At 73.1% G+C, this 57671-nt stretch carries 49 protein-coding genes and 2 pseudogenes (2 of these 51 cut by a window edge); 29 read left to right on the plus strand and 22 right to left on the minus strand.

The features are described 5' to 3' along the window. Window positions 1–43, minus strand: the start of a protein-coding gene (locus tag ACFYR0_RS17665; RefSeq protein WP_389328174.1) for an SGNH/GDSL hydrolase family protein. 638 nt of this gene lie to the left of the window's left edge; the window shows 43 of its 681 coding nt (coding positions 1–43); its start codon is at window positions 41–43; the stop codon falls past the left edge of the window. A 124-nt stretch (window positions 44–167) separates the two neighbouring features. Between ACFYR0_RS17665 and ACFYR0_RS17670 the strand changes: the two genes are divergently transcribed. After that, window positions 168–1148 carry a WD40 repeat domain-containing protein gene (locus ACFYR0_RS17670; protein WP_389328178.1) on the plus strand — a complete coding sequence of 327 codons (981 nt, stop codon included), beginning with the start codon at window positions 168–170 and terminating at the stop codon, window positions 1146–1148. Window positions 1149–1208: 60 nt separating this feature from the next. On the opposite strand, the gene ACFYR0_RS17675 is transcribed toward ACFYR0_RS17670, so the two are convergent. Continuing rightward, window positions 1209–1961, minus strand: a complete 753-nt coding sequence (locus ACFYR0_RS17675) for a sporulation protein (RefSeq protein WP_389328181.1) — start codon at window positions 1959–1961, stop codon at window positions 1209–1211. A gap of 70 nt (window positions 1962–2031) precedes the next feature. Beyond that, window positions 2032–2805, minus strand: coding sequence for a TetR/AcrR family transcriptional regulator (locus tag ACFYR0_RS17680; RefSeq protein ID WP_389328184.1), 774 nt, complete (start codon window positions 2803–2805; stop codon window positions 2032–2034). Between the two features lie 85 nt (window positions 2806–2890). Here ACFYR0_RS17680 and ACFYR0_RS17685 point away from each other — a divergent pair, with 85 nt between their 5' ends. Together ACFYR0_RS17685 and ACFYR0_RS17690 are read left to right on the plus strand one after the other, a co-directional pair. After that, a complete protein-coding gene (locus tag ACFYR0_RS17685) occupies window positions 2891–3859 on the plus strand; it encodes an ATP-binding cassette domain-containing protein (RefSeq protein WP_389328187.1) in 969 nt (322 codons plus the stop codon). Further along, window positions 3856–4674 (plus strand): ABC transporter permease, encoded by an 819-nt coding sequence (locus ACFYR0_RS17690; protein WP_389328191.1) that lies wholly within the window; start codon window positions 3856–3858, stop codon window positions 4672–4674. The genes ACFYR0_RS17685 and ACFYR0_RS17690 overlap by 4 nt, the downstream gene beginning before the upstream one ends. A gap of 59 nt (window positions 4675–4733) precedes the next feature. On the opposite strand, the gene serC is transcribed toward ACFYR0_RS17690, so the two are convergent. Continuing rightward, window positions 4734–5852 (minus strand): phosphoserine transaminase, encoded by a 1119-nt coding sequence (gene serC / locus ACFYR0_RS17695; protein WP_389328194.1) that lies wholly within the window; start codon window positions 5850–5852, stop codon window positions 4734–4736. 543 nt (window positions 5853–6395) lie between these two features. Between serC and ACFYR0_RS17700 the strand changes: the two genes are divergently transcribed. From ACFYR0_RS17700 to ACFYR0_RS17710, 3 genes are all read left to right on the plus strand, one after another. Continuing rightward, window positions 6396–9278, plus strand: coding sequence for an FAD-binding and (Fe-S)-binding domain-containing protein (locus ACFYR0_RS17700; protein WP_389328197.1), 2883 nt, complete (start codon window positions 6396–6398; stop codon window positions 9276–9278). Between the two features lie 94 nt (window positions 9279–9372). After that, window positions 9373–10326 (plus strand): DMT family transporter, encoded by a 954-nt coding sequence (locus tag ACFYR0_RS17705; protein ID WP_389328200.1) that lies wholly within the window; start codon window positions 9373–9375, stop codon window positions 10324–10326. Between the two features lie 259 nt (window positions 10327–10585). Next, entirely contained in the window at window positions 10586–10942 is a 357-nt protein-coding gene (locus ACFYR0_RS17710) for a DUF6247 family protein (RefSeq protein ID WP_389328203.1), read from the plus strand. 10 nt (window positions 10943–10952) lie between these two features. Here ACFYR0_RS17710 and ACFYR0_RS17715 read toward each other — a convergent pair whose 3' ends face one another. Both ACFYR0_RS17715 and ACFYR0_RS17720 read right to left on the minus strand, forming a co-directional pair. Beyond that, on the minus strand, window positions 10953–11075 hold the full coding sequence (locus ACFYR0_RS17715) for a DUF397 domain-containing protein (protein WP_389328462.1): 123 nt from the start codon (window positions 11073–11075) through the stop codon (window positions 10953–10955). Next, window positions 11027–11191 (minus strand): annotated as a pseudogene (locus ACFYR0_RS17720) (XRE family transcriptional regulator); the annotation flags it as partial. The gene ACFYR0_RS17715 and the pseudogene ACFYR0_RS17720, both read right to left, overlap by 49 nt. 145 nt (window positions 11192–11336) lie before the next feature. Between ACFYR0_RS17720 and ACFYR0_RS17725 the strand changes: the two are divergent. From ACFYR0_RS17725 to ACFYR0_RS17760, 8 genes are all read left to right on the plus strand, one after another. Then, window positions 11337–12131 (plus strand): TIGR03084 family metal-binding protein, encoded by a 795-nt coding sequence (locus tag ACFYR0_RS17725; RefSeq protein ID WP_389328206.1) that lies wholly within the window; start codon window positions 11337–11339, stop codon window positions 12129–12131. Continuing rightward, on the plus strand, window positions 12128–13795 hold the full coding sequence (locus ACFYR0_RS17730; RefSeq protein WP_389328209.1) for an acyclic terpene utilization AtuA family protein: 1668 nt from the start codon (window positions 12128–12130) through the stop codon (window positions 13793–13795). Before ACFYR0_RS17725 ends, ACFYR0_RS17730 begins: the two co-directional genes overlap by 4 nt. Window positions 13796–13823: 28 nt before the next feature. After that, the gene (locus ACFYR0_RS17735) at window positions 13824–15422 is read left to right on the plus strand and encodes an acyl-CoA carboxylase subunit beta (RefSeq protein WP_389328212.1); all 1599 of its coding nucleotides are present in this window, start codon (window positions 13824–13826) and stop codon (window positions 15420–15422) included. 5 nt (window positions 15423–15427) lie between these two features. Continuing rightward, window positions 15428–17317 (plus strand): acetyl/propionyl/methylcrotonyl-CoA carboxylase subunit alpha, encoded by a 1890-nt coding sequence (locus tag ACFYR0_RS17740; protein WP_389328215.1) that lies wholly within the window; start codon window positions 15428–15430, stop codon window positions 17315–17317. Between the two features lie 136 nt (window positions 17318–17453). Further along, window positions 17454–18593 carry an acyl-CoA dehydrogenase family protein gene (locus tag ACFYR0_RS17745; protein ID WP_389328218.1) on the plus strand — a complete coding sequence of 380 codons (1140 nt, stop codon included), beginning with the start codon at window positions 17454–17456 and terminating at the stop codon, window positions 18591–18593. Between the two features lie 28 nt (window positions 18594–18621). Then, complete coding sequence (locus tag ACFYR0_RS17750) at window positions 18622–20190, plus strand: 4-coumarate--CoA ligase family protein (RefSeq protein ID WP_389328221.1); 1569 nt, start codon at window positions 18622–18624, stop codon at window positions 20188–20190. Continuing rightward, on the plus strand, window positions 20187–20930 hold the full coding sequence (locus tag ACFYR0_RS17755) for an enoyl-CoA hydratase family protein (protein ID WP_389328224.1): 744 nt from the start codon (window positions 20187–20189) through the stop codon (window positions 20928–20930). Before ACFYR0_RS17750 ends, ACFYR0_RS17755 begins: the two co-directional genes overlap by 4 nt. Continuing rightward, window positions 20918–21535, plus strand: coding sequence for a TetR/AcrR family transcriptional regulator (locus ACFYR0_RS17760; protein WP_386377664.1), 618 nt, complete (start codon window positions 20918–20920; stop codon window positions 21533–21535). The genes ACFYR0_RS17755 and ACFYR0_RS17760 overlap by 13 nt, the downstream gene beginning before the upstream one ends. Before the next feature lie 309 nt (window positions 21536–21844). Here ACFYR0_RS17760 and pdxH read toward each other — a convergent pair whose 3' ends face one another. Then, window positions 21845–22519, minus strand: a complete 675-nt coding sequence (gene pdxH, locus ACFYR0_RS17765) for a pyridoxamine 5'-phosphate oxidase (RefSeq protein ID WP_389328227.1) — start codon at window positions 22517–22519, stop codon at window positions 21845–21847. A gap of 228 nt (window positions 22520–22747) precedes the next feature. On the opposite strand from pdxH, the gene ACFYR0_RS17770 reads away from it, so the two are divergent. After that, window positions 22748–23848, plus strand: coding sequence for a citrate synthase 2 (locus ACFYR0_RS17770; RefSeq protein ID WP_389328230.1), 1101 nt, complete (start codon window positions 22748–22750; stop codon window positions 23846–23848). A gap of 81 nt (window positions 23849–23929) precedes the next feature. Here ACFYR0_RS17770 and ACFYR0_RS17775 read toward each other — a convergent pair whose 3' ends face one another. From ACFYR0_RS17775 to ACFYR0_RS17795, 5 genes are all read right to left on the minus strand, one after another. Further along, window positions 23930–24958 carry an isopenicillin N synthase family dioxygenase gene (locus ACFYR0_RS17775; protein WP_389328232.1) on the minus strand — a complete coding sequence of 343 codons (1029 nt, stop codon included), beginning with the start codon at window positions 24956–24958 and terminating at the stop codon, window positions 23930–23932. A gap of 522 nt (window positions 24959–25480) precedes the next feature. Beyond that, window positions 25481–26857 carry an RNA-guided endonuclease IscB gene (gene iscB / locus ACFYR0_RS17780; RefSeq protein WP_389328235.1) on the minus strand — a complete coding sequence of 459 codons (1377 nt, stop codon included), beginning with the start codon at window positions 26855–26857 and terminating at the stop codon, window positions 25481–25483. A gap of 543 nt (window positions 26858–27400) precedes the next feature. Then, window positions 27401–28825: a PAS domain-containing protein gene (locus ACFYR0_RS17785; protein WP_389328238.1), complete on the minus strand. Its 1425-nt coding sequence runs from the start codon at window positions 28823–28825 to the stop codon at window positions 27401–27403. Between the two features lie 148 nt (window positions 28826–28973). Further along, entirely contained in the window at window positions 28974–29426 is a 453-nt protein-coding gene (locus ACFYR0_RS17790; protein ID WP_389328241.1) for a GNAT family N-acetyltransferase, read from the minus strand. 33 nt (window positions 29427–29459) lie between these two features. Continuing rightward, window positions 29460–29852, minus strand: a complete 393-nt coding sequence (locus ACFYR0_RS17795; RefSeq protein ID WP_389328244.1) for a RidA family protein — start codon at window positions 29850–29852, stop codon at window positions 29460–29462. Between the two features lie 83 nt (window positions 29853–29935). Between ACFYR0_RS17795 and ACFYR0_RS17800 the strand changes: the two are divergent. Then, a pseudogene (locus tag ACFYR0_RS17800) lies at window positions 29936–30274 on the plus strand (LysR family transcriptional regulator); the annotation flags it as partial. 73 nt (window positions 30275–30347) lie between these two features. Here ACFYR0_RS17800 and ACFYR0_RS17805 read toward each other — a convergent pair. Next, window positions 30348–31103 carry an SIS domain-containing protein gene (locus ACFYR0_RS17805; protein WP_389328247.1) on the minus strand — a complete coding sequence of 252 codons (756 nt, stop codon included), beginning with the start codon at window positions 31101–31103 and terminating at the stop codon, window positions 30348–30350. 371 nt (window positions 31104–31474) lie between these two features. Between ACFYR0_RS17805 and ACFYR0_RS17810 the strand changes: the two genes are divergently transcribed. Next, window positions 31475–32167, plus strand: coding sequence for a metal-dependent transcriptional regulator (locus tag ACFYR0_RS17810; protein WP_386377653.1), 693 nt, complete (start codon window positions 31475–31477; stop codon window positions 32165–32167). A 672-nt stretch (window positions 32168–32839) separates the two neighbouring features. Further along, on the plus strand, window positions 32840–33733 hold the full coding sequence (locus ACFYR0_RS17815) for an alpha/beta fold hydrolase (RefSeq protein WP_389328465.1): 894 nt from the start codon (window positions 32840–32842) through the stop codon (window positions 33731–33733). A 49-nt stretch (window positions 33734–33782) separates the two neighbouring features. On the opposite strand, the gene ACFYR0_RS17820 is transcribed toward ACFYR0_RS17815, so the two are convergent. The 4 genes from ACFYR0_RS17820 to ACFYR0_RS17835 form a co-directional block, all read right to left on the minus strand. Further along, the gene (locus ACFYR0_RS17820; protein WP_389328250.1) at window positions 33783–35156 is read right to left on the minus strand and encodes a hypothetical protein; all 1374 of its coding nucleotides are present in this window, start codon (window positions 35154–35156) and stop codon (window positions 33783–33785) included. Window positions 35157–35970: 814 nt separating this feature from the next. After that, complete coding sequence (locus ACFYR0_RS17825; RefSeq protein ID WP_389328254.1) at window positions 35971–37557, minus strand: transporter; 1587 nt, start codon at window positions 37555–37557, stop codon at window positions 35971–35973. Further along, a complete protein-coding gene (locus tag ACFYR0_RS17830; RefSeq protein ID WP_389328257.1) occupies window positions 37554–38327 on the minus strand; it encodes an ABC transporter ATP-binding protein in 774 nt (257 codons plus the stop codon). The genes ACFYR0_RS17825 and ACFYR0_RS17830 overlap by 4 nt, the downstream gene beginning before the upstream one ends. Window positions 38328–38515: 188 nt before the next feature. Next, window positions 38516–39175, minus strand: coding sequence for a bifunctional DNA primase/polymerase (locus tag ACFYR0_RS17835; protein WP_389328260.1), 660 nt, complete (start codon window positions 39173–39175; stop codon window positions 38516–38518). A 323-nt stretch (window positions 39176–39498) separates the two neighbouring features. Here ACFYR0_RS17835 and ACFYR0_RS17840 point away from each other — a divergent pair, with 323 nt between their 5' ends. Next, a complete protein-coding gene (locus ACFYR0_RS17840; protein WP_389328263.1) occupies window positions 39499–40884 on the plus strand; it encodes a transcriptional regulator in 1386 nt (461 codons plus the stop codon). A gap of 119 nt (window positions 40885–41003) precedes the next feature. After that, window positions 41004–42734: a hypothetical protein gene (locus ACFYR0_RS17845; protein WP_389328266.1), complete on the plus strand. Its 1731-nt coding sequence runs from the start codon at window positions 41004–41006 to the stop codon at window positions 42732–42734. Between the two features lie 88 nt (window positions 42735–42822). Here ACFYR0_RS17845 and ACFYR0_RS17850 read toward each other — a convergent pair whose 3' ends face one another. Beyond that, the gene (locus ACFYR0_RS17850; RefSeq protein WP_389328269.1) at window positions 42823–44127 is read right to left on the minus strand and encodes an ABC transporter substrate-binding protein; all 1305 of its coding nucleotides are present in this window, start codon (window positions 44125–44127) and stop codon (window positions 42823–42825) included. Between the two features lie 118 nt (window positions 44128–44245). Here ACFYR0_RS17850 and ACFYR0_RS17855 point away from each other — a divergent pair, with 118 nt between their 5' ends. Further along, entirely contained in the window at window positions 44246–44746 is a 501-nt protein-coding gene (locus tag ACFYR0_RS17855) for a hypothetical protein (protein WP_386377640.1), read from the plus strand. 46 nt (window positions 44747–44792) lie between these two features. Then, complete coding sequence (gene purU, locus ACFYR0_RS17860) at window positions 44793–45674, plus strand: formyltetrahydrofolate deformylase (RefSeq protein WP_386377639.1); 882 nt, start codon at window positions 44793–44795, stop codon at window positions 45672–45674. Window positions 45675–46078: 404 nt separating this feature from the next. Here the strand turns inward: purU and ACFYR0_RS17865 are convergent, their stop codons facing one another. Together ACFYR0_RS17865 and ACFYR0_RS17870 are read right to left on the minus strand one after the other, a co-directional pair. Then, window positions 46079–47332: a zf-HC2 domain-containing protein gene (locus ACFYR0_RS17865; RefSeq protein WP_389328273.1), complete on the minus strand. Its 1254-nt coding sequence runs from the start codon at window positions 47330–47332 to the stop codon at window positions 46079–46081. Next, on the minus strand, window positions 47329–47910 hold the full coding sequence (locus ACFYR0_RS17870) for a sigma-70 family RNA polymerase sigma factor (RefSeq protein ID WP_389328276.1): 582 nt from the start codon (window positions 47908–47910) through the stop codon (window positions 47329–47331). Before ACFYR0_RS17870 ends, ACFYR0_RS17865 begins: the two co-directional genes overlap by 4 nt. 358 nt (window positions 47911–48268) lie before the next feature. Between ACFYR0_RS17870 and ACFYR0_RS17875 the strand changes: the two genes are divergently transcribed. Together ACFYR0_RS17875 and ACFYR0_RS17880 are read left to right on the plus strand one after the other, a co-directional pair. Further along, window positions 48269–48658, plus strand: coding sequence for an STAS domain-containing protein (locus ACFYR0_RS17875; RefSeq protein WP_389328279.1), 390 nt, complete (start codon window positions 48269–48271; stop codon window positions 48656–48658). A gap of 142 nt (window positions 48659–48800) precedes the next feature. Beyond that, a complete protein-coding gene (locus ACFYR0_RS17880) occupies window positions 48801–49313 on the plus strand; it encodes an EF-hand domain-containing protein (protein ID WP_389328282.1) in 513 nt (170 codons plus the stop codon). Window positions 49314–49440: 127 nt separating this feature from the next. Here ACFYR0_RS17880 and ACFYR0_RS17885 read toward each other — a convergent pair whose 3' ends face one another. Next, window positions 49441–50943: a class I adenylate-forming enzyme family protein gene (locus tag ACFYR0_RS17885; protein WP_389328285.1), complete on the minus strand. Its 1503-nt coding sequence runs from the start codon at window positions 50941–50943 to the stop codon at window positions 49441–49443. A 147-nt stretch (window positions 50944–51090) separates the two neighbouring features. Here ACFYR0_RS17885 and ACFYR0_RS17890 point away from each other — a divergent pair, with 147 nt between their 5' ends. The 4 genes from ACFYR0_RS17890 (at window position 51091) to ACFYR0_RS17905 (ending at window position 55316) form a co-directional block, all read left to right on the plus strand. After that, window positions 51091–52287: an amidohydrolase family protein gene (locus ACFYR0_RS17890; RefSeq protein WP_389328288.1), complete on the plus strand. Its 1197-nt coding sequence runs from the start codon at window positions 51091–51093 to the stop codon at window positions 52285–52287. Next, on the plus strand, window positions 52287–53420 hold the full coding sequence (locus ACFYR0_RS17895; protein WP_389328291.1) for an acyl-CoA dehydrogenase family protein: 1134 nt from the start codon (window positions 52287–52289) through the stop codon (window positions 53418–53420). Before ACFYR0_RS17890 ends, ACFYR0_RS17895 begins: the two co-directional genes overlap by 1 nt. Window positions 53421–53426: 6 nt before the next feature. Beyond that, complete coding sequence (locus ACFYR0_RS17900) at window positions 53427–54350, plus strand: acyl-CoA dehydrogenase family protein (protein ID WP_389328294.1); 924 nt, start codon at window positions 53427–53429, stop codon at window positions 54348–54350. 507 nt (window positions 54351–54857) lie between these two features. Then, window positions 54858–55316 (plus strand): ATP-binding protein, encoded by a 459-nt coding sequence (locus ACFYR0_RS17905; protein WP_389328469.1) that lies wholly within the window; start codon window positions 54858–54860, stop codon window positions 55314–55316. A 473-nt stretch (window positions 55317–55789) separates the two neighbouring features. On the opposite strand, the gene ACFYR0_RS17910 is transcribed toward ACFYR0_RS17905, so the two are convergent. Then, a complete protein-coding gene (locus tag ACFYR0_RS17910) occupies window positions 55790–56716 on the minus strand; it encodes a cyclase family protein (RefSeq protein WP_389328297.1) in 927 nt (308 codons plus the stop codon). 84 nt (window positions 56717–56800) lie between these two features. Between ACFYR0_RS17910 and ACFYR0_RS17915 the strand changes: the two genes are divergently transcribed. Continuing rightward, a protein-coding gene (locus ACFYR0_RS17915; RefSeq protein ID WP_389328300.1) for an SDR family oxidoreductase crosses the window boundary here: on the plus strand, window positions 56801–57671 show its 5' portion. The gene runs 53 nt beyond the window's last position; the window shows 871 of its 924 coding nt (coding positions 1–871); its start codon is at window positions 56801–56803; the stop codon falls past the right edge of the window.

Genomic DNA, 57671 nt, shown 5'->3' on the forward strand with positions numbered 1-57671 from the left:
TGCCTATGGTCATCGAGTCGCCTACGGGCATGAACCTGAGCATCCGCTCATCATGGAGGATCGGACGTCCCGCCGGAGTCCCCTGGCGGTGTGAGGACCACCACCCGGCAGGTCCCGCGCGGTCCCCGGGCCGATCAAACCGCCGCCGAGGTGGCAGGCTTGAGCGCATGCGCCGATCCCTCGCCGCCGTGCTGTCCGCGGCCGCCGCCTGCCTGCTCGTGGGCCTCGCCCAGCCCGCCTCCGCCGCCGACGGGGACGAGGGGTTCACCATCAAGGACCCGCGCATCACCGAGTCCAGCGGCCTGACCGCCTCCCGGCAGCACCCGGGCGTCTACTGGACCCACAACGACCAGGACACCGGCGCCTTCCTCTACGCCGTCGACAGCGCCACCGGCGAGACCGTCGCCACGGTCACCATGACCGGCGTCGGCGCCCCGCGCGACGTGGAGGGCATCGCCATGGGACCCGACAACCAGCTCTACGTCGGCGACATCGGCGACAACCTCGGCGGCACCTGGGAACACGTCTGGGTGTACAGGCTCCCCGAGCCCAAGGAGCTGAAGGACCAGTCGGTGCGGGCCACCCAGTACGTCGTCAAGTACGCCGACGGCCCCCGCGACGCCGAGTCGATCCTGGTGCACCCGAAGACCGGGGACGTCTACCTCATCGACAAGAACGAGGACGGCGGGCACCTCTACACCGCCCGCGCCCCGCTGTCCCCCACCGGCACGAACATGTTCGAGCGGGTCGCCCCGATCGACCTGTGGGCCACCGACGCCGCCTTCTCCCCGGACGGCGAGCGGTTCGTCGTGCGCGGCTACCTGGGCGGCATCGCCTACGACTGGAACGACGGCAAGCCCCGGCGGCTGGAGCGGGTCAGCGTGCCGCTGGGCCAGGGTGAGTCCGTCAGCTACTCGGCCGACGGCACGAAGCTGATGCTCGGCATGGAGGGCGCCGGCAGCGCGGTGGAGGCGCAGGACGCGCCCGGCGGCCCCGGCGGCTCCGACTCGCCCTCGTCCGGCGGCGGTTCGGGCGCGGCCGCCGACGGCGACGAGGGCGGGCCGGGCCTGCGCGTCGAGTACGTCGTCGTCGGCGCCGTCGCCCTCGGCCTGTTCGGCGTCACCCGGCTCAGGAGGCGGCGCTCGTAGGGACCGGGGGCCCGGCGGCCCGGCGCCGAGGTGCGCCGGGCCCGGGCCGGTGAGCCGTGCTCACCTGTTCCAGTGCCGGCGCACGTGCTCCTCGACGGCCCGCGCCCACTTCTCCCGGTCCATGTCCGCGTAGGCGAGCGTCACCGGCGGGTTGCCGCCCGGGTGGACGTCCATCTCCTCGGCGAAGGCGATGAGGACGGTCTCCAGCTCCCAGCCCTGGTAGTCCCAGGACTCGGGGAAGTGGAAGTCCAGCTCCTGCCAGTAGTCCGTGGAGCGGCGGGCCTTGTAGCGCTCGGGCCAGGCCTGGGAGAAGACCTTCACCTCCGACTCGTGGAAGCGGAAGCCCAGGTCCTCGTAGATGTCGAAGAGCATGTCCTGCGCCGGCAGCGCGTGCACCTCGATCTCGTCGAAGTCGCCGCGGTCGACGGCCCCGTCGACGGCCAGCTCGGTGCGCACGGCCACCCGGCTGCCGCGCAGGCGCTCGCCGCGGGCGTGGGTGAACGGCATGGTCCAGGGCACGTCGACGCGGACCTGGCGGGCGAGTTCCGCCCCGGCCGGGAGTCGGAAGGGCTCCTCGGTGACGGCGGTGACGGCGTACGGGTGGTTCCAGGCGGTGGAGCCGTCCACCTCGCGGTCCTCGGCCCGGACGACGAGCTCCAGGCGCAGCCGCTCCACGTCGAGGTCGGCGCCGCCGCCGCGGAGCCGGACGGTGAGGTCGAGCGGGGCGCCGGGCAGGACGCGCTCGGTGTCGACCACGGTGTCCACCGTCGGGGCGTTGGAGCCGAGCGTGCGCAGGAACGTGCGAAGTGCCATGTGGCGGGTCCCCTCCCGTTGGTGACGGTCCGTTCGCGGGCCGTCGTTCCGGGAGCCTATGCCGAAATGATCAATTCCGGGCGCGCTGTGACACCAGCGACTCGAGGCCGTCGAGCATCCGTTGCAGTCCGAACTCGAAGTGGTCGAACTCGGGGCCGAAGGCGTCCTCGGAGAGGGAGGCGAGGGCGGGGTAGCGGCCGCTCGTCATGACCCGTTCGAGGAACGGGTACTGCGCCTGCCAGAACTCGGCGTCGGTCAGGCCGGTGTGCCGCTCGGCCTCCTGGGCGTACAGCTGGGTGCGGGCGGCGCCCACGACGTAGGCGTCGATCATGATGATCACGGAGACCAGCTCGGGGTCGGTCAGCCCCATGGGCGGCTTGATGCGGGTCAGCACCTCCTCCATGCCGCCGAGGGCGCTGGGACCGAGGATCGGGCGGTACTGGTTGACCCCCAGCAGCCAGGGGTGGCGGCGGTAGAGGCCGAGGAGTCCGCGGGCCGAGGCCTCCAGGGCGGCCCGCCAGCCGTCCTCGGGGGCGGTGGCGGTGAGTTCCGGCGACGGGACCTGGACGCGGTCCAGCATCAGGTCGAGCAGCTCGGCCTTCCCGGGGACGTGGCGGTACAGGGACATGGCGCCGGTGCCGAGCTCGGTGGCCACCCGTCGCATCGAGAGCGCCGCTAGGCCCTCTGCGTCCGCGACCCGGACGGCCGCGTCCACGATCCGGTCGAGCGACAGGGCCGGTTTCGGCCCCCGGGTGGGCCGGTGTCCGGTGTCCCACAGCAGTTCGAGGGTGCGGACGATGTCACCCCTGCCGCTGGCCTGCGTACCGCTGTCACCGCTCGTCATGCGGGCCAGTCTAGGACCCCGCCGAAAAACTGAGTACGGCGTACGCGTAATCGGGTACGGTGTACTCAGTTCTGAAGGAGGGGCTATGGACGACGACGGATACGCGGTACGGGCGCACGGGCTGGAGAAGAGGTACGGCGACAAGCGCGCCCTGGACGGCTTCGACCTGACCGTCCGGGAGGGCACCGTGCACGGCCTGCTGGGGCCGAACGGCGCCGGCAAGACGACCGCCGTGCGCATCCTGTCCACGCTGGTCGGGCTGGACGGGGGCAGCGCCACGGTGGCGGGCCTGGACGTGGCCCGGCAGCCGCGCGAGGTGCGCGCGCGGATCGGACTGACCGGGCAGTACGCGGCGGTCGACGAGGTGCTCACCGGCCGGCAGAACCTGGAGATGTTCGGGCGGCTGTTCCACCTGGGCGGCAGGCTCGCGAAGTCCCGTGCGAGCGAACTGCTGGAGCGGTTCGACCTCACCGACGCCGCCGACCGGGGCGTCGGCAAGTACAGCGGCGGCATGCGGCGCCGCCTCGACCTCGCCGCCTCGATGATCCTCGCTCCGGCCGTGCTGTTCCTCGACGAGCCGACGACCGGGCTCGACCCGCGCAGCCGCGGCGAGGTCTGGGAGTCCGTACGGGCGCTGGTGGCGGGCGGCACGACCGTGCTGCTGACCACCCAGTACCTGGAGGAGGCCGACCGGCTCGCCTCCCGGATCACCGTCATCGACCAGGGGCGGGCCATCGCCGACGACACCCCCGACGGCCTGAAGAGCGCGGTGGGAGGCGACCGCATCGAGGTCGTCGTCGCCGAACGGTCGGACATCCCCCGGGTCGTGAAGACCGTCGCCCGGGTCTGTGACGGCGAACCCGATTCGGACGAGGCCGAGTTGAGGGTGCACGCCCAGGTCACGGACCGGGTCGCCGCGCTCACCGAGGTGGCCCGCACCCTTCAGGACGAGGGCGTGCGGGTGGAGGACATCGGACTGCGCAGGCCGAGCCTCGACGACGTGTTCCTGCGCCTGACCGGACACCGCACCGAGAAGGAGGAGGCGGCCGTATGAGCGCCCCGGACCTCACCGCCCCGCGCCGCGGACGCGTCCACTGGGCGCTCGCCGACTGCTGGAACATCGTCCGCCGCGGTCTGACCCACTACCAGCGCCAGCCCGTCAACATCGCCTGGCAGCTCGGCTTCCCGATCCTGTCGGTACTGCTGTACGGGTATGTCTTCGGCTCGGCGATGACCGTGCCGGGCGGCGGCGACTACACCGAGTTCCTGATGCCCGGCATGTTCGTGATGACGATGGCCTTCGGCTTCATCAACACCGCGACCGTCGTCGTGTACGACTCCACCAAGGGGGTCATCGACCGGTTCCGCTCCATGCCGATGGCGTCCTCGGCCGTGGTCGCCGGGCGCGGGGTCACCGATCTGCTGATCGCCTGCGCCGAGTTGGCCATCATGGTGCTCACCGCCCTCGCCATGGGCTGGCGGCCGGACGGCGGCTTCGGCTTCCTCGCCGCCTTCGGGCTGCTGCTGTGGCTGCGGTTCGCGCTGATCTGGCTCGGCGTCTGGCTCGGCCTGCTGGTGCCCAACCCGGAGGCCGCGGGCGGGCTGTTCGCGGTCGCCTTCCCGCTAACGATGATCTCCAGCATCTTCGTCGCCCCGCAGCTGATGCCCGACTGGCTGGGGTGGGTCGCCGCGTGGAACCCGATCTCCTCCACCGCCGCCGCCACCCGTGAGCTGTTCGGCACGCCCGCCGGGGCCGGTGACTCCTGGGTGGAACAGCACGCGCTGCTGATGGCGGGGGTGTGGCCCGTCGTCCTCACGGCTGTGTTCCTGCCCCTGGCCGTCCGGCGGTTCCGGGGTCTTGGCCGCTGAGAGACGACGAAGGGGCGTCCGCCGTCCTGGCGGGCGCCCCTTCGTCGTACCGGTGACGGTTACAGCTTCTCGATCACGTAGTCCACGCACTTCGTCAGCGCCTCGACGTCCGCCGGGTCGATCGCCGGGAACATCGCGATGCGCAGCTGGTTGCGGCCGAGCTTGCGGTAGGGCTCGGTGTCCACGATGCCGTTGGCGCGCAGCACCTTGGCGACCGCGGCCGCGTCCACGTCGTCGGTGAAGTCGATCGTGCCGATGACCGCCGAGCGCTTCGCCGGGTCGGTGACGAACGGGTTGGCGTACTTCACGTCCTCTGCCCAGCCGTACAGCGTGCGCGCGGAGGTGGCCGTGCGGCGGACCGACCAGTCCAGGCCGCCCTGGCCGTTGATCCACTCCAGCTGCTGGTTCAGCAGGAAGAGGGTGGACAGGGCCGGGGTGTTGTACGTCTGGTTCTTGCGGGAGTTGTCGATCGCCGTGGGCAGGCTGAAGAACTCCGGGATGTGCCGGCCGGACGCGTGGATCCGCTCGGCGCGCTCGATCGCCGCCGGGGAGAACACGCCGATCCACAGGCCGCCGTCGGAGGCGAAGGACTTCTGCGGGGCGAAGTAGTAGACGTCCGTCTCGGCGATGTCGACCGGCAGGCCGCCCGCGCCGGAGGTCGCGTCGACCAGCACGAGGGCGCCCTCGTCGGCGTCGGCCACGCGCTTGAGCGGCATGGCCACGCCGGTGGAGGTCTCGTTGTGGGTGAGGGCGTAGACGTCCACACCCTCCTGCGCGACGGCCTCGGGGTGCGTGCCCGGCTCGGAGACGATGACGTCCGGCTCGGCGAGCCAGGGGGCCAGCTTGGCCGCCTTGGCGAACTTCGAGGAGAACTCGCCGAAGTTCAGGTGCTGCGACTTGTTCTCGATCAGGCCGTGGGTGGCGATGTCCCAGAACGCGGTCGAGCCGCCGTTGCCGAGGATCACCTCGTAGCCCTCGGGCAGCGAGAACAGCTCGGAGATGCCCTCGCGCACCTGGCCGACCAGGTTCTTCACCGGGGCCTGGCGGTGGGAGGTGCCGAGCAGGGACGTGCCGGTGGCGGCCAGGGCGTCCAGCGCCTCCGTCCGCACCTTGGAGGGACCCGCGCCGAAACGTCCGTCGGCGGGCTTGATGTCAGCGGGAATCTGGATCTCAGCCACGGGGGGAGCGTAGCCGGTGGGGGTCGGCTCGGTGAAACGTCGTCCGTCGCGTGAGACGGGGTGCGTGTCGAGGGGCTGGGGGCTGTGCCCCCTTGTCCTCAAGCGCCGGACGGGCTGGGAGTGCCTGCGGCGGCCCGTTCCTGTCCGGTGGGGGTCGGCGTGGCGCGTTCGGTGGGGTGGTGGTGCGGGGCCGGGGGGGGGGGTATCCGTCCTCGGTCCGCCGGACTGGTTGCTTACGGGGGTTCTGGTGTCTGACGGCGGCCGCTGCGGGCGGACACCCCCCGCCCCGTCCCCTTGCCGCCGTACGCGGCGCCGCTGCGGGCATGCGTGCCGCTAAGGGCGGCACGGGTGGGCGCTGCGGCACCTCGTCGCGCCGAGTTGCGCACCGCCCCGTCCTCAGCCCCCACCGGGCGGTACGTCGCTGACGCCGAGTTGCGCACCGCCCCCGCTTCAGCAACCGCCGGGCGGCACCTCGCTGACGCCGAGTTGCGAAACGCCGCGGCTTCCCGACGTCCCTCGCCTCACGGCTGGTTGAGTGGCGGCATGCCCGAGTTGCAGGCCGCCCTGCGTTCCTCAGTCCGCGGCGACGTCCGTTTCGACGTCACCTCCCGTGCCCTCGTCACCATGGACGCCTCCAACTACCGCCGGGTCCCGGTAGGGGTGGTCGCCCCTCGGGACGCCGACGACGTGGCGGCCGTACTGGCGGTGTGCCGCGAGCACGGCGTGCCGGTCGTGCCGCGGGGCGGCGGTACGTCCATCGCGGGGCAGGCGACCGGGACGGGCGTCGTCCTCGACTTCACGCGGTACATGAACCGGCTGGTCGGCCTGGACCCCGAGAGCCGGACGGCCGTCGTCCAGCCGGGGCTCGTCCTCGATCGGCTCCAGGAGGCCGCCGCCCCGCACGGGCTCCGCTTCGGGCCGGACCCCTCCACGCACAGCCGCTGCACCCTCGGCGGGATGATCGGCAACAACGCCTGCGGTTCGCACTCGGTGGCCTGGGGCACGACCGCGGACAACGTGCGGGAGCTGGATGTCGTCACCACGCGTGGTGAGCGGCTGCGGCTCGGGAAGGGCTGGGCCGGGGCGCCCTCCGGGCTGAGGGAGCTGGCCGAGGGGGAGCTGGCGCGGCTGCGGACCGGTTTTCCTGCGCTGCCCCGTCGCATCTCCGGGTACGCCCTGGACGCGCTGCTGCCGGAGAGGGGTGTGGACGTCGCCCGCTCCTTCTGCGGATCGGAGGGGACGTTGGGCGTGTTGACGGAGGCGGTCGTCGGTCTCGTGGAGGTGCCCCGCGCGCGTGCCCTCGCGGTGCTCGGATACGTCGACGAGAGCGCGGCGGCGGAGGCGGCGGCCGGGCTGTTGCCGTACGGGCCGCTGACCGTGGAGGGCATGGCCGCCGATCTGGTGCCGTCGCTCGCCGATCTGCCGCTCGGCAGGGCCTGGCTGTTCGTGGAGACCGGCGGGGAAACGCAGGGGGAGGCACGCGCGCGTGCGGACGCGATCGTCCGTGCGGCCGACTGCCTCGACGCGATGGTGGTGAGCGATCCGGTCGGGCAGCGGGCGCTGTGGCGCATCCGTGAGGACGCGGCCGGCACGGCGACACGTATGCCGGACGGTACGGAAGCCTGGCCCGGCTGGGAGGACTGCGCAGTACCACCCGCGCGGCTCGGAGGGTATCTGCGTGAGTTCCGGGGGCTGCTGGCCGCGCACGGGCTGCGCGGGACGCCGTACGGTCACTTCGGGGACGGCTGTGTTCATGTCCGCATCGACTTCGATCTGCTGAGTGAGGCCGGGGTGGCCCGCTTCCGGCGCTTCTCCGGGGATCTGGCCCGTCTGGTCGTGGCCCACGGCGGTTCGCTCTCGGGCGAGCACGGTGACGGGCAGGCGCGTGCCGAGCTGCTGCCGGTGATGTACGGCCCCGAGACGGTCGCCCTCTTCGAGCGCGCCAAGGCCGTGTGGGACCCCGAAGACCTGCTCAACCCGGGCGTCCTGGTCCGCCCGGCCCCCCTGGACTCCAACCTGCGGTTCGCGGTCCTGCCCCGCCGGCCCGTCGACGTGGCCTTCGGCTACCCGGCCGACGGCGGCGACTTCTCGGCCGCCGTCCGCCGCTGTGTCGGCGTCGCCAAGTGCCGTACGACGTCGTCGGCCGGTCCCTCCGTGATGTGCCCGTCCTTCCGGGCGACCGGAGAGGAGGAGCACTCCACGCGCGGGCGGGCCCGGCTGCTGCACGAGATGCTCGCCGGGGAACTGGTGACCGACGGCTGGCGGTCCACCGAGGTCCGTGACGCCCTGGACCTCTGTCTGTCCTGCAAGGGCTGCCGCTCGGACTGCCCGGTCGGCGTCGACATGGCCACGTACAAGGCGGAGTTCCTGCACCACCACTACGCGGGGCGCCGCCGCCCGGCCGCGCACATCGTCATGGGGCGGCTGCCGGAGTGGCTGCGGTGGGCGGCCCGGCTGCGGGCGGCCCGCGTGCTCAACGCTCTGGCGGGCGTACGGCCGCTCTCCCGGCTCGCCAAGCGGCTCGGCGGTGTCGCGGCCGAGCGGGAGATCCCACGGCTGGCGGCCGAGCCGTTCGGCCGCTGGTGGCGCCGCCGCGAGCAGGGCGCGGGTGCGGGTGCCCTGGTGGTGCTGTGGCCGGACACCTTCACCGAGCACCTGTCCCCGTCCGTGGGGCGGGCGGCCGTACGCGTGCTGGAGGCGGCCGGGCTGCGGGTGGCGCTGCCGCCGACGCTGCTGCCGCGCGGGCGGCGGCTCGCGGACGGGCGCACCCGGTCCGCCGCCGCGCTGCTGGGCGTGCGCCGGGGGCGCGTGTGCTGCGGGCTGACGTACGTCTCCACCGGGCAGCTCGACCGTGCCCGTACGGTGCTGCGCCGCACCCTTGACCTGATGGAGCCGGTCCTCGACTCCGGGGCGCCGGTCGTCGTGCTGGAGCCGAGCTGCGCGGCCGCGCTGCGCACCGATCTGCCCGAGCTGCTCGCGGACGATCCCCGGGCGGCGCGGCTGGCCGGACTGGTGGTCACGTTCGCCGAGGCGCTGGAGCGGTGTGCGCCCGGCTGGCGGCCGCCGGTGCTGGACCGGCCCGTGACCGGGCAGACCCACTGCCATCAGCACGCGGTCCTCGGCGACGCGGCCGAACGGCGGCTGCGGGCGGCGGCGGGCCTGAGCGGGGAGCTGTCCGGCGGGTGCTGCGGTCTCGCCGGGAACTTCGGGTTCGAGCGCGGGCACTACGACGTGTCGGTGGCCTGCGCGGAGGAGCGACTGCTGCCGTCCGTGCGGTCGGCCCCGGCGGGGGCGGTGGTGCTGGCGGACGGGTTCTCCTGCCGTACGCAGCTGGAGCAGGTGGGCGGGGTGCGGGGGCGGCATCTCGCGGAGATCCTGGCGGAGGGCCTGGCGGAGGGCCCGACCGACGGGGAGTCAGGGGTGTGAGGGCTGTACACGCCTGACGTGAGTCCATTACTGTGGACTGGTAAGTGCATCGTGATGAACATGATCATGTCCGCGCCCAGCCTCAGGAAGCCCCGTGAGCACTTCGAGCACCACTCCCACGCCGGCCCCGGCGTCCACGGCGGCGTCCGCGCCGGTGAGCGCGGGCAAGCCCGGCCGGCGACCCGGCGGCTCGCTGGGTTCCCTGGGGCCCGTCGGGCTGGTGCTGGCGGGCGGGATCTCCGTGCAGTTCGGCGGGGCGCTCGCCGTGACGCTCATGCCGCGGGCCGGCGCGCTCGGCGTGGTGACCCTGCGGCTGCTGGTCGCGGCGGTCGTGCTGCTGGTCGTGTGCCGGCCCCGGCTGCGCGGCCACTCGCGTGCCGACTGGGGCACGGTGGTCGTCTTCGGCATCACCATGGGCGCGATGAACGGGCTGTTCTACGCGTCCGTCGACCGCATCCCGCTCGGCGCGGCCGTCACCCTGGAGGTGCTCGGCCCGCTCGCCCTGTCCGTGATCGCCTCCCGGCGCGCGGTGAACCTCGTCTGGGCCGGGCTGGCCCTCGCGGGGGTGTTCCTGCTCAGCGGTGGAGGCTTCGGCGGGCTCGACCCGGTGGGTGTGGCGTTCGCGCTGGGGGCGGGCGCGATGTGGGCGGCGTACATCGTCTTCAGCGCCCGCACGGGCCGCCGCTTCCCGCAGGCCGACGGCCTCGCCCTGGCCATGGCCGTGGCCGCCCTGCTCTTCCTCCCCCTGGGCCTCGCCGAGTCCGGCGCGAAGCTCGCCGACCCGGTGACCATCGCCCTCGGCGCGGGCGTGGCGATCCTTTCCTCCGTCCTGCCCTACACCCTCGAACTCCTCGCCCTGCGCCGCCTCCCCGCCCACACCTTCGCCGTCCTGATGAGCCTGGAACCGGCCATCGCCGCGGCAGCCGGCTTCCTCATCCTCGACCAGGCCCTCACCACCACCCAGTCCGCCGCGATAGCCCTCGTCATCGCCGCGAGCATGGGCGCGGTGCGGACACAGGTGGGCCGCCGGAAGGCGCCTGTGGAGTAGCGGCCTCGGCTGCTGACCGGCGGAAGTCCGGCCGGTGGGGCGCGACCAGGGCCCTTCCGACGGATCTCCGTGGGAGTAGGAGCGGCGTCCGGTGCGGGCGATCGGCGTGCGGTGCGGAGGGTCGTGTGGCGGAGCCGCCACCTGTCCCTTCGCGCCGTGCGGCTGGGGGTACCTCCCACGCCCTTGAGACGGTGGGGGAGTGCGTGCCGGGCGTCGCGACGCCGCGGAGATCCGTCAGAAGGGCCATAGGGTCGGAGCCGTGCTCCGAACCAACCCGGGCCCGGCGCTCGGCCGGCCCGTGATCCCTCGCCCCGAGCGGTCACCGGCCGCCCTGCGGGCGGCCTGCGCCGTCGTGGCCCCGCGCTCCTCCCGGCCCTATGGCAGGGCCAAGGACCAGGCGCTGGACGAGGCCGTCGAGCGCGGCTCGCTGGCACCCGTGCACGCCTGGCTCGCCCACTGGGCCGCTCTGATCGAGATCGAGCGGCATCCGGAGGCGGCGAAGCGGTACCGCCACGCGGTGTACCCGGCCCGGATCGCCACCGCCCCGGAGGAGGCACGCGAGCACCTCACCACCGCGAGCGCGCTCTACCGCGAGGCGGCTTCAGGGGCGGCCTGACGCCGACCCTTCAGTTCTTCACCGACCCCAGGAAGGCCGACCAGGCGGTTGCGGGGAAGGCGAGTGCCGGGCCGTCCTTGGCCTTGGAGTCGCGGACGGCCAGTCGATCTGGCCGATCAGGGAGCCCGTGCAGAAGGCGATCGAGCCCAGGGCCTTCTGGGTCAGCCCGGCCGCCTCTCGCGCGCGGCGCAGTTCGTAGCCGTAGTAGTCCAACGGGGATGCGCTGGGGTCGAGTTCGCGGATGTGCACGGTGACCACCTCCTGTCACCGAGCGTAGCCATGCAACTGCGAAAAGGTGCGGGGATGTGGAGAACTAATTAATGCAAGCACGCTTGATTGTTTCTGGTGTCGCTGCCATGCTCCCCACCACGACACCCCGGAGGGGAGCGAACCCGTGTCCGATCCGACGCCCGTGTTCGACGATCTGCGTACCGAGAGCGAGGAGCTCGACCGGCTCGTGGCCGGGCTGGGGCCGGGGGAGTGGGCCACGGCCACCCCCGCGCCCCGCTGGAGCGTGGCCCATCAGATCGCCCACCTGGCCTGGACCGACCACTCGGCCCTGCTGGCCGTGACCGACCACGACGGCTTCACCGCGCTGGTGGAGCAGGCGCTGAAGGCGCCCGGGTCGTTCGTCGACGACGGCGCCGACGCGGGTGCCGCGCTGGCGCCCGCCGAGCTGCTCGCCCGCTGGCGGGAGGGGCGCCGGGCCCTGGACCAGGCCCTGCGTGCTGCGCCGCCCGGCGCCCGTTTCCCCTGGTACGGGCCGCCGATGTCGGGCGCGTCCATGGCCACCGGGCGGCTGATGGAGACCTGGGCGCACGGCCAGGACGTGGCCGACGCGCTGGGCGTCGTGCGGCCGCCGACCGACCGGCTGCGGCATGTGGCCCGGATCGGCGTCCGCGCCCGCGACTTCGCGTTCGGCGTGCACGGGCTGACCCCGCCGACGGAGGAGTTCCGTGTCGAACTCGTCGCTCCGGCAGGGGACTTGTGGGTCTACGGGCCCGAGGACGCCGCCCAGCGGGTCACCGGGAGCGCGCTCGACTTCTGCCTGCTGGTCACCCAGCGGGCCCACCGGGACGACGTCGCCCTCACCGCCGCCGGCGCGGACGCCGACCGCTGGCTGGACGTCGCGCAGGCCTTCGCGGGGCCGCCCGGTGAGGGCCGCAAGCCCAAGGGGGCCGGGGCGTGACGCTGCGCATCGGCAATGCCTCCGGCTTCTACGGCGACCGTTTCGACGCGATGCGCGAGATGCTCACCGGCGGCGAACTCGACGTCCTCACCGGCGACTACCTGGCCGAACTGACCATGCTGATCCTCGGCCGGGACCGGCTGAAGGACCCCGGCGCCGGGTACGCCCGTACGTTCCTGGGGCAGTTGGAGGAGTGTCTGGGCCTGGCCCGGGAGCGCGGGGTACGGATCGTCTCCAACGCGGGCGGGCTGAACCCCGCCGGACTGGCGCTGCGTGTCAGGGAGTTGGCCGAGCGGCTCGGGCTTCCCGTCCGGGTCGCCCACGTCGAGGGCGACGACCTCACCGCCGCCCACCCCGGCAGCCTCGCCGCGCACGCCTACCTCGGCGGCTTCGGTATCGCCGAGTGCCTGAGGCAGGGCGCGGACATCGTGGTCACCGGGCGCGTCACGGACGCCGCGCTGGTCACCGGGCCGGCCGCCGCGCACTTCGGCTGGGGTCCGGGCGACCTGGACCGGCTCGCGGGCGCGGTCGTCGCCGGGCATCTGCTGGAGTGCGGCCCCCAGGTCACCGGCGGCAACTACGCCTTCTTCACCGAGGGCGACGTCACCCGCCCCGGCTTCCCGCTCGCCGAGATCCATGAGGACGGCAGCAGCGTCATCACCAAGCACCCCGGCACCGGCGGCTTCGTCGACGTCGGCACGGTCACCGCTCAGCTGCTGTACGAGACGCAGGGCGCCCGCTACGCCGGCCCGGACGTCACCGCCCGTCTGGACTCCGTACGGCTCACCCAGGAAGGCTCCGACCGGGTCCGTGTCGAGGGCGTGCGCGGCGAGGCCCCGCCGCCGACCCTCAAGGTCGGCCGCAACACCCTCGGCGGCTGGCGCAACGAGGTCGTGTTCGTGCTCACCGGCCTCGACGTCGACGCCAAGGCGGCGCTGGTGCGGCGGCAGCTGGAGCCCGCCCTCGCCAAGATCGCCGAGGCCCGCTGGGAGCTGGCCCGCACCGACCACGGCGACGCCGCCACCGAGGAGACCGCCAGCGCCCTGCTGCGGCTCGTCGTGCGCGACCCCGACCAGGCCGCCGTGGGCAAGGCGCTCGGCGGTGCCGCCGTGGAACTGGCCCTCGCGAGCTACCCCGGCTTCCACGTCGCCGACCTGCCCGGGAAGGGCACGCCCTACGGCGTCTTCGAGGCGGCGTACGTCCCTCAGGAGACCGTCGGCCATGTCGCCGTGCTGGACGACGGCAGGCGCGTCCCCGTGCCGCCGCCGGGCCTCACCCTCGTACCCGGGGACGTGCCGGAGCCCGCGCTGCCCGTACCGCTGCCCGCCGGGCCGGTGCGCCGCGCGCCCCTGGGACTGGTCGCCGGGGCCCGCAGCGGCGACAAGGGCGGCGACGCCAACGTCGGCGTGTGGGCGCGCACGGACGACGCCTGGCGCTGGCTCGCGCACGAACTGACCGCCGGCCGGTTCCGGGAGCTGATCCCCGAGAGCCGCGACCTGACGGTCACCCGGCACGTGCTGCCGAACCTGCGGGCGCTGAACTTCGTCGTCGAGGGCGTCCTCGGCCAGGGCGTCGCCGCCCGGCACCGCTTCGACCCGCAGGCCAAGGCCCTCGGCGAATGGCTGCGCTCCCGCCACCTGGACATCCCGGAGGTACTTCTGTGACCGCCCCCGAACCGCTGGAGGCCCTGCTGTGACGGTCCTGTCCTCGGCCCTCGACCCCGCGAGCACGGAGTACCGGGCCCACCGCGAGGCCATGCTCGCCAAGCTCGCCGAGCTGGACACCGAGCACGCCAAGGCGCTGGCGGGCGGCGGTGAGAAGTACATCGAACGGCACAGGAAGCGCGGCAAGCTGCTCGCACGGGAGCGCATCGAGCTGCTGCTCGACCCGGACACGCCGTTCCTGGAGCTGTCGCCCCTCGCGGCGTGGGGCAGCGAGTACGCCGTCGGCGGCTCGCTCGTCACCGGGATCGGCGTGGTCGAGGGCGTGGAGTGCCTGATCACCGCCAACGACCCGACCGTGCGCGGCGGTGCCTCGAACCCCTGGTCGCTGAAGAAGGCGCTCAGGGCCAACGACATCGCGCTCGCCAACCGGCTGCCCTGCATCAGCCTCGTGGAGTCGGGCGGCGCCGACCTGCCCTCCCAGAAGGAGATCTTCATCCCCGGGGGTGCGATCTTCCGGGACCTCACCCGGCTGTCCGCCGCCGGAATCCCCACGGTCGCCGTCGTGTTCGGCAACTCCACCGCCGGCGGCGCCTACATCCCCGGCATGTCCGACCACGTGATCATGGTCAAGGAGCGGGCCAAGGTGTTCCTCGGCGGCCCGCCGCTGGTGAAGATGGCGACCGGCGAGGAGAGCGACGACGAGTCGCTGGGCGGCGCCGACATGCACGCGCGCGTGTCCGGCCTCGCCGACTACTTCGCCGTCGACGAGCACGACGCCCTGCGGCAGGCGCGGCGGGTGGTCGCCCGCCTCAACCACCGCAAGGCGTACGGCGATCCGGGCCCGGCCGAGCCGCCCAAGTACGACCCCGACGAGCTGCTGGGCATCGTGCCCGGCGACCTCAAGGTCCCCTTCGACCCGCGCGAGGTGATCGCGAGGATCGTCGACGCCTCCGACTTCGACGAGTTCAAGCCGCTGTACGGGACGAGCCTGGCGACCGGCTGGGCCACCCTGCACGGCTACCCGGTCGGCATCCTCGCCAACGCCCAGGGCGTCCTGTTCAGCGAGGAGTCGCAGAAGGCCGCCCAGTTCATCCAGCTCGCCAACCAGCGCGACATCCCACTGCTTTTCCTGCACAACACCACCGGCTACATGGTCGGCCGCGAGTACGAGCAGGGCGGCATCATCAAGCACGGCTCGATGATGATCAACGCGGTCAGCAACTCGAGGGTCCCGCACCTGTCCGTCCTCATGGGCGCCTCCTACGGCGCCGGGCACTACGGCATGTGCGGCCGCGCCTACGACCCGCGCTTCCTGTTCGCCTGGCCCGGCGCCAAGTCGGCCGTCATGGGCCCGCAGCAGCTCGCCGGCGTGCTGTCCATCGTGGCCCGGCAGTCCGCCGCCGCGAAGGGGCACCCGTACGACGACGAGGCGGACGCCGCCCTGCGCGCCATGGTGGAGCAGCAGATCGAGTCGGAGTCGCTGCCCATGTTCCTGTCCGGGCGGCTCTACGACGACGGCGTCATCGACCCGCGCGACACCCGCACCGTCCTAGGCCTGTGCCTGTCCGCCGTCCACACCGCGCCCTTCGAGGGCGTGCGCGGCGGCTTCGGCGTCTTCCGGATGTGAGACGAATGATTACTTCTGTTCTGGTCGCGAACCGGGGCGAGATCGCCTGCCGCGTCTTCCGTACCTGCCGTGAGCTGGGCATCCGTACCGTCGCCGTGCACTCGGACGCCGACGCGAACGCCCTGCACGCGCGCGTCGCCGACACGGCCGTACGACTCCCGGGCGCGGCCCCCGCCGACACCTATCTGCGCGGCGACCTCGTCGTGAAGGCCGCCCTCGCCGCGGGCGCCGACGCCGTCCACCCCGGCTACGGCTTCCTCTCCGAGAACGCCGGCTTCGCGCGGGCCGTCCTGGACGCCGGACTGGTGTGGATCGGGCCGCCGCCGGAGGCCATCGAGGCCATGGCGTCCAAGACCCGCGCCAAGCAGCTCCTCGGCATCGCCCCGCTCACCGAGGTCACCGAGGCCGATCTGCCGGTGCTGGTGAAGGCCGCCGCGGGCGGCGGCGGGCGCGGCATGCGCGTCGTACGCCGCCTGGAGGACCTGACAGCCGCCCTGGAGGGCGCCCGCGCCGAGGCGGCGAGCGCCTTCGGCGACGGCGAGGTGTTCACCGAGCCCTACGTCGAGAACGGCCGCCACGTCGAGGTGCAGATCCTCGCCGACACCCACGGCACGGTCTGGGCCCTCGGCACCCGCGACTGCTCCCTCCAGCGCCGCCACCAGAAGGTGATCGAGGAGGCTCCGGCACCCGGCCTGTCCGCCGCACTCGCCGAGGAACTGCGCACGGTGGCCGTCCGCGCCGCGCGGTCCGTGGACTACGTCGGCGCGGGCACCGTCGAGTTCCTCGTCGCCGACGGCCGGGCGCACTTCCTGGAGATGAACACCCGCCTCCAGGTCGAACACCCCGTCACGGAGGAGATCTTCGGCCTCGACCTCGTCGCGGAGCAGATCAGGATCGCCGAGGGCGAGGCGCTCGCACAGGACCCGCCGCCCGCCCGCGGCCACGCCGTCGAGGCCCGCCTCTACGCCGAGGACCCGGCCCGCGACTGGGCCCCCCAGACCGGCACCCTGCACCGCCTCACCGCCCCCGGCGCCGTCCGCCTGGACACCGGCTACACCGACGGCGACGCCATCGGCGTCCACTACGACCCGATGCTCGCCAAGCTGGTCGCCCACGCCCCGACCCGGGCCGAGGCCGTCCGCAGACTGGCCGGCGCCCTGGAACGCCTGACCCTGCACGGCCCCGTCACCAACAGGGCGCTGCTGCTGGCGTCCCTGCGGCACGAGGAGTTCGCCTCGGCCCGCATGGACACCGGCTTCTACGACCGCCATCTCGCGGACCTCGGCGCGCCGGGCGACCCGCTCGCCCCGCTGGCCGCCGCCCTCGCCGACGCCGCCCACCGCGGCTCCCGCTTCGGCGGCGGCTGGCGCAACGTCCCCTCCCGGCCGCAGCTCAGGCGCTACGAGCTGGCGGGGGAGGAGGTGGAGGCCCGCTACGCGTGGACCCGAGAGGGACTGCGGGCGGACGGCGTGCGAGTCGTCCACGCGAGCGCCTCTCTCGTCGTCCTCGAAACCGACGGAGTGGCCCGCAAGTTCGAGGTCGCGGCCTACGGCGACCGGATCCACGTCAACGACACGGCCCTGCGCGCCCTGCCCCGCTTCCCCGAACCCGAGACCCAGCACGCCCCCGGCTCCCTGCTGGCCCCCATGCCGGGCACGGTCGTCCGAGTCGCCGACGGCCTCACCCCCGGCTCACCCGTAAAGGCGGGCGACCCCCTGATCTGGCTGGAGGCGATGAAGATGCAGCATCAAATCACCGCCCCGGCGACCGGAACCCTGGCAGCCCTCCACGCCGCCCCCGGCCAGCAGGTGGAGATGGGAGCACTTCTGGCCGTGGTCGAGAGCGACGCCGCTCAGGGGCACGGGCCCGTACCGATTCACGACTCCGCCGAGTGAGCACGACCAACCCGCTTTTAGGGGCGCGGGCCTGTATCGACATGCGACTCCGCCGCGTGAGCGCGAGCCACCCGTCTTTTAGGGGCGCGGGAACTGCGCGACCAGCCACCCACGACGGAAAGTCCGAAGGAGAGCAATGACCACCCACATCGAATCGGAAGAACAAAAAGCCCTCCGAGACGCAGTCGCCGCCCTCGGCAAACGCCACGGCCCCGACTACAACCGCGAACACCTCTGGTCAGAAGCCGGCAAACTGGGCTACCTGGGCGTCAACCTGCCGGAGGCATACGGCGGTGGAGGCGGCGGCATCACAGAACTCTCCATCGTCCTGGAGGAGCTGGGAGCCGCGGGCTCACCCCTGCTCATGCTGGTGGTCAGCCCCGCGATCTGCGGCACCGTGATCGCCCGCTTCGGCACGGAGGCCCAGAAACAGCACTGGCTCCCGGCCCTCGCCGACGGCACGAGGACGATGGCCTTCGGCATCACCGAACCGGACGCGGGGTCCAACAGCCACCGCATCACCACAACCGCCCGCCGGGACCCCGCGTCGGGCGACTGGCTGCTCACCGGCCGCAAGGTGTTCGTCTCCGGCGTGGACATCGCGGACGCGACCCTCATCGTCGGCCGCACCGAGGACGCCCGCACGGGCAGCCTGAAGCCCTGCCTGTTCATCGTCCCCCGGGACGCCGAAGGCTTCCAGCGCCGCCATATCGAGATGGAACTCCAGGCCGCGGAGAAGCAGTTCGAGCTGGTGCTCGACGATGTGCGGCTGCCCGCCGACGCCCTGGTCGGCGACGAGGACGCCGGGCTGCTCCAGCTGTTCGCCGGACTCAACCCCGAGCGGATCATGACGGCCGCGTTCGCGATCGGCATGGGCCGCCACGCGCTCGGCAAGGCCGTCGAGTACGCCCGCGACCGCACGGTGTGGAAGACGCCCATCGGCGCCCACCAGGCCATCGCCCACCCCCTCGCCCAGGCGCACATCGAACTGGAGCTGGCCCGGCTGATGATGCAGAAGGCGGCCCACCTCTACGACGCCGGTGACGACGTCGGCGCCGGAGAGGCCGCGAACATGGCCAAGTACGCGGCCGGAGAGGCCTGTGTGAAGGCCGTCGACCAGGCCGTGCACACCCTCGGCGGCAACGGCCTCACACGCGAGTTCGGCCTCGCCAGATTGATAACCGCCGCACGCGTGGCTCGTATTGCTCCGGTGAGCCGGGAGATGATTCTCAACTACGTCTCCCACCAGACCCTGGGCCTGCCCAAGTCGTACTGACCGGTGCCGCGCCCAGCGAGGAGGAACCGTGTTCCGCAGCGAGTACGCAGACGTCCGGCCCGTTGAACTGCCCATCCACGAGGCGGTCCTGGGCCGGGCCGCCGACTACGCAGACACGCCCGCGCTGATCGACGGCACGGACGGCACGACCATCACGTACGCCCAACTGGACCGGTTCCACCGGCGGATCGCCGCCGCGCTCGCCGAGGCGGGCGTACGCAAGGGCGACGTCCTCGCCCTGCACAGCCCGAACACGGTCGCCTTCCCGACCGCCTTCTACGCCGCCACGCGGGCGGGTGCCTCGGTGACCACCGTGCACCCGCTCGCCACCGCGCAGGAGTTCGCCAAGCAGCTCGACGACAGCGCCGCCCGCTGGATCGTCACCGTCTCCCCGCTGCTGGAGACCGCCCGCCGGGCGGCCGAACTCGCGGGCGGGGTGAGAGAGATCTTCGTGTGCGACAGCGCGCCGGGCCACCGCTCGCTGCTCGACATGCTCACCTCCGAGGCGCCCGAGCCCGACGTCGCCGTCGACCCGGCCGAGGACGTCGCCGCCCTGCCCTACTCCTCCGGCACCACCGGCGTCCCCAAGGGCGTCATGCTCACCCACCGCCAGATCGCCACCAACCTCGCCCAGCTGGAACCGGCGATCGACGCCGAGCCCGGCGAACGCATCCTCGCGGTCCTGCCGTTCTTCCACATCTACGGCCTCACCGCGCTGATGAACGCACCCCTGCGGCAGGGCGCCACCGTCGTCGTGCTGCCCCGCTTCGAGCTGGAGACCTTCCTCGCGGCGATCCAGAACCACCGCATCACCGGCCTGTACGTCGCCCCGCCGATCGTGCTCGCCCTGGCCAAGCACCCGGCGGTCGCGAAGTACGACCTGTCCTCGCTGAAGTACGTGGTCAGCGCGGCCGCCCCGCTGGACGCCGAGCTCGCCGCGGCCTGCTCCGCCCGGCTCGGCCTGCCACCCGTCGGGCAGGCGTACGGCATGACCGAGCTGTCGCCCGGCACCCACGTCGTCCCGCTGCACGCGATGGACCAGGCCCCGCCCGGCACGGTCGGCCGGCTGATCGCCGGCACCGAGATGCGGATCGTGTCCCTCGACGACCCGGGCAAGGACCTCGGCGCCGGCGAGACCGGCGAGATCCTGATCCGCGGCCCCCAGGTCATGAAGGGCTACCTCGGCCGCCCCGACGCCACCGCCGCGATGATCGACGGCGAGGGCTGGGTGCACACCGGCGACGTCGGCCGGGTCGACGAGGACGGCTGGCTGTTCGTCGTCGACCGTGTCAAGGAGCTGATCAAGTACAAGGGCTACCAGGTCGCCCCCGCCGAGCTGGAGGCCCTGCTGCTCACCCACACCGGCATCGCCGACGCCGCCGTCATCGGCGCGTACGACGCCGACGGCAACGAGATACCGCACGCCCACGTCGTACGGCAGCCCGGCGCCGCGGACCTCACCGAACAGGACGTCATGGCGTACGTCGGCGAACGGGTCGCCCCCTACAAGCGGGTCCGCCGGGTCACCTTCATCGACAGCGTGCCGCGGGCGGCCTCCGGGAAGATCCTGCGGCGAGAACTCAGGGAGCGCACGTGACACTGATCGGCCGTACCCGCGAACGGGGGGTCGAGACGCTGGCCCTCGACTCCCCGGCCACCCGCAACGCGCTCTCGGCCGCCCTGGTGGGCGAACTCGCGGACGCGCTGCGGGACTGCGGCAAGGACGCCGAGGTGCGCGCGGTCGTCCTCACGCACACCGGCAACACCTTCTGCGCGGGCGCCGACCTGCGCGACCCGCCCGACCCGGACGCGTTGGTCGCGCTGCTCCGGCAGATCGTCGAGCTGCCCAAGCCGGTCGTCGCCCGGGTCACCGGGCACGTCCGCGCGGGCGGCCTCGGCCTGCTGGGCTGCTGCGACATCGCGGCCGCCTCCGCCACGGCGAGCTTCGCCCTCACCGAGGTCCGCATCGGCGTCGCCCCGGCCGTCATCTCGCTGCCGCTGCTGCCCCGCACCGAGCCGCGCGCCCTCGCCCGCTACGCCCTGACCGGCGAGCGCTTCGACGCCGCCGAGGCCGCGCGCATCGGCCTGCTCACGGCGGCGGGCGAGGACGGTGAGGACGTCGACGCCGTACTGGAGCCCGTCCTGGACGGGCTGCGGCGGTCCGCGCCCGAGGCCCTGGCGGAGACGAAACGGCTGCTCACGGCTAGGGTGCTGGCAGCATTCGACCGGGACGCGGCCCAGCTCACCGCGCTCTCGGCTCGGCTGTTCGCCTCCGCGCCCGCCCGCGAGGGGATGACGGCCTTCCTCGAACGACGGGATCCCCCATGGGTGCTGTGACGGCAGACGAACGTGTCGACCGCGCCGACCGCGTCCCCAAGCAGGACCGCAGCCGGGCCACCCGGCAGCGGCTCCTGGAGGCCGCCGTGGCCTGCCTCGCCGAGCACGGCTGGGCGGGCTCCACGGTGTCCGCGGTCGCCGAGCGCGCCGGTGTGTCCCGGGGCGCCGCCCAGCACCACTTCCCGACCCGCGAGGACCTCTTCACGGCCGCCGTCGAGTACGTCGCCGAGGAGCGGTCCACGGCCCTGCGCGACCTGTTCCCCGAGGGTCCCGGCGACCGGCGGGCGGTCGTCGCGGCCCTCGTCGGCCTCTACACCGGCCCCCTCTTCCGGGCCGCCCTGCATCTGTGGGTGGCCGCGTCCAACGAGGAGCAGCTGCGCGGCCGGGTGACCGAGCTGGAGGGCCGCGTCGGCCGGGAGAGCCACCGGATAGCCGTGGAGCTGCTCGGCGCCGACGAGTCCCGGCCCGGAGTGCGCGAGACCGTCCAGGGGCTGCTGGACATGGCGCGGGGCCTGGGCCTGGCGAATCTCCTCACCGACGACGGGGCGCGGCGCGAGCGGGTCGTGGCGCAGTGGGCGGAGCTGCTGGACGAGGCGCTGGACTGAGGCCCGGTCCGCGGGCGTCCGGGGCCTCCGCTCCCTTCAGGGCGCGGGCTCGGGACGCTGGCTCAGGACGTGGGCTCGGGATGCTGGCTCAGGGCGCGGGCTCGGGATGCTGGCTCAGGACGTGGGCTCGGGATGCTGGCTCAGGACGTGGGCTCGGGATGCTGGCTCAGGGCGCGGGCTCGGGATGCTAGCTCAGGACGTGGGCTCGGGATGCTGGCTCAGGACGTGGGCTCGGGATGCTGGCTCAGGACGTGGGCTCAGGGCGCGGGCTCCGGGCGTTGGCTCAGGGCGCGGGCTCAGGACGTGGGCTCAGGGCGCGAGCCGCTCCACCCGCCAGCTGCCGTCCGGGCGGGCGTCGTAGCGCAGCCGGTCGTGCAGCCGGTTCTCGCGGCCCTGCCAGAACTCCACCGTGTGCGGTGCCACCCGGAAACCGCCCCAGTGCGGCGGCACCGGCACCTGCTCGCCCTCCGGGTAACGGGCCTCCAGCTCGGCGTAGGAGGCCTCCAGGCCGGCGCGGCCGGCGATCACCGAGGACTGCGCGCTGGCCCAGGCGCCGAGCTGCGAGCCGTGCGGGCGGCTGCGGAAGTACGCGGCCGTCTCGTCGCGCCCCGTACGCCGGGCCACCCCGTGCACGATGACCTGCCGGGCCATCGGATGCCAGGGGAACAGCAGCGAGACGTGCGGATTCCCGCCGAGGTCACGGCCCTTGCGGGAGTCGTAGTTGGTGTAGAAGACGAAGCCCTGTTCGTCGAAGTGCTTCAGCAGCACCGTCCGGGAGCTGGGCCGGCCCTCCGCGTCGACCGTGGACACGATCATCGCGTTCGGCTCGAACATGTGTGCCTCTACGGCGGCCTGCTTGAACCACCGCGCGAACTGCTCCACGGGCGTCGCGGCCAGATCGGTCTCGGCGAGTCCCTCCGTCCGGTACTGCTTGCGCATCGCTGCGGGATCGGGCATCGCGGGCACGGCGTCGGCGTCGGTCACGCGGCCATCCTCCCCCATGCGGCGCCCCGGCCGCAGGCACCCGCATGGCACTGAGTGCCGCGAAACCTCCCCGCCGTCGGCACCCGGGGATAGGGTGCTGGTGCCATCCTGGTTGGGTGACCGCCGACCGTACGGGGCATCACTGGGATGACAGCCAGGACCGCCAGTCCCCGCACGGACCGCGGATCCATCGGCGTCATCTCCCGAACGATCATGAGGAGCCGCATGATGTCGGACTTCGTACCCGGACTCGAGGGAGTCGTCGCGTTCGAAACGGAGATCGCCGAGCCGGACAAGGAGGGCGGCGCACTCCGCTACAGGGGCGTCGACATCGAGGATCTCGTCGGCCACGTCTCCTTCGGCAACGTATGGGGCCTGCTCGTCGACGGCGCCTTCAACCCCGGACTGCCGCCCGCCGAGCCCTTCCCGATCCCCGTGCACTCCGGCGACATCCGCGTGGACGTGCAGTCCGCGCTCGCCATGCTCGCCCCCGTCTGGGGCCTCAAACCCCTCCTGGACATCGACGCCGAACAGGCCCGCGAGGACCTCGCCCGCGCCGCCGTCATGGCCCTGTCCTACGTCGCCCAGTCCGCCCGCGGCCAGAGCCTGCCCATGGTCCCGCAGCGCCACATCGACACGGCCCGGTCCGTCGTCGAACGCTTCATGATCCGCTGGCGCGGCGAACCCGACCCCAAGCACGTCGCCGCCGTCGACGCCTACTGGACGTCCGCCGCCGAGCACGGCATGAACGCCTCCACCTTCACCGCCCGCGTCATCGCCTCCACCGGAGCCGACGTCGCCGCCGCCCTCTCCGGGGCCGTCGGCGCCATGTCCGGCCCCCTGCACGGCGGCGCCCCCTCCCGCGTCCTGCACATGATCGAGGAGATCGAACGCACCGGCGACGCCGAGGCCTACGTGAAGCACTCCCTCGACAAGGGCGAACGCCTCATGGGCTTCGGCCACCGCGTCTACCGGGCCGAGGACCCCCGCGCCCGCGTGCTGCGCCGCACCGCGCGCGAACTGGGCGCACCCCGCTTCGAGGTCGCCGAGGCCCTGGAGAAGGCCGCCCTGGAGGAACTCCACAACCGCCGCCCCGACCGCGTCCTCGCGACGAACGTGGAGTTCTGGGCGGCCATCGTCCTCGACTTCGCCGAGGTCCCGGCCAGCATGTTCACCTCGATGTTCAGCTGCGCCCGCACCGCCGGCTGGTCCGCGCACATCCTGGAGCAGAAGCGGACCGGACGCCTGGTGCGCCCCTCCGCCCGCTACATCGGCCCCGGCCCGCGCAACCCGCGCGAGATCGAGGGCTACGGCGACATCGTCCACTGATCCCGTTCCCGCCCGCCGAGGCCGCCCCGCGCCCGGGACCGTGACCCCGCGCCTGAGGCCGTAACCCTGAAGGAACGTTTCTCAGGCCGGGGTCAGCAGCTCCGCGTGATGCCGCCTCGCCACCAGCGGATGGGCGCGGAGCTTGCCCTTGAGCTCGTTGTAGCCGTACTCCGCGAACAGCGGGTTGGACGGGTCGGCCGAGACACCCGGCGCCGTGTCCGCGTAGGGGAACACCAGCGGCTCGACCCGGGCGTCCAGACGCGGGTTGTAGAAGAACGGCACCGAGTACCGCTCGGTGGCACCGGGCGGCGAGACGACCCGGTGGTTGGTGGCCACCAGATAGCCGTTCGTCGCCACCTCCAGCAGCTCGCCCAGGTTCACCACGAACGCCCCCGGGATCGGCGGCACCTCGTGGAACAGGCCGTCCTCCCGCTGCACCTGGAGCCCGCCCACCTGGTCCTGGAGCAGCAGTGTCAGGAACCCGTAGTCCTTGTGCGCCCCCACGCCCTGGTCCGCCCCGTCCCCGGCACTGCCCGGGTACCGGACCAGCTTCAGATGCGGGTGCGCGTGCTCGCCGAAGACGTGGTCGTAGAAGTCCGGGGACGCCCCGACCGAGGCCAGCAGTTCGTGCAGCAGCTTCTCGGCGACCCCGCTCAGCCGCTCCACCCACCGCAGCGCGGCCGTCCGCAGCTCCGGCAGCGCCTCGGGCCACTGGTTCGGCCCCTGGAGCCACCAGTACGCGGGCTCGCCGGGGCCGGGCGCGTGGGCGGGGCGCTCCGCCCCGATGTCGAGCTGGTCCCGCCAGTCCTGCCGCCCGCCGGTGCGCTCGTCGCCGGTGCGGGTGTAGCCGCGGAAGTGCGGCGAGTTCACGTTGTCGATCGCCAGCCGCTGTTCCTCCGGCAGCGCGAAGAACCGCCGCATCGCCGTCAGCAGCCGGTCGGTCTCCTCGCCGGTGACCCCGTGCCCCACCAGCTGGAAGAAGCCCACGTCGTGCGCGGCCCGGTGCAGCCTGGACCGCAGCCCGGCCCGCGCCTCGGGGCCGCCGTCGGCGGCGGAGAGATCGATGACCGGCAGTTGCTGGTACGACGGGTTCGTCGAGTCGTTCGTCATGAGATGCGTCCGCGGGTGTACGGGGCCCGGTCCCGCCGGGGGTGGGGCGGGTGCACGGGTGCCAACTGTGCAGGAGAGGTGGGCGAGGCCCGGGCGGCCCGGCGCTGCGGGACCGCGGGAGGGGAATGCGGGAACGGGGGGCCGGAAGGCTCAGACCGAGCGTCGACAGCCCATGCTCGTGACGCGGAGGAAGTCCACGTGGCGGCGTCGAACGAGCGAAAGCATGTGCCCAGAGTACTGCGTGCCGAAGGATTCACAGGTGACGGGGGTCACTCGCCGTAGATCATCCGGCGAGGTGACGCAAACGACCCGCGAGTCGGGTCCTCCGGAAGGAGGGCCGGCCGGACGTACCGGCGACTCGCGGGTCGGGTGACTGCGTTGGTTTGGCCGGCTGCGTGCACGACACACACGCTGGTCCGGCGCCGAACCGAGTTTGACGACGGGCCGCTAGCCCGCAGTCACCTCGCGCGTCCGGGAATCACACATCTACCGGATCACCTCCTTTCAGCGATGGGCCTCACCTTAGGAACCGTCCAGAGAGAGTTCAACGGGTTTTCCGAGATATGGACCCTCCGGCTCTCGCCGGACGTCGTATGCGTATCCGTCGCCCCTTTGCAAGAGCTCCAGATTCCGGTGGCTGACGTTGAACCGGACCGCGGGTGTGGTGAGGCGGTGCTGCCCCCTTGCCCGGACCGAGACGCGGCCCGTCCATGTCCCCGCCCACCTGCCCGATCGGATCACCGCTCGTACGAGGTCGCCGGTCACGTATCCGAAGTGCTGCTTGACCCGCGTCCGCCGCAGGCGCGGAAAACCGTAGCGGTCCGGCGTGGTGCGGGCGTACGAGCCGCGCCCGGTGGACCTGACCACGGTGACCTGCCCGGGAAAGCGCACGATGGCATCACCGGCCTCGTGATCCAGTTGGCCGACGCACAGTGCGTCGAGTGTGTGCGTCTTGGCGAGTCCCGTGATGGCGCGGTTCGACATGGTGGACTCGCCGTTCGAGACGTGTACGCACCTGCCCAGGCTGCTCAGAGCCGCCACGAGCTGCTCTCCGGTCGTATTCATGGCGGCGGCGTCGCGGAGTGATGCTCCGACCTGCTGGAGGATGCGGGCGAGACGGTCGCTGCGCTGGGCCAGGAAGACCTCGACGAGGTTTGTGCCCTTGGCCTCGTTGCAGGCGATGCAGGCGAGAACGAGGTTGGCGATGCGACTGGAGCCGCCTCTGCTGCGCGGCGTGAGGTGCTCGATGTTCAGGGGCACGCCGGTGGCATCGCAGTAGGCGCAGGCGTCCTGCCACCTGGCGCGCAGGTACGCCCGGGTGCTGCTGCCGACGAGGGGTCCCTGCTCGTGCTCGGCACCTCGAAGTCGCCTTCCGGCACTCAGGGAGTGTGTGTCGAAGCGGGCCTTCTCCAAGTGGATGCCGGTCACCGGCGCAGACCGGCACAGACGATCGGCCAAGGAGTACAGAGTGTCCACGCGATGGCGGAGGGACGGAGGCAGCCATCCGGGCGGTCGCCTGCGGTTCTTCGAGCGGGGTGCCCGGTATCGGCAGTTGGCGGAGCGCCGCCTGCGCCGGTATCCCGCGCGCTGTTCCATCCGGCCATGGATCCGGTCTCCTCGGTGCCGGAGCTCTACGGCGATGAGCCCACGCCGGACCGTCACCAGCGCACCGTCCTTGTTGGTCTGCTTCCTCTCGTCCGTCAGAGCCAGTCCGGCGCCCCTGGAACCGGGGTCGATGCGCAATTGAACGCCGTCGACCTCGGACCGGGCGTGGGCGCGGTCCTTGAGACGGATGGTGAAGGGCACCTGGCGGGCGACTGCGGCTCGGCCCTTTCCCAGGAGTTCGCGTGCGCGGGCGGGGTGGCAGGGCATGAGGGGTCTTCCCTCCCTGGAAAGCACGAAGACCCTGCCCGCACCGGTACCGCCGCGGTATTTTCCGATCTGCGGAGGAGCGTCACCGCTCCCGTTCTCTGCCGCCCTCGCCGCTGGCGCGGTGCTGTCGGCGTGACGCCGATGGGCTTCGGTGCTCTGCCCGCCGGTCTCCCCTCGCCCATGTCTCCCGCCGGTGTCCCACGCGGCGGTGGGGTGTCCATGAGCCGTTTCGTCCCTGCTCCCGGGGGTGTCTGCTCTCACGGATTCCAGAGCAGGCTGCTGAGGAAGCACAGCCTGGTGGGTCTGCCGGCCTGCGGGGAACGTAGTCATCGGGGGCACCTCCCTGATCCTGGGATCGCGATGACTGGGGCTGGTCACTCGACGGCCCGACGGCCGGGGAGCGAGTGACCTCCTTTCCGAAGTGAGCACCGACCCTAGAGGCTTGGACGTGCGTCTGAGAGGAAACGGCTACCAGGCCGCCCGAACGTGCGAAAAGGACCGTCGGCGCGGTACACGCAGACGGTATTGCTGCTAGGGATCCCCGGGTGTCTCAGGGGCCGATCTCAGGCGTCACTCCCGCCCCACCAGCCCCGCCAGATCCAGTGCCGCCGCGATCCGTACGGCGACGTCCTCGGCGTAGGAGGCGTCGGCGCGTTCGAACGAGGTACGGCCCGCGCCGCGCAGGAAGGTCACGACGCCCAGGGTGCGCCCCCGGCTGCGCAGCACCGCGCACAGGGCGTGGACGGCGTCGCCGGGCCACTGGCGGGCCAGCGCCCACTCCCGGGCCTGCTCGGGCGACACCGAGCCGACCCCGGCGCGCACGGTGCTCGCGCGGTCGACGCAGCTGAGGGCCGGGTGGCCCTCGGGGTAGCGGACCGGAAGCCCGGCGCGGCCCGCGAGAAGGCTCGGGCCGGGCGCGCCGGAGGGGGTCGCGGCGAGCCGCACCAGCCGTACCGGCGCGGCGCTCTCGCCCTCGGGAGCCGTGCCGCCCGCGACGCGGTCGATCAGCGCGTGGTCGGCGAACCCGGCGAGGGCGAAGTCCAGATGGACGGTGGCCGCCTCGGTCGGGTCCTCGCACTCGGCGGCCGCGCGGGCGGCCCGGTGCAGCTGGTTGCCGCGGAAGCGCAGCAGGGAGGCCTCCTGCTCGCCCTGTCTGGCCTCCGTGACGTCCTGGAACAGCCAGCCGACGCCCAGCGGGACGGGCTCCTCGGCGAGCGGGGAGGCGAGGCGGACGAAGCCGCAGCGCCAGCAGCGGCGGCGTTCGCCGTCGGGAGTGCGCACCCCCACCCAGATCTCGGCGGGCGCGGGCGGGGCACCCTCGGCCAGCACATGGGTGAGCGCGCTCTCCAGCTCCTCCACGCCCTGCACGAGCAGTTCGCCGAGCGGGCGTCCGAGCGCCGACGTACGGCCCGTGCCGAGCGCGCGGGCGGCGTGGGCGTTGACGACGGCGGGCCGCAGATCGGCGTCCACCAGGACGACGCCCCAGGAGGCGTCCTCGAACAGCGCCTCGCTCAGGGCGATGGACCGTTCCAGGTCTATCTGCGCGTGCACCTCGCTGAACGCGCAGTACACGCCCGCGGGCCTGCCGTCGGTGCCGCGGACCGCCGCGGACTGGGTGCGCACCAGGACCCGGCCGCCGTCCTTGGTGAGCAGCGCGAACTCGTGCACCTGACGTCCGGGGGCGTTCATGGCCGACAGCAGACGGCCCTCGACCTCCTCGGCGTCCGCGCTGCGCACGGCCCAGCCGGCGAGGCCCCGCCGGCCGACCGCCTCGGCGGCGGTCCAGCCGAGAATGCGCTCGGCCTCGCGGTTCCAGTGGGTGACGGCTCCGTCCGCGTCGAAGGCGCACAGGGCCGCGTCCATCCCGTCCAGCAGCGCGGCGAGCAGGTCCGAGCCGTCGCGATCTGACGGCTCCGGCTGATCCGGCTGCCGCGGCTGCCCGGGCTCGTCGGGCCCCAGTTCGTCCGTGGTCCCACTACGCCGTGAAGCACTCACCTGGACCCCCAAGCAGGCTGCGTCCGCACGAACGGCGCGTCGGTTGCTCACTGGTCATCATTCAACTCGAACGTGACGCAGCCCACATATGGTTCCTGCAAGATTGCCGGGGAATCGTTGTACGGCGGATATCCCGCGGCCCTTCCCTCTAGTCTGCGGCGGGAGCCAGCCGCAGGTCGACCCAGACGTCGCTCTCGCCGTCCAGCGTGTAGCGCTCGGTCTCGGCGAACCCCCGCGCACGGGCGAAGGCGAGCCCCTCCTCGTTCACCGCCAGCACACAGGTGTCCACCGCCCCGGCACGCATCCCGCGCGCGTGCGCGAGGCCGTCCTCGTACAGGGCCGTGCCGTAGCCCTGGCCGCGGTGGCCGGGCAGCACGCGCGCGATGACCATCACCGCCCGCTCCTCGCCCTCCGGCGCCCGCACGGTGGAGCAGCCGACCAGCTCGTCGCCGGCGTAGGCGTTGCACAGCCGGTGGCGGGCGGCGCGTTCGCGGACCTCGTCCAGGGACATCGCGGCGGGCGGCACGATCACGTTGTGGACGTGCCGCCACTGCCGCAGCATGGCGTCGCCGTCCACCGTCTCGATACGGAGATCAGTCACACAGGCCAGCGAACAGGGGGCGCCGCCCGGACGTCAACGCGTTTGCGGCACGCGCGCGCAGACCTCGATCTCGATCCGCATCCGGGGGTCGGCCAGCCCGCAGACCATCATCGTGGCGGCCGGCCGCACCTCCCCGAAACAGCGGCGCAGCACCGGCCAGCACGGCTCGAAGTCCTCCCGCTCGGGCAGCAGATACCGCACCCGGACCACGTCCCGGAACCCGCACCCGGCCCGCGCCAGGGCGTCCTCGACGTTGCGCAGACACTGTTCGGCCTGCTCGACCACGTCGTCGGAGATCGTCATCGTCGCGTAGTCGAAGCCGGTCGTCCCCGACACATGGACCCGGTCCCCGTCGACCACGGCGCGGGCATAGCCGATCTGCTCCTCGAACGGTGAACCGCCGAGGATGGCGCGTCGCTCAGTCATGGCCGGAAAGCTAGGCGAGCGGCGGCGATACGTCGAATACGCACCGGAGACAGATCTGATACGCCCGGACGTATGCTCCCGGGATGGAGCGCCCGGAACTGCCTCTCCCCCAGCTGCACGCGTTCGTGGTCCTCGCCGAGGAACTCCATTTCGGGCACGCGGCCGCCCGGCTGGGCATCGCGCAGCCGCCGCTGAGCCAGCAGATCCGCAGGCTGGAGGAGAAAGTCGGGCATCCGCTGTTCACCCGGCCGCCGGGGCCGGTGTCGCTGACGCCCGCGGGCCGGGAGCTGCTGCCCGCGGCCCGGCAGGCGCTCACCGGCCTCGCGGAGGGGCTGGCGGCCGCCCGCGCGGTGGGCGCCGGTCAGACGGGCCGGCTGCGCGTGGGCTTCTCGGCGTCGCTGGCGCTGACCGTGCTGCCGGGGGCCCGCTGGCGGCGAATCTGCTGGTGACGATGACGGAGCAGTGACCCTGCGCGCGGCAGGCCGCCCCCTCACCTCACTGCCTGTAGAAGATCCGGTCCCGGTACTGCTCCATCACGCGGCTGTTCCACTCGTGGCCCCCGTCGACGTTGCCCGAGCGCAGCAGGGGCGGTTCGATGCCGCGGGCGGCGAGGGTGCCGGCGGCGGTGGCCATGACGGCCTGGAGGAGGGCGGTGGTGACGACGGTGGAGGCGGGGGCGAAGGGAGCGGGGACGGTGTCCAGGGTGAGCTCGGCGTCGCCGACGGGGATCTTGGAGTCGAGGACGAGGTCGCAGTGGTCCTTGAGGAAGGTGCCGGAGCTGTGCCGCGAGGTCGTTTCGGCGGTGTAGGCGACGGAGGTCACGCCGATGACGCGCACGCCGAGCTCGCGGGCGTGCAGGGCCATCTCGACGGGCAGCGCGTTGCGCCCGGAGAGCGAGATGATCACGAGGGCGTCGCCGGCCCGCAGCGGGGAGCAGTCCAGGACGGCGCTCGCCAGGCCGTCGACGCGTTCCAGCGCGGAGCCGAGGGGCGCGGGCATCACGTCGACGCCGACCACGCCGGGCACGGTGAGCAGGTTCATCAGCGCGAGACCGCCCGCTCTGTATACGACGTCCTGGGCGGCCAGCGAGGAGTGCCCGGCGCCGAAGGCGAAGAGGCGGCCGCCGTCCGCGACGGTGTCGGCGAGGAGGATGCCCGCGTCCGCGATCGCCTCGGCCTCCTCGTCGCGGACCCGGCGCAGCAGGCCGATCGCGGCGTCGAAGTACTGGTCGGCCAGCTTGCTGTCGCCCATGCAGAGCCCCTTCGCTCCTCGCGGTGCCCGGCCCCCGCCCGGCGGTTCCCGCTTCCGGCGGTGCCTGTGTCGCGGATCACCGTGCGGTCTGGACCACTGGGATGTCAATACGGCGGTCCGGTCGGTGCGCCGGCCCGGTCCGGGTGTTTGTCGCAGGTCTGCCCCGCACTCGGCCGGGACCGGTTCCGGCCGGGGAGCGGCCCCCGTCGGCCGGTCCCGGGCCGAGGACGGGTCGGGCCTTACCCGCGCGTAACAGTCGCGTTCCGTCGGCGCGGCCCGGTTGTCAGTGCGATCCGGCAGAATTGAATCCTGGGCCAGCGCATGGGCCGGAGACCGTTCGAGCCTCCGGCAGATCTCACCGAGGGGCACGTATGTCCGGACTGATCGACACCACGGAGATGTACCTCCGCACCATCCTGGAGCTGGAGGAGGAAGGTGTTGTCCCCATGCGCGCCCGTATCGCCGAGCGATTGGACCAGAGCGGTCCGACGGTCAGTCAGACGGTCGCGCGGATGGAGCGCGACGGTCTGGTGTCCGTGGCGAGCGACCGGCATCTGGAGCTGACCGACGAGGGCCGCCGGCTGGCCACGCGGGTGATGCGCAAGCACCGCCTCGCCGAGTGTCTGCTGGTCGACGTGATCGGCCTGGAGTGGGAGCAGGTCCACGCGGAGGCCTGCCGCTGGGAGCACGTGATGAGCGAGGCCGTGGAGCGCCGCGTGCTGGAGCTGCTGCGCCACCCCACCGAGTCGCCGTACGGCAACCCGATCCCGGGTCTGGAGGAGCTGGGCGAGAAGGACGGCGCCGACCCGTTCCTGGACGAGAGCATGGTCTCGCTGGCCGAGCTGGAGCCGGGCGCGGACGGCATCACGGTCGTGGTGCGCCGGATCGGCGAGCCCATCCAGACGGACGCGCAGCTGATGTACACGCTGCGGCGGGCGGGTGTGCAGCCCGGTTCGGTGGTGAGCGTGACCGAGTCCGCGGGCGGTGTGCTGGTGGGCAGCAGCGGCGAGGCGGCCGAGCTGGAGGCGGACGTCGCCTCCCACGTCTTCGTCGCCAAGCGCTGACGCGGCCGAGTGCCGACGCCGGCGGGCGGGGCCCGGAGGCTGCGGCGCCCGGCGGTGGCTCCGGGGCGGGAGGGCCCTTGCGGTGTCCCTCGATCGTGGCGATTCCCGGACCGGCTCCGGCGAATCGCAGACGTGCGGCGCCGCGCGTGCCAGGCTTTGGCGGTGGGGCATGTGACCGGGAGGGGCGGGCGGATGTGCCGAGAGCGTGGGGAGGGCCCCGGCGCCGTGCGGCGCCGGGGCCTGTCCTCCCCGGTGTCGACCCGGAGCCCCGAGCTCTCAGGGTCGTTCCCCTCGGACCGGTTTCCCCGAGCGGTCCGCCTCCCGCTGAAGATCTCCCCCGGGGGGCGGCGATCATTCCTCGGGCGGTGTCACTCGAACGAGGGGTGTTCCCCGCGAAGACCGCGTTTTCGAATAGGGGTTCGATAGTCTGCGAGTGCGGCGGACGGCCCGACGGGTCCCGCGGCACACCGGGGTACGGCACCCGCACGACAGGTCCGTACGACACCGGCACGACGAGTACCTACGACACGGGTACGGCCGCAGCGGCAGCGTGGCCCGGCGGCACGGCCAGCAGCACACGGCGGTACCGGGGCGGCGCGGACGCGGATCGGGCGGACGCGTGGCCCGGCGGCAGCGGGCGGTCCGAGCGGAGCTTGGGGGGTGCCAGAACGAATGGCGCGGCGCATCGATGTGACCGGAACGGGCGGCGTACGTCTCGCGGCCTGGGAGTTCGGCGACCCTCCCAAGCCCGGAGACCCGTCGGCCGCGGCCGGTGACCCGCACACCGCGGAGCCCGGCGCTCCGGGTGTGCTGTTACTGCACGGCCTGATGGGCCGCGCCTCGCACTGGGCGTCCACCGCCCGCTGGCTCTCCGAGCGCCACCGTGCCGTGGCGCTCGACCAGCGCGGCCACGGCCAGAGCGACAAGCCCCCGCAGGCCGCCTTCACCCGTGAGGCCTACGTCGAGGACGCCGAGGCCGCCCTCGAACAGCTGGGCCTCGGCCCGGCCGTGCTCATCGGCCACGCCATGGGCGCGCTGACCGCCTGGCAGCTCGCCGCCAAGCGCCCCGATCTGGTCCGCGCCCTGATCATCTGTGACATGCGGGCCTCCGCGCTCGGCGCGGCCTCGCAGCGCGAGTGGTCCGACTGGTTCCGGGCCTGGCCCGTTCCCTTCGCCACCCTGGCCGACGTACGCAAGTGGTTCGGCGAGGACGACCCGTGGGTGGAGCGGCCGAACCGGGCGCGGGGCGCGTTCTACGCCGAGGTCATGCAGGAGTCGCCCGACGGATGGCGGCCCGTGTTCGAACCCGAGCAGATGCTGAAGTCCCGCGAGACGTGGGTGTACGACGCCCACTGGGAGGAACTGGCCCAGGTCCGCTGCCCCGCGCTCGTCGTCCGCGGCCTGGACGGCGAACTGGGCCGTGCCGAGGCGCAGGAGATGGTCCGGGTCCTGCCGCGCGGCCAGTACGCGGAGGTCGCCGAGGCCGGCCATCTCGTCCACTACGACCAGCCCGAGGCATGGCGCGTGGTCGTCGAGCCGTTCCTGGAGGGCGTGCTGACGCCGTGACGGCCCGGGGCGGCGCCCCGCGGGACGTCAGGGCGGTGCCCGGCGGCCGTCACGCCCTCTCGATCCCCTCGACGCAGCGCAGCACCGCCGCCACCGCCGCCCGGTGCGCCGGGAGTTCGAGCCGGGTGGCGAGCGCGGGGTCACGGGCCCCGGCCAGGATCTCCCCGAGGACCGGGGCGAGCGGGGCGTGGGAGGGGTCCGCGCGAAGGCCGGCCAGGTTCTCGCGGGTGACCTCGGCGGTCTCGCCGTATCCGCTGGCGGCGGCCGCCAGGTTGCCCAGCGCCAGCCCCAGGTGCATCACCGGCCACAGCTCCGCCGCCACGTCCGTGCCGCCGCGCAGCGCGGCCAGGGCACGGGCGGCGACCGGCTCGTCGAGCGGCCCCAGTCCGGCGGCCACGGCCGGATCGCGCTCCCCGTCGAGCACCCGCCGCAGCACCGCGGCCGGCCGGGCGAACCGCTCGTCCAGCTCGCCCCAGCGGTGCAGATGCTGACGCAGCTTCACCCGGGCCGCCGTGTTGCCGCGTTCGGCGGCCAGCAGTGCCCCGAGGGCGGGCTCCCAGACCAGCAGCCACACCAGCCGCGCGGCGACGGCGGCCCCGCCCGGGCCCGCCGCCCCGCCCGCCGCGGGTCCCGTCCCGGCCGCCTCCCGCACCTGACGGACCAGGCCCGCCAGCGTCTCCGCGACCCGTTCCCCGTCCTGGCACAGCCGGGTCAGCAGTCGGTCCAGGGCCACCCCGGGCACCTCGGCGACCCGCTCGCACAGCTCCCGCGGACCGGCGGGCAGGGGCGTGGCGGCCGGGCCGAAGACCCGGACGTCGTTCACCACCGCGCCCAGCGCGTCGGCGGTCCGCCCGCCCGTGAGCAGGCCGAGCAGCGCCCCCGCGAGGTGGTGCGCGGCGGCGCCGGGCGCGTCCCGGGCGTGGGCGTGCAGAAAGGAGCCGTGGTTGACGTGGCTGACGGCGATCGCGGCGGGGTGGCCGCCGCGGTAGGCGTAGCGCAGACAGTCGCGGCCCCGGGCCAGCGCGAGCGACCCGCGGCCGCGGGCGTGCTCGACGGTGGCGAGTGCGCCGAACACCTCGCCCAGGTGCTGTACGTCCTGCGCGGCCTCGAACACCTCCCGGCACGTGTGGAGCAGCGCCAGCGCCTCGGTCACCCGGCCGAGACGCAGAAGCGGGGTGTACGCCGGGAACCGCGCCTGTGCCACATCGGTGCCGGGCGCGCCCCGGCCCGTCTTCACCGCGCACAGCTCGGCGTTGAACTCCAGTGCCGTGTCCCACCGTCCGGCCTCGATCGCCGCGCGCTGTCCGGTGTCGCAGAACTCCTCCCAGACCCGCCACCACACCGCCCCGTCCGCCGACCGGGCCTCCGGGTCGCGCGGCAGCGCGGCCATCCGGCCGCGCAGTACGGCCGCCTCCGTCAGCACCCGCGCCGCCGCTGCGGAGCCCCCGCTCGTACGTCTCGTGCGCCTCGACCAGATGCTTCAGCTGCCCACTCTGCGCCAGCGAGAACAGCACCCCGCCGAGGTTGACCAGCCGTGCCGCGTGCATCGGATCGTCCGGCGGGGTCGCGGCGAGGGCGGCCCTGGTGTGCCGTACGGCCTCGTCCAGGACGGCCGGGTCGGGGTACTCGCGTGCGCGCCGCAGCAGGGAGTTGGCGAGGTTGGACTCGATGCCCGCCCGCTCGGCGTGGTCGGCGGGCAGCAGGTCGAGGCAGGCCCGGTACAGGGCGATCGCCTCGTCGATGTCCTGCCGCCGGCCGCCCTGGTCGAAGGACTCCTGGAGCGAGGTGGCCAGCGCCGACATGTGCCGGGGCAGGTTCTCGTCACCGGGTGGCGAGTCCTCCACCGACCGCCGCCCGTACTCCAGCGACCGTTCCAGGAGCCGTGTGTCGCGCTCCTGCTCCCAGCGCAGCCGGTGCAGCATGCACAGCGCCGACAGCGCGGAGGCGTGCCGGAGGTCCTCGGCCGGGTACAGCCCGGCGGCCGTCTCGGCGGCCTGCGCGGCGCGGACCAGCAGCGCGGGGTCGCCGGTGCGGCCGTACTCCAGCCGCAGCCGGTCGGCGAGGGTGAGCGGTTCCCCGCCCGATACCGGGGTCGCGGCCGCCCCCTGCCGTGCCGCGCCGTCCCCGCCCGATCTGCGGAACCATCTGGCCACGCCGACCCCCCGGTCACTGTCGTCCCCGTACCCGCGTGCGTACGCACGGTGTACCCAACGAGAGCCGGGGTCAGGCGAGTTGATTCACCCCTTGCTCACCGCCGCCAGGATCTCGGGCAGCCGCCGGGCGGTGCGCGGCGCGGCCAGCCGCAGCCCGAGAAGGGCGAGCCCGGCCCCGTACGCCGTGCCGAGCGGCAGCAGCAGCCACAGCAGGTCGTCGCCGTCGGCGCTCACGTGCAGCCAGACGGCGGCGGCGATGACGGGGGAGCACAGCAGGGCCGCCGCGACCATGCCGCCGAAGACGGAGATCCAGGCGAGCCCGGTCTGGCCGGGCGCCACGTTCTTGTAGCCCTCCTGCGGGATGGAGTACGGGAACGAGGCGGAGGTCCACGCCCCGGTCGCCAGCATCGCGCCGAGCAGCGCGAAGGACAGCCCCAGCACCTCGGGCAGCGACTCCCAGTCGCCGAGCAGGGCCGTCGTCACCACCGTCACCAGCGCCGCGTACGGCACGGTGATCACCATCAGCGCCAGGGCCCGCGCGCGCAGCTCGGCGTAGGCGTCCCGGGTGGAGGAGATGGTCGTCGCGACCATCCAGAACGCCGAGGTGTCCTGCCCGAACTGGTTGTACATCTGGATGCCGAGCATCCCGGCGGCGAAGCAGGCGAAGTAGACCGAGCCGGTGCCCTGGAGCGCGTTGAACACGGGCACGATCAGCCCGATGGCGAGCGAGGTCACCCAGGCGGCCTTGGTCCTGGGGTCGCGCCAGATGTAGCGCAGGCCGCGTTCCATGACCGTGCCGGTGCGCCCGCCCGGCAGCAGCCGGGCCAGGCCGGTGGAGGGGCGGGCGCGCGGGCCGGGGTCGGCGGCCTGGAGGGTGGAGCCGTCCGGGGCGGTCATCAGCCGGGTCAGATGCCGTGCCCACACCGCGAGCGCGGCCACCACCGCGGCCGCGCTCGCCGCGAGCTGCGCGGCGGCGGTGCCGTAGTCCCCGTCGCTCACCGAGTGCACCGCGCCGACGGCCGAGGCGGGCGGCACCCAGCGCAGTACGTCGGCGAACGGGTCGAGCTGTCCGAGACCGCCCGAACCGAGGCGCTGGACACCGAAGTTGACCAGCTGGGCGCCGACGGCGATCACCAGTCCGCTGAGCACGGCGAGATCGCGGCCCTTGCGGCTGCTCAGCAGCCGGACGTTGGCGGCGGCCACGGCCCGCGCGAGCGCCACGCACACCAGCAGCACCAGCGCCACCGCCACCACTGCGACCGCGTAGGCGGCGCCGCCGTGCGCCACCGCGATCACCGAGCCGACGGCCAGGCACAGCGTGAACAGCGGCCCTGTCCCGACCAGCGAGGCCACCAGCAGCGCGCGCACCAGCGGCATCGGCCGCAGCGGCAGCATCACCAGCCGGGTCGGGTCCAGCGTCTCGTCGCCGCCGGGGAAGAACAGCGGCATCACGGCCCAGCCGAGCCCCAGCACGGCGGCCAGCAGCACCACCACGGCGTCCGCGTGCGCGGTGCCCCGCAGCAGGATCAGCCCGAACAGCTGGGCCACCCCGAACAGCAGCACGAACACGGCCGAGAGCACATAGGCGGCCAGCCGTCCTCCGGACCGCCGCAGTCCGTTGCGCAGCAGGGACAGCTTCAGCCGGACGAAGGTGGGGGTGAGGGACGTCACCGGGCGCCGCCGCCGAGCCAGTCGAGATCGCTGCCGGTGTCCCGGACGCCCGCGCCGACCAGTTCGAGGAAGGCCTGCTGGAGGGTGGGCGCCGGGCCCCGCACCTCGGCCAGCGTCCCGTGGGCGCGGATCCGCCCGGCGGCCATCACGGCCACCCAGTCGCACAGCGACTCCACCAGTTCCATCACGTGCGAGGAGAACACCACGGTCGCGCCGGAGGCGGTGTACCGCTCCAGCACACCGCGGATGGTCTGCGCCGACACCGGGTCGACGCCCTCGAACGGCTCGTCCAGGAACAGCACTTCGGGGTTGTGCAGCAGCGCGGCCGCCAGTCCGATCTTCTTGCGCATACCGGTCGAGTAGTCGACCACCAGCTTGTGCTGGGCCCCGGCCAGGTCGAGCACGTCCAGCAGCTGCGCGGCCCGCTTGTCCACCTCGTCACCGGGCAGCCCCCGCAGCCGCCCGGTGTACGCCAGCAGTTCCCGTCCCGACAGCCGCTCGAACAGCCGCAGCCCCTCGGGCAGCACCCCGATGCGGGCCTTCACCTCGACGGGATCACGCCACACGTCGTGCCCGACGACCTCGACCGACCCCTGATCCGGCCGCAGCAGCCCGGTCACCATGGAGAGGGTCGTGGTCTTGCCGGCCCCATTGGGCCCCACCAGCCCGATGAACCGCCCGGCCGGCAACTCCAGATCGATCCCCCCGACAGCCACCTGCCGCCCGAACCGCTTCCAGAGCCCCCGCACCACAACAGCGTTCTTGGTCATACCGAAACCCTAGGCCCGCCCCCAAGTGACGCACGGACCCGAGCAATCCTTCGGGCGCGCGGGGAACGGCGCACAGCTCTTCAGGGGCGCGGGGAACGGCGCAGCTCCTCAGGGGCGCGGGGAACTGCGCGACCAGCCACGACGGCGAGCAGCCCGGACGACGACAGCAGCCCCCGGACGGGGACCCGTTACCGATCCCGCCCACACGCATACGCGAGCGGCGAGATCAACTCCTCCGCATCCGGCAGCCACCGATTCGCGGGCGTAGGCCGGCACGCCCACTGCACAGCCCCCCGAGACCCGAACCGCGTAGGCGGCGCAGCCACATACGCCCCCTCACCCAGCGCCACCAGATCCAGCGAAGACGGCGCCCACCCCAACTTCCGCATCAGGTCCGGGACCTTCACCGAAGCCCCCGGCAGCACGAAGAAGTGCATACGCCGGTCCGGCGTCAAGGTCACCGGCCCCAGGGTCAGTTCCATCCGCTCCATCCGCGCCAGCGCCAGGAACCCGGCCGTCTCCGGGACGGAGAGCGCGTCGAAGGTCCGTCCGGTCGGCAGCAGGATCGCCGCGTTCGGCTGCTTCTGCCACATCCGGCGGGCGACGGTCGCGCTGCCCGTCGCCTGCGTCGCCCAGTCGGGGCGCGTGGGGTGCGCGCCGGGCGCCTCGCACCCCGGCTGCCTGCAGGAGCAGCGCTGCACCCCGTCCACGGCATCCAGCCAGGCGCCGGGGAACACGTCCCAGTGGCGTTCCTCGGCGTAGCGTACGGCTGTCTCCAGCAGTGATTCCCCGCGCTGCTGAGGAAGCTGTGCGGTTTCGGTGCCCTGGATCGTCTCTTCCACGCTCATCACAACTCCAGCCTCCACCACGGGTTACGGGCGCGCCCGCGCGCGGACGAGGAGCATCGATTCGTCGTCCGGGGCGCACGGGTGCACAGGTGGGGGCGCGCGGGAGGAACGGGGGAGCGGGCCGGGTAGTCACCCGGGGTCGGCTTGCGCCCCATCCCCGGCAATCCTGGCATGCCTCGCATTTTCGGTATGTCCGCTGGGCATCGATCTTCCCGGCCGGAACTTTTCGGAGCGCGAGCCAGTGCGTCCGATCCGCGTTCGGTTCTGAACAGACACGTCCATCGGTGCACGGGCAGGCACCGCAGCCACAGGGGGTCAGGACCATGGCCGCAAGGCCTCTCGTCGCGCGGCAGCCGAACGAACGGCTGCAGGCGCTCATCCAGGAAGCGGGCTGCTCGAACGCCGGGCTGGCCCGCCGGGTCAACATGTGCGGGGCCGAGCACGGCCTCGACCTGCGCTACGACAAGACGTCCGTGGCCCGCTGGCTGCGCGGACAGCAGCCGCGCGGGCGCGCCCCGGCGATCATCGCCGAGGCGCTGGGACGCAAACTCGGCCGTACGGTCACGATCGACGAGATCGGCATGGCCAACGGCAAGAACCTCGCCTCGGGAGTGGGTCTCCAGTTCTCGCCGACGGTACTGGGAGCCATCGAGCAGGTGTGTGAGCTGTGGCGCAGCGACGTGGGCCGGCGGGACTTCCTGTCCGGGTCCTCCGTCGCCGCGTCCGCGCTGGTGGAGCCCAGCCGCGACTGGCTGATCTCCTCGCCGGACGCGCAGGTGTCGCGCTCGGCGGGACCGCGGGTGGGCGCCTCCGACGTGGCCGCCGTACGGGCCATGACACAGGCGCTGACCGATCTCGACCACCAGTACGGCAGCGGGCACGTCCGGCCCGTCGTCGTGCACTACCTCAACAGCGTGGTCTCCGGGCTGCTGGCCGGGTCCTACCGGGAGGCGGTGGGCCGCGAGCTGTTCGCGGCCGTGGCCCGGCTCACCGAACTCGCCGGGTACATGGCCGTCGACACCGGCCAGCCGGGCCTCGCCCAGCGTTACTACATCCAGGCGCTGCGGCTCGCGCAGGCGGCGGGCGACCGGGGCTACGGCGGCTATGTGCTGGCCGCGTCCATGAGCCATCTCGCCGCGCAGCTCGGAAACCCTCGCGAGATCGCGCAGTTGGCGCGTGCGGCGCAGGAGGGGGCGCGCGGCGTCGTGACCCCGCGCGCGGAGGCGATGTTCCTCGCCGCAGAGGCCCGCGGCCACGCGCTGCTGGGCGACGTACGCGCGGCGCAGGCGGCGTCCTCGCGGGCGCTGACGGCGATGGAGCGGGCGGACCCGGACTCCGGGGACGACCCTGCGTGGATCGCGCACTTCGACGAGGCGTATCTCGCCGACGAGTTGGCGCACTGCCACCGCGACCTCGGCCAGCCCGAGGCGGCCGCCCGCTACGCCGAGCAGTCCCTGGCCGGGCATCCGCCCAAGCGGGCCCGCCGCCGGGCCATCGGCTATGTGCTGCTCGCCACAGCGCAGGTGCAGCAGCGTGAGATCGAACAGGCCTGTGCCACGGGCCTGAAGGCGGTGGAGATCCTGGAGACCCTGCGCTCCAACCGCGGCGCCGAGTACCTGGAGGACTTCCAGCAGCGGCTGGAGCCCTACCGGGACGAGGCGGTGGTACGGGAGTTCGGGGCGCGGCTGGATCTCCAGCAGGCGGCCTGAGTACGTGTAACCGACGTCACAGGAAGGGAGATCGACGCCTGAGCTGCGTGGCATGCGGCTCCGGGGACCCGGTAGCGTGAGCCGACGATCCCGAAGGTCCCCCATTCGTAGGAGTCCCGGTGACGCAGAGTGGACAGGGCGAGGAGCCCTCGGCGCGACCCGCGCACGAAGGCGTCGTGCTGCCCTCCGACGGCGGTGCGCCGCTGCTGCCGGGCGGTCCGACGGCGACGCCGCCCGGCGGTCAGGCCTGGGGCACGCCCTGGGGGCCCGAGGCCCAGCAGAGCCCGGCCCCCGGCCGGCCCTCCTGGCCGCAGCCGGCCGACCAGCAGTGGGGCGCCGCGGACCAGGGCGCCTGGCCCGGCACGCAGCAGGGCACCGTGCCGCCCGCGCCCGGTGCCCAGCCGCCCGGTTCCGCCCCGGCGGCGCCGTCGGCCGGCCCGCTCCCGCCGGAGGCCCCGGCCACGGCGTCGTACGGCTACCCGCAGGGCGGGTACGGCTACCCACAGGACGGGTACGGGGCCCAGAGCCCGCAGGGCGGGACGCACAGTCCGCAGGGCGGGACGCACGGTCCGCGGGGCGGGACGCACGGTCCGCGGGGCGGGACGCACGGCGGCTCGCCGCTGCCTCCCGCGGCCGACGACGCCACCCGCTACATACCCCCGGTCGCCCCGGTCGCTCCCGGCGGCGACGACGGGGCGACCCAGTACATCCCGCCCGTGGCGGCGGCCGCGCCCGCCGTGGACGAGGGCGCGACGCAGTACATCCCGCCCGTCACCCCGGGCGCGCTCCCGCCGGAGATGCCCGGCGCGTCCTACGGCGCCCCCGCCGCCCCGCAGGGTCCGTACGGCGGTCCCGCCGGGGCGTACGGCGGCGCGGTGCCCGAGGCGCCCGCGGAGACCACGACCTTCCTCGGGACGGGTCCCGGGGCGGGCGGCCGGGCTCCGGCCGGTGCCGACGCCGAGGCCACCCAGTACATCCCGCCGGTGCCCGCGGGCGGCGACCGGCAGCCGCCCGCCGAGTTCGCCGGCCTCTTCCGCGACGAGCAGGGCCCGTCCGGCGCCACGCAGCAGATGCCGCGCGTGCCGGCCCCGCAGGGCGGCTACGCCCCGCAGCAGCAGTACGACCGCCACGGCGGCGGGGGCCACGGTTCGCCCTACCCGGGCGAGGGCCGGCGCGACGACGGCGGCCGTGGCCGTGGCCCGGGCACCGGTTCGCGGGTGCCCCTGATCGCGGCGGTCGGCATCGGCATCGCGGTCCTCGGCATCGGCGCGGGCGCGCTGATGGGCAGCGACGGCGGCGGTGACGACGACACCAAGAACGTCTCCGCGTCCACCCCGGCGACCGCCGGGAGCTCCTCGCCCTCCGCCTCGGCCTCCCCGTCCGACGACCCGGCCAAGGCGCAGGCCGAGGAGCTGGACAAGCTGCTGGCCGACAGCGGCAACAGCCGGGCCTCGGTGATCAACGCGGTGGCGAACGTGCGTGCCTGCGACGACCTAGGCAAGGCCGCCCAGGACCTGCGGGCCGCGGCCCAGCAGCGCAACGGCCTGGTGACCCGGCTGGAGGGCCTCGCCGTCGACCAGCTGCCCGGCAACGGCGAGCTGAAGACGGCGCTGACGAACGCGTGGAAGGCGTCCGCGTCGGCCGACGACCACTACGCGGCGTGGGCGGACCAGGTGGCCGGGAACAAGAAGAAGTTCTGCCGCGGCGGCACGGCCCGTTCCACCGGCCAGACCCAGGCGGGTGACCGCGCGAGCGGCACGGCCACCACGGAGAAGGGCAAGGCCGCCGGGCTGTGGAACACCATCGCCGACAAGTACGGCCTGACCCGGCGCGAGCCGACCCAGCTGTGACACGCGCGCGGGGCGCGGACCGGTAGGCCGGTCCGCGCCCCGCGCGCGTCGTACGTGAGGCCCTGGAGCCCTGGCGTGCGTCCTCCGGCTACACGTCGGCGTCCTGCAGCGCCTTGGTCATGTCCACGAAGCCCTTGCGGGCCGCGACCAGCCGGCCGTCGCGGACGACCTGGAGGGTGACGTCGGTGTTCACCAGACGGGGGAACCCGATCGAGGCCAGGCGGTCCTGGAACTCCCAGCGCAGGGTGGGGGTGAGCCCGCCGGTGTCGATCTCCAGCCCGCTGTCCAGGGTGCGGCGCACGGTGTCCTGGGTCACCTCGCCGGCGCCGATCTTCTCCAGCGCGGCCTTCAGCACGGTGAAGGCGATCCAGCTGGTCTGCACGGCGGTGTCCGCGGGGTCGATCCGGGTGTCGGTGAACGCCTGCTCGCGGATGACGCTCTTCATCCGGTCCCAGCGCGGGTCGGTCTCCACCGGGTACCAGCCGGTGACGTACGACCCCTCGTAGGGGCCCGACCTGCCGCCGGAGGCGTCGATCGTGGTCTGGTCGACGTTGCCCAGCACGGTGCCGGTGCGCACCTCGGGGTACTCGCCGCGGGCGCGCCGGAAGGAGTCCATGAAGGTGCCGGTGCGGTCGCCGAGGGCGGGCACCACGCAGCCGGTGGCGGAGGAGTCGGAGGTGGCGTCGCCGAGCGCGCTGCGGGTCTGGCCGGAGAACTCGGTGGCGTCCTCGGCGGCCCGTACGTCCCCGGCGGGGTCGTGTCCGCCGGCCTTCAGCCCGGCGTTGAGCATCACGGGCAGCTGGTCGCCGCCGATGGTGTCGGGCCGCACCAGGGAGACCCGGCCGCAGTCGTCGGCGAGCTCCTGGCCGAGTCCCGCGAGAAGGGTCGGCTGGCCGCCGTTCACGGGGTAGGACAGGGGGGAGGTGAACTCGTCGTTGGTGATGCCGTAGCCGCCTATGTAGGGGATGCCGGCGCTCTCCAGGATCGGGAAGAACGAGTTGGGGTGCTGGCTGTAGGAGCCGACGACGGCGACGGCGTCCTCCTTCACCGCGCGCCGGGCGCACTTCGCGACGGCCACCGAGTCGTTGAGCTCGTTGCACGTCGCCACGTGCAGGGTGCGGCCGTTGATGCCGCCGTGGGAGTTCACCCAGCGCGCGAAGGCGCGGGCGAACGCGGGCATTCCGGGCTTGTTGGTCTCGTTCGTGTCCTGGGGCGCCCAGGTCATGACGGTGATGCGGTCATCCCCGTCGCCCCCCGTGACGCCGGGGATGACCCCGCAGCCGACGGCCAGCGACGCGAGCGTCACCAGGGCCCCCGCGGTGCGGATGCTTTTCTTGACGGGCCTGGTGAGGGTGGGGAGGAATGTGCTGCGGTCGCTTAGCCTGCCGGTCATGTCCACGCACGATTCCCCCACATCCCTAACCCTGGAGTGTCCTTCAGGCAACGCCGAGTGACATCGAGGTGAATTGCGGGGGACCGTTCCGGCACGTGAGACGAAGAACGTACGATCGATGACCGTGCAAGGTTCGGAGAACTCTTCCCGTCGCGGCCGTCGCTCCTCCACCATGGGCGGCATGCCACTCAACGACATGCCGTGGTGGCGCTGGCGCAGCAATGTGCGCTCCGCGCTGCACATGCTCTCCGACCCGGTGTTCCAGCGGGACGTCTGGCTGGCCGGTGTCGAAGGCTACGGAGACGTCACCGACGCCGTGTACCGGCTGGTGGAGGACACCTGGCTGGACAACTGGTCCGCCGAGAAGTACGTCGGCACGATCTTCCGCGACTCACAGGAGGCGGCGCTCGTCGACACCGCCGTGCTGCGGGTGCTGCGGATCATGCACCAGGTCGGCCCGGACGCCCCGGTCATCGCCTACCTCGAGAACGCCGGCTGGCCCGAGGCGATACGGGCCGCGCGCGACGCGCACGTACGGATGGCGGCCAGTGACGGGGACGACCCCGACGCGCCGCCGCGCTCGCTGGAAGTGCTCCAGATCATGACGCGGTCCGCCTAGCGGAACGGTTGTCGGGGGCGCGGCGGCGTGTGGGACCCTTTTCTGCATGAACGAGCAGCCCACCCGCGCCGCGGCCCCGGCCGAGCAGTACGTCCTGACCCTGTCCTGCCCCGACAAGCAGGGCATCGTGCACGCCGTGTCGAGCTACCTGTTCATGACCGGCTGCAACATCGAGGACAGCCAGCAGTTCGGCGACCACGACACGGGTCTGTTCTTCATGCGCGTCCACTTCTCGGCGGAGCCGCCGGTGACGGTGGAGAAGCTGCGGGCGACCTTCGCGGCGATCGGTGACTCCTTCCACATGGACTGGCAGATCCACCGGGCCGAGGACCGGATGCGGGTCGTGCTGATGGTCAGCAAGTTCGGCCACTGCCTGAACGACCTGCTGTTCCGCGCACGTATCGGCGCGCTGCCCGTCGACATCGCGGCGGTGGTGTCCAACCACACGGACTTCGCCGAGCTGGTGGGCTCCTACGACATTCCCTTCCACCACATCCCGGTGACGCGGGACACCAAGGCGGAGGCGGAGGCGCGGCTGCTGGAGCTGGTGCGTGAGGAGGATGTGGAGCTGGTCGTCCTCGCCCGCTACATGCAGGTCCTCTCCGACGACCTGTGCAAGCAGCTCAGCGGGCGGATCATCAACATCCATCACTCCTTCCTGCCGAGCTTCAAGGGCGCGAAGCCGTATCACCAGGCGCATGCGCGGGGTGTGAAGCTCATCGGGGCGACCGCGCACTATGTCACCGCGGACCTCGACGAGGGGCCGATCATCGAGCAGGAGGTCGAGCGGGTGTCCCACGACGTCACGCCCGATCAGCTGGTCGCCATCGGGCGGGACGTCGAGTGCCAGGCGCTGGCGCGGGCCGTGAAGTGGCACGCGGAGCGGCGGATCCTCCTGAACGGCCGCCGCACGGTCGTCTTCGCGTAGCCCCCCGCGGCCCCGGGGTGGGGGCCGGCCCGGGTGCCCCGGCGGGCGCGGGCCGAGTGCGCCGCTCGCGCAGTTCCCCGCGCCCCCTAAAGACTGCGCGGTTCCCCGCGCCCCTGAGTGACTGCGCGGTTCCCCGCGCCCCTGAGTGACTGCGCGGTTCCCCGCGCCCCTAAAGGATTGCGCAGTTCCCCGCGCCCCTAAAAGAACGCGCGGTCCCCCGCGCCCCTGTGAGCGACGGTCCACTCAGGGGCGCGGGGAACTGCGCGAACGGCCACCCACGGTCCGCGGGTGTCCGAAGGCCCGTCTTTGGGGGCGCGGGGAACTGCGCGAACGGCCCACGGCCGACCGCATCCGACGACGAGACCGCGACGAACCCCTCGACCCGGCGGCGAGAGCCGGGCTCGCTACATGCGGCTGAGGGACGCCGTTGCGTACAGGACGTCGCGGATGGCGTCCCGGTCGCCGACCTGCCCCGCCGCCGCCTCCTCCGGAGGAACATGCCCCGCCGCCAGCTGGCAGAACTCCACGTAGTCCAGGGCGACATGAGCCACCTCGTGGGCCGCGGAGCCCACCGCCGCCGGAGAGTCGAGGGGGATCAGCCACTCGCCCCCACCCGTCCCCTCGATCTCCAGCCGAAGGCTCCGCCCCGGCGCACCCGCGGCCACCAGCCGCCGCTCGGGCCCTCGCCCGGGCCCCCGAGAGGCCAGCCCGGCCCGCCGCCGAGAGGCCAGCACCGTGGGCAGCATCCGCGCGGCGAGGTCGATCATGCCGTGCAGATGACGGCCGGACGGCGGCTCGTAGGGGTAGTCCACGGCCTCCGCGATGTCCCCCGCGTGGACCCAGCACTCGAAGGCCCGGTCGAGCATGGCGTCGCGCAGGGACAGTTCGAAGGCGCCGTAGGACACGCTGAGGCCGCCCGCGGTGCCGCCCGTGAAGGACACGGTGCGCACGATGTCATGGCTCTGCTCCCGCCAGGGCGCCCGCACCGTGCGGGTCGGCGGGAAGTGCGAGCCGCGCCAGTACGCCTCGGTGCGCTCGGCGGGGCCGCCCGCGCCCGGCGGGTCCGTCGCGTCGCCGAGCGGGTCGCCGAGGCCGAGGGAGAGCGCGACCAGGCCGTCGACGGCCATGAGATGCGCGATGACCCCGGCGACGGTGGTGCGGCGGTTGCCGAACCCCCCGCCCTCGAACCACCGCAGCCGCACCGGCGCGTGCCACTCGGCGTCACCGAAGTCCTGCAGCAGCGCGTCGAGGCGGGCGGTCTCGGCGTCGTAGGCGGCGGCCCAGCCGGGCACCGGGATGCGCGGCGGGCGCCGTTCCAGGCAGCTGGTGAGGACACGGGTGCGCAGGCCGGGGTCGAGGTCGAGCGGCTCGGGACGCTGGAGCAGCCCGACCGCCTCGCGCAGCCGCAGCGCCTCCTCCGCGCAGCTGCCGCAGCCACCGAGGTGCTCCTCGACGGCCGCGGTCTCCTCCGACGAGCACGCGGCCAGCGCCCACGCGCCGAGCAGCGCCTTCAGCACCTGGTGCTCCAGCACGAGCGGCACCACCTCCGGCGCGGCCGGCAGCGTCGCGTCGCCGTCCTCGACGGAGGTACGGGGCGGCGGTATCCGCGACGGTCCGTCCCGGTCCTCGTACCCCCCGAAGGGGTTCGGCCCGGTCACGCCGCACCTCCGCAGCCCGGGGGTGCGCCGGGCGCGCCGGCGTCGTGCGCGGTGGACAGGAGCTGGAGGCCGAGGCGCAGGCGGCGCCGGGCCTCGTCCTCGGTGACGCCGAGGTCGACGGCGGCCTGGCGGTAGTCGCGGCGCTGGAAGTAGGCCAGTTCCAGCGCGGCGCGCAGGGGCGCGGGCATGGACTGGACGATGTAGTCGGCACGGGCGGCGACGGAGGCGTGGCCGACCTTGTGCTCCAGTTCCTCGGCCGTGCCCGGGCCGCCCCGCTCCAGCGCGGCGGTCTCCGCGGCGCGCAGCCGCCGCACGGCCAGCCGGTGGGTCAGCGTGGCGACCCAGGAACGCAGCGGTCCCTGCCGGGGGTCGTAGCTCTCGGGGTGCTCCCAGACATGGGCGAAGACGTCGCGGGTGACGGCGTCGGCGGCGCGCTCGTCGCCGAGGACGGTGTGCGCGAGGCCGTGCACCAGCGAGGCGAAGCGGTCGTAGAGCTCGCCGAGGGCCGCGGCCTCGCCCCGGGCGAGCCGCTGCTGCATCCTGCGGTCCCAGCGGGGCTGTGCGTCCTTCGTCGCCATGCGGCCCCCTCCCCCTGCTCCTGTCCGGTCTGTGACAAGCGTGCGCCCACCGCGTTCTCGAATGTAGTCGGCACGTCCGGGAACGCACGCCCCTTTATGGCAATGTGCGCCCCCTGCGCGCCCCGAGTGATAGTGGGCCTTTGGTGCACCTCGCGCCTTCTGCCGCCCTTACCCACCCTGTTCTTGATCAAGCTTGGCATCAAGTCGATCGAACAGGATCGAGTCCGATTGAAACAAGCCTCTTCTGATCGGTTCCCGTTTCCAGCCCCGTGTTTCAGGGAACGGCGGCTGGGCAGCCGCGCTGACAGGAAGCGTAGGCCCTGCTTCCGTTTCCGGGCTGCTCCGGGAAGTCCCGCGAATGAAGGGCACGGTGGTGACGTTCAATGTGACCGATGACGAGCGCGGTGACTGGGCCGTGCTCCGGGTGACGGGCGAGCTGGACCTGGTGACATCACCGGTTTTGCGCCAACGGGTACACGACAAGGTGGCCGACGGCCGCCACAGCCTCGTCGTCGACCTCTCCGGGGTCGTCTTCTGCGATTCCAGCGGCATAGGCGTGCTCATCGCCACCCGCCGTCTGCTGCGCTCCTGCCAGGGCCGGCTGCGGCTCATCCTGCCCGCCGTGGGAGCCGCCGAGGGCTCCCACGTCAACCGCGTCATCGGCGCCCTGGGAGTGCGCCGGCTGTTCGACGTCCACGCCGACGTCAGCGCGGCGGTCGCGGAGGAGGACCGTCCTCTGTCGGCGTGACGGCGCGCCCGCAATGACACATTGTTGTTCCGAAATTCCCCCGGTCTTGGCACATCCGTCGGTTTCCCGCTCCGGGGGGCCGCCCGGCGTCGTACGCTCCCTGCCGGAAGCACCCCGACGTCATGTGAGGCGGCCCAGAGACATGGTCAGCAGCGAGTACGAGGGCAGGATCGCGGCCAGGTTCGCCGGCTTCGACCAGGACGGCAACGGCTACATCGACCGCCAGGACTTCAGCGGCGCCGCCAAGGCGCTGCTCGCCGAGTTCGGCACCCCCGCCCGCTCCGACAAGGGCCAGGCGCTGTACGCGGGCGCCGAGGCCTTCTGGCAGGGCATGGCGGGGATAGCGGACCGGGACGGCGACCAGCGCATCAGCCGCGAGGAGTTCGTCAACGGAGCGGTCAAGCGGCTGCGTGACAACCCGGACCGGTTCGCGGAGATCGCCCGTCCCTTCCTGCACGCGGCCCTGGACGTCGTCGGCACCGACGGGGACGGCGCGGTCGCGGTCACCGACATCGCGCGCGTGCTCGCCCTCCTGGGCGTCACGGAGACCGTCGCGCGGGCGGCCGCGGAGGCGCTTGACGGCGACGGGGACGGCAGGGTCGGCGAGGCCGAGCTCGTCCCGGCCTTCGCCCGCTACTTCACCGTCCCCGAGTAGCCTCCCGGCCGACGTGTCCGCCCGGGCCCGGGCAGCACTCCCGCCCCGCGTGCCCGCCCGGGCACGCGCGGGACCCGTCCCTCACGCACCCGACCGTGTCCGCTCGTGCCCGTGAGGCGGCGGCACCTCACGCACCCGCGTAACGCTCACGCAGCTTGTACTTGAGCACCTTCCGCAGGGTCTCGCCCCGCGGAAGGGCGTCCACCACCTCCAGCTGCTCCGGCAGCTTGTGCACGGACAGCCCTTCCGCGCGCAGATACGCCGTCACGTCCGCGAGCGTCAGCGGCGCGGCCCCCTCCGGCTGCTCGACGACCGCGCAGACGCGTTCCCCGCGCTCGGCGTCGGGCAGCCCGATCACCGCCACGTCCCCGACGCCCGGGTGGGCGGACAGCAGGTCCTCGATCTCCCTCGCCGGGACGTTCTCCCCCTTGCGGATGATCACGTCCTTCAGCCGCCCGGTGAGCACCAGATGGCCGCTCGGCGTGAGCCGCCCGAGGTCCCCCGTGCGCAGGAACCCCTCGGCGTCGAAGGCCTCGGCGGTCTGCGCCGGGTCCAGATACCCCCGGCACACCGCCTCCCCGCGCAGGCGCACCTCGCCGTCCACGATCCTGATCTCCATGCCCTCGGGCGGCCGGCCCTCGGTCGTCGCCAGGTTCTCGGCGCTGTCGTCGGGGTCGCCCATCGTGATCATCGGCACCTCGGTCATGCCGTAGCCGTGGGTGAGGGCGACGCCCAGTTCCCGGGTCACCGCGTGGTACAGCTCCGGCGGCTTCGGCGCCCCGCCGCCCGCCAGCAGCCGCAGACTCGGCACGACCCTGGCCCCGGGCCGGCCGCGCTGCTCGGCGAGGAACATCGAGTAGAACGCCGTGGAGCCGCCCGCGACGGTCACGCCGTGCCGGCGCAGGTCCTCCAGCGCGTCCGGCAGCGCGAACCGCTCGAACAGCACCGCGGGGAACCCGTACAGCAGCAGCATCACCAGGTAGTCGGGGCCGCCTATGTGGGCGTACGGGAAGGCGATCGAGCCGATGTCGTCCGGCCGGGGCCGCAGCGCGTGGGCGAGGCAGGAGCCGCCCGCGATCAGTGAACGGTCGGTGTGCAGGACGCCCTTGGGGGCGGAGGTCGTGCCGGAGGTCCAGTAGATCCAGCGCACCGAGGTGCCCTCGGCGGGCGGCGGGGGCAGGACGTCCGGGTCGCCGTCCGGGAGGCCGCCGTACACCTCGAGGACGCCCTTGGCGCCCAGGCGCCGCGCCATCGCCGTGTGGTCGAAGCCACGCCAGACGCCGGGCACCGCGAAGAACTCCGCCCTGGACTCGCGCAGCGCGAAGCCGGTCTCGCGCTCGCGGTGGAAGGGGATGACGGGCGACTGCACGGCGCCGAGGCGGGCCAGCGCGCAGGACAGCACGACCGTCTCGACACGGGTGGGCAGCTGCCAGGTCACCACCGTGCCGGGGCGCACCCCGAGGCCGTACAGCCCGGCCGCCGTGCGCTCGGCCAGCGCGCGCAACCGGCCGAACGTGACGGTGCGGTCCCCCTGGAGGAGGACGGGAAGGTCCGGGGTGAGACGGGCACGGCGGTCGAGCAGGTCCCACAGGGTGCGGGCGGAACTCAGCGAGTGCGGGGTCTCGTTCACGTCATCCCCCTCCTTGGCTGACGACTCGTCAGATGGCATGCTATCTGACGGACCATCAGACAGGCATCGGGTCGTCACCGGTCCGGACGGACGGACCGCGGCCCCGCGACGGACACCGGACGGACACCGTCCGGCGGAGGGGGAACCATGACGACGGAACTGCCCCGCATCATCAGCGTCGACGACCACGTCATCGAGCCCGCGCACCTCTTCGAGACCTGGCTGCCGCGCGCCTACCGCGACCGCGGACCCCGGCCGCTGACCGCCGGCATCGGCGAACTCGCCTACGTCGGCGGCAAGTACCAGATCACCATGGACCCCGACGGGCCGCCCACGGACTGGTGGATCTACGAGGACCTGAAGTTCCCGTACAAACGCAACATCGCCGCCGTCGGCTTCGACCGCGACGAGATGACCCTGGAGGGCATCACCCGCGAACAGATGCGGCGCGGCTGCTGGGACCCCGCGGCACGGCTGGCCGACATGGACCTCAACCACGTCGAGGCCAGCCTCTGCTTCCCCACCTTCCCCCGCTTCTGCGGCCAGACCTTCGCCGAGGCCCACGACAAGGAGGTCGCGCTCGCCTGTGTGCGCGCCTACAACGACTGGATGGTCGAGGAGTGGTGCGGCGACAGCGGCGGCCGGCTGATCCCGCTGTGCCTGATCCCGCTGTGGGACATCGGCCTGGCCGTCGCCGAGATCCGGCGCAACGCCGCGCGCGGGGTGCGGGCCGTGACCTTCTCCGAGATCCCCTCCCACCTCGGGCTGCCGTCCATCCACTCCGGCCACTGGGACCCGTTCTTCGCCGTGTGCGAGGAGACCGGCACGGTCGTCAACATGCACATCGGCTCGTCCTCGCAGATGCCCGCCGCCTCCCCGGACGCCCCGCCCGCCGTCCAGGCCTCGCTGTCCTTCAACAACGCCATGGCCTCGATGATGGACTTCCTCTTCAGCGGCGTGCTGGTCCGCTTCCCGCGCCTGAGACTCGCCTACTCCGAGGGACAGATGGGCTGGATCCCGTACGCCCTGGAGCGTGCCGACGACGTCTGGGAGGAGCACCGCGCATGGGGCGGGGTGCGCGACCTGATCCCCGAGCCGCCGTCCACGTACTACTACCGGCAGATGTTCTGCTGCTTCTTCCGCGACAGACACGGTGTCGCGTCACTCGACGCGGTGGGCCGCGACAACGCCACCTTCGAGACCGACTACCCGCACGTCGACTCCACCTTCCCCCACACCAGGGAGGTGGCCCTCGACCATGTGAAGGGCCTCGACGACGAGACGGTGTACAAGCTGATGCGCGGCAACGCCATCCGCATGCTCGGCCTGGACCTCGACCGCTGATGGACCTGTCGTACCCGCCCGAGGAGGAGGAGTTCCGGGCCCGGCTGCGCGAGTGGCTCGCGAAGACGCTGCCCACACTGCCGCCGAAGCCGTCACCGGCCGACTGGCCCGCCCGCCGCGCCTACGACATGGGCTGGCAGCGGACGCTCTACGACGCCGGGTACGCCGAGGTGCACTGGGATGGCTCGCCGACCCGGCGGCTGATCTTCCTGGAGGAGACCGAGCGCGCGGGCGCGCCCTATGTGGGCGCCGGGTTCGTCGGGCTGCTGCACGCCGGGCCGACCATCGCCGCCGAGGGCACCCCCGAGCAGCGGGAGCGCTGGCTGCCGCCGATCCTGCGCGGCGAACAGGTGTGGTGCCAGGGCTTCAGCGAACCCGGCGCGGGCTCCGACCTCGCCGCCCTGCGCACGCGCGCGTGGCGCGACGGGGACACCTATGTGGTGAACGGCTCCAAGATCTGGACCTCGCACGCCGAGGTCGCCGACTGGTGCGAACTGCTCGTGCGCACCGACCCGGACGCCCCGAAGCACCGTGGCATCAGCTGGCTCGCCCTGCCGATGGACACGCCCGGGGTGACCGTACGGCCGCTGCGGACGCTGGCCGGGTCCGAGGAGTTCGCCGAGGTGTTCCTGGACGAGGTGCGGGTGCCGGCCGCCAACCGGGTCGGCGCCGAGAACGACGGCTGGCGCGTGACCATGGTGACCCTGTCCTTCGAGCGCGGCACGGCCTTCGTCGGCGAGGTGGTCGCCTGCCGCCGCGTCCTCGGCGAACTCGCCCGCGAGGCCCGGCGCAACGGCCGCTGGGACGATCCCGTGCTGCGCCGCGGGCTGGGCAGGCTCAACGCCGAGTTCCGGGCGCTGTGGCGGCTCACCCAGTGGAACGTCAGCGAGGCGGAGGCCTCCGGCGGGGTGCCCGGCGTGGGCGGCTCGGTCTTCAAACTGCGCTATTCGCAGGCCCGTCAGGCGCTGTACGACACCGCCGCGGACGTCCTGGGCGCCGACGGTCTCGACCTCGCGCGGCCCTGGGTGCTCGACCGCCTCTCCTCGCTGTCGTACACCATCGCCGCCGGGACGTCCGAGATCCAGCGGACCATCGTGGCCGAGCGGATCCTGGGCCTGCCGAGGGGGAGGTGAGGGCCGGTGCGGTTCCGGCCGACCGGGGAGCAGAAGGCGCTCGGGGCGAGCCTGCGGGAGCTGCTGAGGCGCCGGTTCGGGCCCGAGGCGCTGCGGGCGGCCGTGGGCCGGGACCGGCTCGACCGGGAGCTGTGGCGGGAGTTGGGGGCCGCCGGGTTCTTCGCGCTCAGGCTGCCGGAGGACCGGGGCGGGGTCGGACTCGGGCTGCCCGAGGCGGTGCTGGTGTTCGAGGAGGCCGGGCGGGCGCTGCTGCCAGGCCCGTTGATCGCCACCCATCTGGCGGCGGGCCAGGTGCCGGGCGCGGCGGAGGGCGAGGTCGTCGTCACGCGGGCCGACGGGGGCCTGGTGGAGTGGCTGGCGGAGGCGGACGTGGTGGCCGGGGGGTGGGAAGGGGGCGGCGAGCCGGCCGTACCGCTGCGGTCGGTCGACCCGCTGACGCCGCTGCACCGGGTGCGGGACCGGCCGCGGGAGCCGGACCGGAGGCGGGAGCCTGACCGGACGGGGGAGCCGGATCCCCTCGTCTCGCTGCTGACGGCCGCCGAACAGCTGGGCTCCGCCGGACGCGCCGGTGAGCTGGCCGTGCAACACGCCTGTGTGCGGGAACAGTTCGGCAGACCGATCGGGGCGTTCCAGGCCGTCCAGCATCTCTGTGCCGACCTGCTGGTCCGTACCGAGCTGGCCCGGGCCGCCGTCTACGCCGCCGCCGTGACCGCCGACCCGGCCGACATCGCCGCCGCCCGGCTGCTGGCCGACGAGGCCGCCGTACGCGGCGCGCGGGACTGTCTCCAGGTGCACGGCGGGATGGGGTTCACCTGGGAGTCGGAGGTGCATCTGCATCTGAAGCGCGCGTGGGTGCGGACGCACCGTGCGGGGGGCGGCACTCACAGTGAGGAGTTGTTGGCCCGCGACCTGTCCGCCCCGGCGGGCTGACAGGCGCCGGCCTGCGGGAACGGCCGTGCGGACAGCGGGATGTCGCGGATTGTGGCATACCGGAATCACGGAGCGTTGATACCGGGTTGTGTCCTACGTGTGACTCGTCACGTCCTGGAGTCGGCGTCCGGCTCCGGTACCTTGTGTGGGATGCGAGTGGTTCCGGGGACGAGCCGTGCCGGAGTTGCCTCTGAGGCGGCCCCGGATCCGGCGGTGCGCGTCGCTGCTCGCGGGGCGGGAGTGCGAGAAGCCACCGCCTGTTCGACCTCCGGCGGTGGGCGTCGCACAGTATGCCGCAGGGGTACTCCTTCGCGCTGGAATATGCCCGAAGCGCTTGTTGGGGTGACGCAACGTCAACCAAGCTGTCCTGTAAGGGATTCACGTTCCGTGACCCTTGCTCTGGCCGTTGTTCTGGTCATGCAGAAAATGGCTACGATCGTGGCCCTCGTGAGGCGCGAGCCTTTGTGTCCGCCGGTTCGGATGGTGTGAGCGGTGCAGGTGCTTCAAGTGCAGCTGGAGGTCCGGCCCGACCCCGCGGAGGTGGGGCGAGCCCGGAGGTGGGTGCGTGCGCGGCTCACCGGTGCGGGAGCGGGGGTCGACGAACCGCTCGCCGAGACCCTGATCCTGCTCGTGTCCGAACTGGTCACCAACGCCGTGGTGCACACCGGCCGGCCGGCCGTGCTGCGCCTGGTGCTGCCGCTCGCGGCCGGACCGGCGACCGTCCGTCTGGAGGTCGCCGACACCAGCGACCGCGCCCCGGTGCCGCGTTGCGCCGACGGCGACGAGACCGGAGGGCGCGGACTCGCCCTGGTGGACGGCCTGGCCGACCGCTGGGGCTGGACCCCTGACGGCGTCGGCAAGCGCATCTGGTGCGAACTGGACCGCTGCCCCGAGCCGCGCGCCGCGACGGTGTCGTACGGCGGCAGCGTGAGTGCCTACGAGGGGCTGGCCTACGAGGCGGTGTGACCTCGCCCGGTCACCCCGGGGGCATCTCCGGGGCATCCCTGGGGCGTCGCCGGGCATTCCCGGGGCACGGTTGCAGCCTCCGTCCGCTCCCCGCCGCCGACGCGGCGGGGTGCGCCCGGACGTGCTCCCGTGCGCTCCATGCCTGAATCGGGCATAAGTAATAATTCGCCGTGGGGGTGTTGACGTCGCGTGTCCGTTTGATCACGCTTGTGGACAGCGATTCGCCGTGAGGGGACGGCGAGGGCTTCGGTGACGGGAGCCCTCGGCGAGTGTGGGTCGTGATCCGGCGTCGGGTCCCCTTCAAGGGTCGGAAGGGGCGGGGTGGGACGCCGGAGCCGACCGGCGGCGCGCGATGCCGTGCTCGGGGCGGGCAGTTGCGCGCCGTCGGCCGGGGAAGCGGGGGAGGCCGGGGGTGAGGGAGTCGGGAGCGTGCCCTGGGGCGACGGTCCCCAGGGGTCGGGCGGGCCCCCGGGTCAGAGAACGGCCACCGGTGCCACGGGGGTTCCCGTCGCGCCGGTGAAGGGTTCGGGTGTCGCCGACAGCAGGAAGTCGTGGCGGCCCGTTTCTCCACAGGCTGTGGACAACTCCTCCAGATTCCAGTTCTGGCCCTGGAGCATGCCCATCTCCACCAGATGCAGGGCGTGCACGGGCAGCCACAGGTCCTCGATCTCGGGCGGGAAGATCTCGAACGTCAGGGTGTCGTTCGCGACCGCGGCCACGTCACGCGCGTGGAACCACTCGGGCGTACGCACCGACAGCCCCGGCGACGGATACGCGTATCCCTGCCGGTCCCCGGCCAGCAGCACCCGGATCTGCCCCGTGCGCACCAGCACCACGTCACCGGCGCGCACCCGTACGCCCGCGAACTCCTCGGCCGCCTCCAGGTCCTCGGGGGTGACCGCGTGACCGCCGTCCAGCCGTTCGACGCCACGCGCACGTGCCACGTCCAGCAGCACCCCGCGCGAGACGAGATGGCGCACCTTGTCGATGCCCGCGAAGGCGGCGCCGCCGTGCGCGGTGATGGTGCCGGCCGGGCGGCCGTTGTAGAGGCGGCCGGAGTGCGAGACATGGGGCAGCGCGTCCCAGTGGGTGCCCGCCTGAAGGCCCATCGTCACCACGTCGTCGCTGCACGCCACCGTCCCCGGCCCGAACAGCTCCTGATTGACCTGCACCATCGCGTGCAGCGGATCGATCCGGCCCGGGATCATGCCCGTCTGCACACCGTCCTGCCTGAGCGGCAGCGCGAGCGGGACGCGGCGCCCGGTGCGCACGCGGGCCGCCGCCTCGCGCACCACCTCGTCGGTGACCAGGTTCAGGGTGCCGATCTCGTCGTCAGCCCCCCAGCGGCCCCAGTTGTTCACCCTCTTGGCGATCTCGTGGAACTCGGCCGGCAGTGCCATCGGTGCCTCCCCGGGGCTTGTCCCCGCCCGTCCGTCGGGACTTAGAATCTAACGGTCCGTCAGAAACCGCGGGAAGGGGCCGGCGTGGGGAACTTCTTGAGCGGCAGGGTCGTCGCGGTGACCGGGGCCGGACGGGGTATCGGCCGGGCGGTGGCACGGGCCGCGGCCGCCGAGGGCGCCCGGGTCGTGGTCAACGACTACGGCGTCTCCGTCGACGGCACCTCACCCACGAGCGAGACGGCCGGCACCGTCGTCAAGGAGATCGAGGCCGCGGGCGGCGAGGCCGTCGCCGTCGCGGACGACGTCTCCACGATGGCCGGCGGGCAACGCGTCGTCGACACCGCGCTGTCGGCGTACGGACGCCTCGACGGGGTGGTCTGCGTCGCCGGCATCCTGCGCGAACGGATGCTGTTCAACATGTCCGAGGAGGAGTGGGACCCCGTCCTCGCCACCCATCTCAAGGGCACGTTCACCGTGTTCCGGGCCGCCTCGGCGGTGATGCGCCGGCAGCGCGCCGGCACCCTGCTCGGCTTCACCAGCGGCAACCACCAGGGGTCCGTCTCCCAGGCCAACTACAGCGCCGCCAAGGGCGGTGTCATCTCCCTGGTCCGCAGCGCGGCCCTGGGGCTGCACAAGTACGGGGTGACCGCCAACGCCGTGGCACCCGTCGCCCGCACCCGCATGTCGGCGAACGTCCCCGTGGAACTCGCCGAGATCGGGGAGCCGGAGGACGTGGCCGCGCTCGTGGTCTACCTGCTGTCCGAGCGGGCGCGGGAGATCACCGGGCAGGTGTACACGGTCGCCGGGCCGAAGATCGCGGTGTGGGCGCAGCCGCGCGAACTGCGGGCCGCCTACGCGCAGGGCCCCTGGACGCCCGAGCGGATCGCCGAGCTGCTGCCGGGGACCGTCGGGGTCGATCCGATGCCGCTGCTGGAGAAGGTCGCCGCCATGGAGC

The sequence above is a fragment of the Streptomyces sp. NPDC005017 genome (assembly GCF_042873115.1).
Lineage (GTDB): Bacteria > Actinomycetota > Actinomycetes > Streptomycetales > Streptomycetaceae > Streptomyces.

Bases quoted from the DNA above. Each gene is read 5' to 3' on its own strand.
- ACFYR0_RS17690 (WP_389328191.1), top strand. From the start codon at position 3,856: ATGAGCGCCCCGGACCTCACCGCCCCGCGCCGCGGACGCGTCCACTGG.
- ACFYR0_RS17805 (WP_389328247.1), bottom strand. From the start codon at position 31,103: ATGGGCGACAGCAAGCTGGCCGACCAGTACTTCGACGCCGCGATCGGC.
- purU (WP_386377639.1), top strand. From the start codon at position 44,793: ATGAACGAGCAGCCCACCCGCGCCGCGGCCCCGGCCGAGCAGTACGTC.
- ACFYR0_RS17740 (WP_389328215.1), top strand. From the start codon at position 15,428: ATGATTACTTCTGTTCTGGTCGCGAACCGGGGCGAGATCGCCTGCCGC.
- ACFYR0_RS17685 (WP_389328187.1), top strand. From the start codon at position 2,891: ATGGACGACGACGGATACGCGGTACGGGCGCACGGGCTGGAGAAGAGG.
- ACFYR0_RS17840 (WP_389328263.1), top strand. From the start codon at position 39,499: ATGGCCGCAAGGCCTCTCGTCGCGCGGCAGCCGAACGAACGGCTGCAG.
- ACFYR0_RS17850 (WP_389328269.1), bottom strand. From the start codon at position 44,127: ATGACCGGCAGGCTAAGCGACCGCAGCACATTCCTCCCCACCCTCACC.
- ACFYR0_RS17875 (WP_389328279.1), top strand. From the start codon at position 48,269: ATGAAGGGCACGGTGGTGACGTTCAATGTGACCGATGACGAGCGCGGT.
- ACFYR0_RS17760 (WP_386377664.1), top strand. From the start codon at position 20,918: ATGGGTGCTGTGACGGCAGACGAACGTGTCGACCGCGCCGACCGCGTC.
- ACFYR0_RS17895 (WP_389328291.1), top strand. From the start codon at position 52,287: ATGGACCTGTCGTACCCGCCCGAGGAGGAGGAGTTCCGGGCCCGGCTG.
- ACFYR0_RS17795 (WP_389328244.1), bottom strand. From the start codon at position 29,852: ATGACTGAGCGACGCGCCATCCTCGGCGGTTCACCGTTCGAGGAGCAG.
- ACFYR0_RS17855 (WP_386377640.1), top strand. From the start codon at position 44,246: ATGACCGTGCAAGGTTCGGAGAACTCTTCCCGTCGCGGCCGTCGCTCC.
- ACFYR0_RS17770 (WP_389328230.1), top strand. From the start codon at position 22,748: ATGTCGGACTTCGTACCCGGACTCGAGGGAGTCGTCGCGTTCGAAACG.
- ACFYR0_RS17880 (WP_389328282.1), top strand. From the start codon at position 48,801: ATGGTCAGCAGCGAGTACGAGGGCAGGATCGCGGCCAGGTTCGCCGGC.
- ACFYR0_RS17700 (WP_389328197.1), top strand. From the start codon at position 6,396: ATGCCCGAGTTGCAGGCCGCCCTGCGTTCCTCAGTCCGCGGCGACGTC.
- ACFYR0_RS17745 (WP_389328218.1), top strand. From the start codon at position 17,454: ATGACCACCCACATCGAATCGGAAGAACAAAAAGCCCTCCGAGACGCA.
- ACFYR0_RS17870 (WP_389328276.1), bottom strand. From the start codon at position 47,910: ATGGCGACGAAGGACGCACAGCCCCGCTGGGACCGCAGGATGCAGCAG.
- ACFYR0_RS17810 (WP_386377653.1), top strand. From the start codon at position 31,475: ATGTCCGGACTGATCGACACCACGGAGATGTACCTCCGCACCATCCTG.
- ACFYR0_RS17670 (WP_389328178.1), top strand. From the start codon at position 168: ATGCGCCGATCCCTCGCCGCCGTGCTGTCCGCGGCCGCCGCCTGCCTG.
- ACFYR0_RS17890 (WP_389328288.1), top strand. From the start codon at position 51,091: ATGACGACGGAACTGCCCCGCATCATCAGCGTCGACGACCACGTCATC.
- ACFYR0_RS17680 (WP_389328184.1), bottom strand. From the start codon at position 2,805: ATGACGAGCGGTGACAGCGGTACGCAGGCCAGCGGCAGGGGTGACATC.
- ACFYR0_RS17835 (WP_389328260.1), bottom strand. From the start codon at position 39,175: ATGAGCGTGGAAGAGACGATCCAGGGCACCGAAACCGCACAGCTTCCT.
- ACFYR0_RS17775 (WP_389328232.1), bottom strand. From the start codon at position 24,958: ATGACGAACGACTCGACGAACCCGTCGTACCAGCAACTGCCGGTCATC.
- ACFYR0_RS17910 (WP_389328297.1), bottom strand. From the start codon at position 56,716: ATGGCACTGCCGGCCGAGTTCCACGAGATCGCCAAGAGGGTGAACAAC.
- ACFYR0_RS17675 (WP_389328181.1), bottom strand. From the start codon at position 1,961: ATGGCACTTCGCACGTTCCTGCGCACGCTCGGCTCCAACGCCCCGACG.
- ACFYR0_RS17815 (WP_389328465.1), top strand. From the start codon at position 32,840: ATGGCGCGGCGCATCGATGTGACCGGAACGGGCGGCGTACGTCTCGCG.
- ACFYR0_RS17830 (WP_389328257.1), bottom strand. From the start codon at position 38,327: ATGACCAAGAACGCTGTTGTGGTGCGGGGGCTCTGGAAGCGGTTCGGG.